The organism is Streptococcus ratti FA-1 = DSM 20564 (assembly GCF_000286075.1).
GTDB classification, from domain to species: domain Bacteria; phylum Bacillota; class Bacilli; order Lactobacillales; family Streptococcaceae; genus Streptococcus; species Streptococcus ratti.
Window position 1 is genome coordinate 460,067 of sequence record NZ_AJTZ01000005.1, and the last position, 57,671, is coordinate 517,737.

Here is a 57,671-nt window from a genome sequence, read left to right on the forward strand (position 1 = left end):
GTGCAATCTTTTTATTATAGTTATTAGCTATAGCAACCCCTACATATATAGTTTTAAACTATATAAAAGCATAAAAAGCTAAAAACCCATAAACTATTGATTTAACAGTAATTATCTAGTATGATTTTAATCAAAATAAAAAAATAGGTTATAGTTATGAGGCGACTGTTTAGGTGCCTCTAAGCTCAAAACTATAAGGAGGATTAAATGACAAAAGTTTCTAATTTGGGTTATCCGCGCTTGGGAGAAAATCGTGAATGGAAAAAGCTGATTGAGTCTTACTGGTCAAAGAAAATTAGCCAAGAAGAGCTATTTGCAGGCGCCAAAGCACTGCGGAAGGATTTTTTGAAAAAGCAGCTGAATGCAGGACTGGACTTAATTCCGGTCGGGGATTTTTCACTTTACGACCAGATTTTGGATTTGTCTATCCAGTTCAATATCATTCCTAAGCGCTTTGCTAAGGAGGATGCTGACATTGACCTGTATTTTTCTATTGCTCGGGGCAGCAAGGACAATGTTGCTTCTTCCATGAAGAAATGGTTTAACACTAATTATCATTATATTGTTCCTGAATGGACAAAACAGCGCCCGAAACTTAATAATACTCGTCTTTTGGATCTTTATCTGGAAGCAAGAGAGATTGTAGGAGATAAAGCTAAACCTGTTATCACTGGTCCCATCACCTATGTGGCACTTTCATCCGGCGTTGAAGATTTTACTGCCGCTGTCAAAAGTCTTCTGCCGCTCTATAAGCAGGTCTTCAAAGAATTGACTGACGCAGGAGCAGTTTATATTCAGGTTGATGAACCGATTTTTGTGACCGATGAGGGGGCTGATTATCTTGAAGCAGCAAAAGCTGTTTATGGCTATTTTGCTAAGGAGATTCCGCATGCTAAGTTTATTTTTCAGACTTATTTCGAGGCTCTGGTTGATGCAGAAAGCTTATCTAAGCTCCCTGTTGCAGCTTTTGGACTTGATTTTGTCCATGGCCTGGAAGAAAATCTCGCAGCTCTGAAAAAGGGGATTTTCAAAAATAAGGAAATCTTTGCCGGTGTGATTGACGGCCGCAATATTTGGAGTTCTGATTTTGTCAAAATCGCTGAACTCTTACAGACAATCAAAGAAAATGCTGCTGAAATAACCGTCCAGCCTTCCTGTTCGCTTTTGCATGTGCCTGTGACTGCTAAAAATGAGACAGATTTAAAAGCTGTTTTGTTAAATGGCTTAGCTTTTGCTGATGAAAAATTACAGGAAGTTAAGCTTCTGGCAGAAAAGCTGGACGGCCGAGAAAGGCCTGCCTACAGGGAGCATATCTCCCATTTTGAAGCTCTTCAGGCCGCTGATTTCAGAAATGTTGAGTTGGAAAATCTTGAAGATGTACCGACTGAACGAAGCAGTAGCTTTGAAAAAAGACGTCAGCTGCAGCAGGACAAATTGCATCTGCCGCTTTTACCAACGACAACGATAGGTTCTTTTCCGCAGTCGCAGGAAATCCGGCGGACGCGTTTGGCTTGGAAGCGTGGTAAGATAAGCGACGAAGATTATCAGGCCTTTATAAATGCTGAGATCGAACGCTGGATTCGCATTCAAGAGGACTTGGATCTTGATGTTTTGGTTCACGGCGAATTTGAGCGGGTTGATATGGTCGAATTCTTTGGTCAGCAGCTAGCAGGTTTTGCCACGACAAAACTGGGCTGGGTTCAGTCTTACGGTTCTCGGGCTGTGAAACCGCCTATTATTTACGGTGATGTCCAGCATATAAAACCCTTGACTGTCCGTGAAACTGTTTATGCGCAGAGTCTTACGGATCGGCCGGTCAAGGGAATGCTAACGGGGCCGATTACCATTACCAACTGGTCCTTTGAACGAACAGATATTCCGCGCAGACAGCTCTTTGAACAGATTGGTCTGGCTATCAAAGACGAAATCAAGCTTCTGGAAGATGCTGGTATTGCTATTATTCAAGTCGATGAGGCAGCGCTCCGCGAAGGACTGCCGCTGCGCAAGTCTAAGCAAAAAGCTTACCTCGATGATGCCGTTCGGGCCTTTCATATAGCGACATCGTCTGTCAAGGATGAAACGCAGATCCATACGCATATGTGCTATTCCAAATTTGATGAAATCATTGATTCCATTCGGGCTCTTGATGCGGATGTTATTTCCATTGAAACCAGCCGCAGTCATGGTGATATTATTGAATCTTTTGAGACTGCTGTTTATCCGCTGGGTATCGGTCTAGGTGTCTATGATATTCACTCACCGCGCGTGCCCTCTCAAGAAGAAGTTGTTGCTAATATCGAAAGACCTCTGCATAAACTTTCTCCTAAGCAATTCTGGGTCAATCCTGATTGTGGGCTGAAAACCAGACAGGAGCCTGAAACTATTACAGCTCTCAAAGTTTTGGTCGCAGCGACCAAGGAAGTTCGTCAAAAATTGGGAAATTAAGTCAAGGAGAGTGTCCATGTCCAAATTGCTAGATAAATTAAAAACCGATATTTTAGTAGCTGACGGCGCTATGGGGACCCTTCTTTATGCCGATGGTTTAGAATCTTGCCACGACTACTATAATATCAGCCATCCCGAACGTATTTTAGCTATTCATAAGGCTTATATTGATGCAGGAGCTGATGTTATTGAGACCAATACTTATGGCGCCAAACGGCACCGTCTTAAAAGTTTTGGCTATGATAATGATATTAAGGAAATCAATCAAAGAGCAGTCGAGATAGCTCGTCAGGCTGCCGGAGAAAATGTTTTTGTTTTGGGAACAATAGGGGCTTCGCGAGGACTGAAACAGTGTGAGCTTAGTCTGGAAGAGATTGTTGAAGAGACAGTTGAACAGGCTCAGGCGCTTTTAGAAACGAAACAGCTAGATGGCTTGCTGTTTGAAACCTATTATGACAGAGAAGAGCTGGAAGCTGTTCTAAAAGCAATAAGACCGCTGACTGACCTGCCCTTGATAACCAATATGGCGCTCCACGAAGCAGGCATTACAGAAGACGGCCGCCCCTTAGTAGAGGCTCTCAGCAATTTAGTGATGCTGGGTGCTGATATTGTCGGGCTGAACTGTCATCTGGGACCTTATCATATGATTCAGTCCCTTAAACAGGTGCCTCTTTTTGCACAAAGCTATCTGTCTGCTTATCCTAATGCCAGTCTTTTATCATTTGTCAGTGATGATGAAAAAGGGCAGTATCGCTTTAGTCAGAATGCTGATTATTTTGAATACTGCGCTCGGCTTTTTGTGGAAGAAGGTGTGCGTTTGATTGGCGGCTGCTGCGGAACAACACCGGATCATATAAGAGCTATTAAGCGAGGCATCAAAAAATTAAAGCCGGTCGAACGCAAGGTTATTACTCCGCTGATTACGGAGCAAGAATTCATTGATGAAATCAGCAAAAAAGAAACTCTGGCAGATAAGGCTAAAAAAGAAGTAACGATTATTGCAGAGATTGACCCTCCTAAGACATTAGCCATTGATAAGTTTGTCGAAGGAATCAAGGCTCTGGACAAAAAGAATATCGCTGCTATCACTTTAGCGGATAATTCTCTGGCCAAAACCCGCATTTGCAATCTCAGCCTGGCGTCTTTATTAAAAGATGAAGTGACAACACCTTTTTTACTTCATCTCTCCTGCCGTGATCATAATATGATTGGCCTCCAGTCGCGCCTTTTGGGAATGGATGTGCTGGGATTTGATCAAATTCTTGCTATTACAGGGGACCCTTCAAAAATCGGTGATTTTCCTGGAGCGACCAGTGTTTACGATGCCACTAGTTTTAAATTGCTGTCTTTGATTAAGCAATTGAATCAAGGAAAAGGCTACAGCGGAGCCAGCCTGAAAAGGGCAACTCATTTTACAGCAGCGGCAGCTTTTAATCCTAATGTCCGCCAGTTAGAAAAAAGCAGCCGTCTTATTGAGCGTAAAATTAAAGCAGGAGCTGATTATTTTATTACACAGCCTATTTTTAACGAAGAAACGATTCATCAGTTAGGAGAGCTGACAAAAGCCTACGACCAGCCCTTTTTCGTTGGCATTATGCCAATAACGTCTTATAACAATGCTGTTTTTCTGCACAACGAAGTCCCAGGAATCCATTTATCAGAAACACTTTTGGAAAAGCTGAAAGCCGTTAAGGACGATAAAGCGGCCTGTCAGGCGGCTGCGTTGGCAGAAAGCAAGGCATTAATTGACTGCGCCTTAAATTATTTTAAGGGAATCTACCTCATCACGCCCTTTCTGCGCTATGATCTTACTTTGGACTTGATTGATTATATTCAAGAGCGGACGGCTGTCATGAAAAAGCGAGCTTAATGAACTGCACCCCAAGGGTTAGTCTAAAAAAGCTAACGATTGAGGTGCTTTTTGATGCCATTAAATGACGAGGTTAAAGCTGAACTCTATCAGCTAAGAAATCAATCCTTCCACAGTCAAAACTTCTCTAACCGTTTGGAGTGAGGATTCTTCGTTTGCCACAGTTCATTTGGTTTATGGAAGAGTACGAAGCAGCGATTGTTCAAAAAAGAAAGATAGGTATTGCTCTTCTGAATTAAAGACGGAAATTCTTGATAGAATACTGATCCGCTCGTTTTCAACTGGATGCTGATGGATTTGACTAGAAATGCTATAATAGATTTGAACTGAGAATGGGAGAAGAGCATGGTTGGGGAACAATCGTGTTTTGTCTCATTCTCTTAGAATCTCTTAGAAATACAGATGACAGATGAAAAATTACGCAACCTTTTATGAAAGTTTGACAGAACCAATCCGAACAAGACCGAGACTTATCCGGCTCATCAAATGGACAAATATTTTCATTACCAGACTGATGCCCATCCTTTATCTGGCTTTGCTGGTCTATCTTTTTTGGTCTCAAAAAACGATACGTATTTTGGGGTCTTATATTGTCGTTCCGGGTACGGCTTTTATTTTGCTGTCTCTGGCAAGGCGGATTCTTAATAGTCCCAGACCTTATGAGGTCTGGAAAATTCAGCCCTTGATTACAAAGCAAACAAAAGGGCAGTCTATGCCCAGCCGTCATGTTTTTTCAGCGGTGATAATCAGTGTTTGTGTCCTGCGTGTGACCATTGGAGGCGGAATCTTTTTATTAATTTTATCTGCTTTGTTAGCTTTTTGCCGTGTTTTAGGCGGTGTGCATTATCCTAAGGATGTTATTGTCGGCTATTTAATCGGACTTGCAGCAGGCAGCCTGCTTTTTTTGGCTTGATAGATTTGGCAGTTCTAACACAGCTGCGCTTAGAGGGGGTAAACGTTTTAAAGTAGAAAGAAGAACTAAAAAGTAAACCTTACTTGCGGCTAAATCAAGATATTACTGTTAACCAAAAAAGAGTTTGCACTATCAATTTCTGAAGAAAAGCTGATTTTGCTGTCGCTCTTTTTTTGTTACAATAGAAGCATGAAAAATTTTTATGATGTTTATGCGAATCATGCAGAACTTCCTTATTTTGCTCCGTGCTATCAAGAAGAGCTCCTAAAAAAGCCTATTCCCAAGCGCAATATGGTACGCACAGCAGAAGGTCTTTTGCCCGGCCATATTATTATGCTTTGGCGGATTAGTTTTGGCACCTATACCAATCAAGCTTTCCACCATAAGTATTTTTATACCAGCTATGGCATTGATGCCCAGAAAGAATTAGACTGGCTGATTCAAGAAAACTATGTCAGGCTGAATACGGCTTTTGAGTCCTTGAAATATTTAGCTGTGCCTAAATTAAAGGAATTTTTGCAGCTGCGGCATGTTAAAGGGCTGTCTAAAATGAAACGTTATGATGCAGAAAAAGCTCTTGCACAGGTTTACTCCAATGAGGATCTGGAATCTTTGTTTGATCTCAGAGGCTATCAATTAACGGATAAGGGAAGAGCTGTTTTAAAACGGCATCCAGACATCGTTGCCAAGCATCCGCAAAAGAAATTCTGATAAGGGATTTCTTTAACTTTAGCCTTAATTATGCTATAATGAGTGGTAATGTAAAACAAGGAGATAACAATGGAAATTGTACGTCAAAAAGAATTTGTTAACCAATATCACTATGATGCTAGAAACTTAGAATGGGAAAAAGAGAATGGGACACCTGAAACAGATGTCGAAGTTACTTTCCAATTAGTCGAAAAAAATGAAGAATTAAATGAGACAACTGTTGTGGCTGTCTTGCAATTCATGATTGTCCGCGATGAGTTTGTTCTTAGTGGTGTTCTGTCACAAATGGTTAAGATTAAAGATCGCTTGATTAATCAGCCTAGCGAATTTTCACAGGAGGAAGTCGCGACTTTAGCAGCTCCTCTGCTAGATATTTTAAAACGCATGACCTATGAAGTGACTGAAATTGCACTTGATAAAGAAGGCGTAAGCTTGGAGTTCTAAATAAGATGAAATTAGCTGTGATTACGGACTCATCGGTCTATCTTCCGCAAGATTTTAATCAAAGTGAAGATCTTTTTATTCTTGATATTGATATTACTATTGATGGAAAGATTTATACTGAAGGTAAAAACCTAAGTCTTGATGAATTTTATAGGAAAATGGCTGTTTCCAAAGAATTACCTAAGACTAGCCAGCCTAATCTAGCTGAGTTGGATGATTTATTAACCGACTTAGAAACAGAGGGCTACACACATGTTATCGGTCTTTTTCTGTCTGGCGGTATTTCAGGATTTCACCAAAATATCCAATACTTGATTGCTGAGCATGATAAGCTTGAAATTGCCTTTCCCGATACTAAAATTACCTCCAGTCCTATGGGATGGATGGTTATGGAAAGCTTGAGATGGGGACAAGAAGGTTTGCCTTTTGAGCAGATTTTAGCCAATCTGAAGATCATGATTGATAAGACCAAAGCCTTTATTATGGTTGATGATCTTAACCATCTGGTTAAGGGCGGCCGTTTATCAAATGGTTCGGCACTCTTAGGAAATCTTTTGAGTATCAAGCCTATCCTTTATTTTACGGATGGCCGAATTGAAGTTTTTGAGAAGGTCAGAACTGAGAAAAAAGCCCTTAAACGTCTCATTTCGATCATAGATGAAGTTACTGCTGATGGCTCTTATATGGTCTACATTATTCATGCCAATGCCAAAGAGAAGGCAGAAGATTTGAAAAACCGTTTAACAGAAGAAGGCTATACAGAAAATCTTGCCATTGTTCCTTTTAATGGCGTTATTGCTACCCACCTGGGTGAAGGAGCTATTGCCCTTGGTGCTATACCAATGATTTAAGGAGAGACAAAATGAGTATTAAAGTGATTGTTGCAGGTTTTAAGGGAAGAATGGGTTCAACAGCTGTTGATATGGTTAAAAATGACGATGAGCTTGAATTGGCAGCGCTTTTGGATCCTTTCGCAGCTGAAAAGGAAATTGATGGCGTACCTGTCTTTACGGATAAAAATGATTTGATTGGTTTTGATGCCCATGTTTGGGTTGATTTTACTGTCCCTAAAGTAGCTTATGAAAATACGCATTTTGCTCTTGAACATGGCTTTCGTCCAGTCGTGGGGACAACCGGTTTTACGCAAGAGCAGATTGCCGATTTGACTGCTTTGTCTGCTGACAAAAAAACAGGTGGTTTGATTGCACCGAACTTTGCTATTGGAGCAGTTTTGCTGATGGAATTTGCTGCTAAGGCTTCCAAGTATTTCCCTGATCTTGAAATCATTGAATTACATCATGATAAGAAAAAAGATGCTCCGAGCGGAACAGCCATTAAAACAGCTGAACTCATCCAAGAAGTACGCAACTATAAAAAACAAGGTGCGGCAGATGAGGAAGAAACGCTGGCTGGTGCACGTGGAGCTGAATTTGATGGCTTTAGAATTCATAGTGTCCGTTTACCAGGTCTTGTTGCTCACCAAGAGGTCATTTTTGGTGCCCAAGGAGAAGGTTTGACACTTCGTCATGATTCCTATGATCGGATTTCTTTTATGAGCGGTGTTAATTTGGGAATCAAAGAAGTGGTGAAACGAGAGCAGCTTGTTTATGGTTTGGAACATTTACTATGAGATTAAAAGATTTGCCTTCTGAATTTCAGGAGGCTTTACCAGTATTAGAGAAAATTAAGGCGGCAGGTTTTGAAGCTTATTTTGTAGGCGGCAGTGTGCGCGATGCTTTGCTGGGCCAGCCCATTCATGATGTTGATATCGCCAGCAGCTCTTACCCTGCAGAGACTAAGAAGATTTTCCCGCGAACGGTAGATATTGGCATTGAGCATGGCACCGTTTTGGTTTTAGAAAACGGACATGAATATGAAATCACGACCTTTCGGACTGAGGATGTTTACGTGGATTACCGCAGACCCAGTCAGGTGTCTTTTGTGCGCTCTTTGGAAGAGGATCTAAAGCGCCGTGATTTTACCATCAATGCCTTCGCTCTCAATGAGCGGTCTCAAGTGATTGATAAATTTAACGGTTTGGCAGATTTAGGGCAAAAGCGGCTGCGAGCAGTTGGCAATGCTGCTGAGCGTTTTAACGAAGATGCTCTGCGGATCATGAGAGGCCTGCGCTTTACTGCCAGTTTGGACTTTGATATTGAAGAAGAAACCTTCACAGCTATGAAAGAACATGCCCCTTTGTTGGAAAAAATTTCGGTAGAGCGTTCTTTTATCGAGTTTGACAAGCTGTTGCTGGCACCATATTGGCGTAAAGGGATTGATTATTTGATTGTCAGTCAGGCCTATGACTATCTGCCATTCTTACAAGATTCTGCGGATAAGTGGCAAAAACTGTTGAAAGATTTACCGGAGGACTTTACTTTTACCAGTTCAGAACAGGCTTGGGCAAGTGTACTGCTGTATCTGGATATCAAAAATATTAAATCTTTCTTGAAAAGTTGGAAAACTTCTAATGATTTCCAAAAAACAGTAGAAAAACTTCTGGCTATTTACAGATTGCGGCAGGAAAGACAAATTGAGAAAGCTGATGTTTATCACTATGGTGCATCATTGTTAATGCTGGTCGAAGAATTGCGGCAGGCTCAAGGTTTAGTGGTTGATTTTGAACGCATTAAGGAGCTAGATGCAGCTTTAACCATTCATGACAAGCATGAAATTGTGGTCAGGGGCGGTGATTTAATCGTGGCTTTTGCTTTGAAACCGGGACCAAATTTAGGAAAAATCTTGAATCAAATTGAAAGTTTTATTGTTGATGGAAACTTAGCCAATGAAAGACAGGCTATTTTAGATTTTGTCAGAAGGGAAATCAAAGAGAATGAGTGATTTTATTGTTGAAGGGCTAAGCAAAACAGTCGGCGATAAGACGGTCTTTCAGGATATTTCTTTTATCATTCATGATCTTGATCGTATTGGTATTATTGGTGTCAATGGGACTGGAAAGACAACTCTTCTTGATGTCATTTCTGGTAAATTGGGTTTTGATGGTGATAAGTCACCTTTTTCTAGTAAAAATGATTACAAGATAGCCTATCTGACACAAGAACCTGTTTTTGATGAAACAAAAACAATTCTTGATACGGTCTTGTCATCAGATTTACGAGAAATGCAGCTGATTCATACTTATGAGCTGCTGATGGCAAATTACAGCGAAGCCAGTCAGGAACAAGTGGAAAAAGTCATGGCAGAGATGGATTCTTTAGATGCTTGGTCCATTGAGAGTGAAGTTAAGACCGTTTTGTCTAAATTAGGACTTTTGGATTTATCTCAAAAGGTTGGTGACTTGTCGGGCGGTTTAAAGCGGCGAGTACAGTTAGCCCAAGTTTTGCTGAATGATGCCGATCTGCTTTTATTGGATGAACCAACCAACCACCTTGATATTGATACCATTGCTTGGCTGGCTAATTTCCTTAAAAGCAGTAAAAAAACGGTCCTCTTTATTACCCATGACCGTTATTTCTTGGACAATATTGCAACGCGTATCTTCGAACTGCATGATGCCAGTTTGACAGAGTACCAAGGCAACTACCAAGATTATGTTCGCTTGAGAGCTGAGCAGGATGAGCGCGATACGGCTGCGCTTCACAAGAAAAAGCAACTCTATAAACAAGAATTAGCTTGGATGCGCAGGCAGCCGCAGGCCAGAGCAACAAAGCAGCAGGCCCGGATTAATCGATTTAATGACCTCAAAACCGACCTGTCAGGCACAAGGGCTTCAGCTGACCTTGAAATCAACTTTGCAACCAGTCGTATCGGTAAAAAGGTTATCAACTTTGAACAGGTCAACTTTGCCTATCCTCATAAAACGATTTTGACAGATTTTAATTTGCTTATTCAAAATAAAGATCGCATTGGCATCGTTGGTGATAATGGCGTTGGTAAATCAACTCTTTTAAATCTCATTAATGGTGAACTGCAGCCAAGTTCTGGCAAACTTGATATTGGGGAGACAGTCCGAATTGGTTATTTTTCACAGCAAATTAAAAATATGGATGACAATAAGCGCGTGATTAATTATTTGCAGGAAGCAGCAGATGAAGTTAAAACGGCTGTTGGAACAACTAGCGTAACAGATCTTTTGGAGCAGTTTCTCTTTCCGCGCTCAACACATGGGACGCTTATTTCTAAGTTATCAGGCGGTGAAAAGAAACGTCTTTATTTACTAAAAATCCTTATTGAAAAGCCTAATGTCTTACTCTTAGATGAGCCAACTAATGATCTTGATATTGCGACTTTAACAGTTCTTGAGAATTTTTTACAGGATTTTTCAGGCCCTGTCATTACGGTTAGCCATGACCGTTATTTTCTAGATAAAGTAGCGACTAAAATTTTGGCTTTTGAAAATCATAGCATTCGTGAATTTTTTGGTAATTATAGCGATTATCTGGATGAAAAAGACTTTGAAAAATCCAGCTCTGCTATGACACAAAAAACAGAAAAATCCAGAGCTGAAAGGGCTAAGAGCGAAAAGAAGCGCATGTCCTATTTTGAAAAACAAGAGTGGACGACGATTGAGGATAATATTGCTAATTTAGAATCTAAAATCGAGGAGATTGAGGCAGCCATGCAGGAAAATGCCTCAGATTATGGACAATTGGCGGTCTTGCAGAATGAGCTTGATGATATGAATGATCAGCTGTTGGAAAAATACGAGCGCTATGAGTATTTAAGTGACTTGGAGAAGTAATGCAGCTAAGACCTATCGAGAAAAAAGATAATGCAGCAGTAGCTGCGCTCATTCGCCATTCTTTAGAAAAAGAAGGTTTGGCTATTAAGGGCACTGCCTACTTTGATCCTTATTTAGACAATTTGGCGGGTTATTATCGATCTAGTCCCAGATCAGCCTATTTTGTTGTGGAAGATAATCAGATGATTGTCGGAGTTGGCGGTTTTGTACCTGTTTCTGAGGAAACGGCAGAACTGCAAAAGCTTTATGTACACAGAGCATATCGCGGCAAGGGCATAGCCGGCCTTTTGCTGAGGCATATTTTTCAGGAAGCTAAAAAAGAGGGATTTGCTAAGCTCTACCTTGAAAGTTCGCATGTACTCAAGCAGGCTCTTAAGGTGTATGAGCACTTTGGTTTTACTGCTTTAGAGTCTTCCTTGTCTTTTGAAGGTTCGCATGATGCTATGGATGTTTGGATGGTAAAAGATTTGTAAGAAAAAGGAGAGGATATGGCTTATATTTGGTCTTATTTGAAAAAGTATCCTAAATGGCTGATATTGGATGTTTTAGGTGCTTTTTTATTTGTTGTGGTGAATTTAGGCCTGCCGACTGCTTTGGCTCGAATGATTGACCAAGGCATCACGCCGGCTGATAAAAAGGCTCTTTATTTTTGGGCTCTTATTATGTTTGTTATTGTTTTGCTTGGCATAGCAGGGCGGATTACACTAGCTTATGCTTCGAGCAGACTGACAACAACAATGATTAGGGATATGCGAAATGATATGTATGACAAACTGCAGCAGTATTCTCACCACGAATATGAAAAAATCGGTGTCGCTTCCTTAGTAACGCGTATGACTAGCGATGCCTTTGTTCTCATGCAGTTTGCTGAAATGTCCCTACGAATGGGAATTGTGACTCCCATGATGATGGTCTCCAGTGTTATTATGGTTCTTTTGACCAGCGCATCATTGGCCTGGGTTGTCGTTGTTGCCATTCCTTTTTTAATTTTGGTTGTTTATTATGTGGCAATTAAAACACGTCCCTTATCTGAGAAGCAGCAAAGGACGCTGGATAAGGTTAATCAGTATGTGCGTGAAAACCTTACTGGTCTTAGGGTTATTCGTGCCTTTGCTCGTGAATCTTTTCAAGAGGAGCGTTTTGCACAAAAAAACAGTACTTATGAAAATACCTCTAGCCGGCTGTTTAAGTTAACCGGTCTGACAGAAGCTCTTTTTGTCCAGATTATCGTCGTTATGATTGTAGCTATTGTGTACTTTTCACTGGATCCCCTGCAAAAGTCTGCGATTAAGATTGGCGATCTTCTTGCTTTTATTGAATATAGCTTTCATGCCCTTTTTTCCTTTCTGATATTTGCCAATATTTTCACCATGTATCCGCGGATGGCTGTATCCAGCAAACGCATTCAGGAAGTAATGGCTATGCCCATTTCAATTAATCCTAATGAAGGCGGCATTGTTAATACCCAAACGAAGGGCTATTTGGAGTTTGACAATGTTACCTTTGCCTATCCCGGAGAGACTGAAAGTCCTGTTTTGCATAATATCAGCTTTAAAGCTGGTCCGGGTGAGACTATTGCTTTTATTGGCAGTACAGGTTCGGGAAAATCATCATTGGTTAATCTGATTCCACGATTTTATGATGTGACCTTGGGCAAAATTCTCGTTGACGGCGTTGATGTCCGTGATTATAATTTGAAAGCTCTGCGCCAGAAAATCGGATTTATTCCGCAGCGAGCCCTGCTTTTTACCGGAACTATCGGTGAGAATCTTAAGTATGGCAAAGAAGATGCTACTCTGTCTGAATTGGATTTGGCAGCTGAGGTAGCTCAGGCTAAAGAGTTCATTGAAAGCCGAAAAGAAAAATTTGATACCCATTTAGCCGAAGGCGGCAGCAACCTCTCAGGCGGTCAGAAGCAGCGCTTATCCATTGCTCGGGCTGTCGTTAAAAAGCCAGATATCTATATTTTTGATGACTCTTTCTCAGCTCTGGATTATAAGACAGACGCTCAGCTGCGGGCACGTCTGAAAGAAATAACGGGCCAAGCTACCGTTTTAATTGTCGCCCAGCGTGTTGGAACCATTATGGATGCTGATCAGATTGTTGTCTTGGATGAAGGTGAAATTGTCGGCCGAGGAACCCATGATGAGCTGATGAAGTCCAATGAGATATACCGCGAAATTGCTAATTCGCAGCTTGATAATCATAGTTTGACAGAAGGTTAGGAGATCTCATGAAACAGAAAAATATTTTTCTTCGCTTGTGGCAATACTTAAAAATTTATAAAAGTTCGCTTTTTCTTGCTATTTTTCTTAAAATTCTCAGCTCTGTCATGAATGTCCTCGAACCTTTTGTTCTAGGGCTTGTGATGACAGAGCTGACAGCTAATCTGCTCGATATGGCCAGAGGTGTCAACGGAGCTCATATCAATACGGCTTATATTTTTAGCGTTTTGCTGCTCTATTTTATCCGCGGGCTCCTCTACAGTATCGGTTCTTATGGCTCCAACTATTTTATGACCAATGCTGTGCAGAAAAGTATCCGTGATTTACGTCAGGATTTGAATGAAAAAATCAACAAGATTCCAGTCTCTTACTTTGACAAGCATCAATTTGGAGATATGCTGGGCCGCTTTACCAATGATGTCGAAACAGTTTCAAATGCTTTGCAGCAGAGTTTTTTGCAGATCATTAATGCTTTTTTGACCATTATTTTAGTGATTGCTATGGTTCTCAGTCTTAACCTGCCTTTGGCTATGATTGTTATTGCCTGCATTCCTTTGACCTATTTCAGCGCCCGTTTCATTTTGAAAAAATCCCAGCCTTATTTTAAAAAGCAGGCTAATACGCTGGGAGATATGAACAGCTTTGTTCAGGAAAATTTGACAGGTTTTAATGTCATCAAACTCTATGGCCGTGAAGAAGTATCTGCGGCAGATTTTCGTGATATTACGGAAAATTTGCGCAATGTCGGTTTCAAAGCAAGCTTTATCTCGGGTACCATGATGCCAGTGCTCAATGCTATTTCAGATGGGGCTTATCTGATTGTTGCAGTTGTGGGCGGTTTGCAGGTATTGGCAGGAAAGCTGACTATTGGCAACCTGCAGGCTTTTGTACAGTATATTTGGCAGGTCAGTCAGCCGATTCAGACAATCACCCAGCTATCGGGTGTTTTGCAGAGTGCTAAATCATCTTTGGAGCGTATTTTTGAAGTTCTGGATGAAGAAAATGAAATCAGTCAGCCAAGTGAAAAACTAGAGCATGATTTGACCGGGCAGGTCAGCTTTCGGGATGTCTCTTTCCAATACACACCGGATAAACCACTTATCCGTCATTTTAATCTGGATGTTAAACCTGGTGAAATGGTTGCTATTGTTGGTCCGACAGGTGCCGGTAAGACAACTTTGATTAATCTTTTGATGCGTTTTTACGATGTAACGCAGGGTGCCATTGAGGTTGACGGTCATGATATCCGCCATCTGTCGCGTCAGGACTACCGTCAGCAATTTGGTATGGTTTTGCAAGATGCCTGGCTCTACGAAGGAACGATTAAGGAAAATCTGCGTTTCGGCAATCTAAATGCCAGCGATGATGACATTGTTGAAGCAGCCAAAGCAGCCAATGTTGATCATTTTATCCGGACGCTTCCGGGCGGCTATAATATGGAAATAAATCAGGAATCAAATAATATTTCTCTGGGACAAAAACAGTTATTAACAATTGCCCGGGCTCTTTTAGCTGATCCTAAGATTCTTATTTTGGATGAAGCGACCTCATCTGTTGACACACGTTTGGAACTGTTGATTCAAAAAGCGATGGCTAAGCTCATGGAAGGTCGGACCAGCTTTGTTATTGCCCATCGTCTCTCAACCATTCAGGAAGCTGATAAAATCCTTGTTTTAAAAGACGGGAAAATCATTGAGCAAGGGAACCATCAAAGCTTGCTAGCTGATAGAGGTTTCTATTATGATCTGTACATGAGCCAGTTCAGCCAATCGGCAGAAGCTTAGCAGCTAAAACAGTCTTGCTGCTGTTTAGAAGGGGAAATTCAGAATCATTTCGTTGATTTTTACAAGATAATGTTATCATTAAGCAAAAGCAGAATGAAAGGAGTTTTTATGGCCATTGCAAGTCTGGTTTTCCAGAAATTAGTAGTGCTTTTTCTAATTATGGGAGCAGGAATGTTTCTAGCGCATAAGGATATTTTTACTAAGGATGTTACCTTTAAATTATCAAAACTCTTGACGACCTATGTTGCACCGAGTTTGTTCGTCTCTTCCTTTATCAGTCAGAAATTTTCTGTTCATCGGCTGAGCCTGCTCTTAATCATGATCGGTTCTGCTTTTTTCCTTCTTATCACACGGATATTCATGGTGAAATTTCTGCTGGCTGACGATCGTAATATGGATCGCTATGCCGCCTTGTTTGCCAATGTCGGTTTTATGGGTACGCCCTTAGCGGAAGCTGTCGGCGGTACCAATGCAGTCTTTTTTATCTCAGGCTTTGTAGTTGCCAATCAGATTATGCAGTGGACCTATGGACTCTATCTCATTGCCAGGGATAAGAATGTCATTAATTGGCGCTCGCTTTTCATCAACCCTGCCATGATTGCAACGGTTATCGGCCTCTTTTTCTTTAGCCTGCCTTATGATTTACCCACAGTCATTACAGATGCTATCGGGACGATTGCCAAATTAAATACGCCTTTATCAACATTGGTACTGGGCTCTTATTTCTACAAGGCTGACTTTAAGGAAATTTTTCTCTATAAGCCGGCATATTACACGGCTTTTCTGCGCTTATTTGTGACTTCTTTAGCCAGTATCATTCTTATCTGGCTTTTGCCAGCAGAGGCTCATGATATGAAGCTGGCACTGACAATAGCTTCTTGTTCGCCGACAGCCATGAATGCTGCCTTGCTCAGTCAGGTTTACGGCGGCGATTATGAATATGGTTCGCGCTTAGTGCTCTTAACAACGATTTTATCACTGGTTTCCATACCGATAAATATGACAATTGCAAGTCTTTTATATCTATAAAAATTCAGTTGCTTGACTGGATTTTTTATTTTTTATTAATGGATTATATTTTTGTTAAAAATAATTTCTGGTTTTTGACTTTAATCAGTTAGCAAAACAAAGAAAGAAGTTTGTAATCCAAGTGTCATCAGTTTTATAGGATTATGAAGTTATAATGTTTAATTAATAAAAGGGGGAATTTTTATGGAAACGAAACTACGTTATAAAATGCGTAAAGTGAAAAAGCACTGGGTGACAATCGCCGTTGCCTCTAGCGTACTTACTTTGGGCAGTGCTGGTCTGGGTGTATCTGCAGCAGCAGAAACTGAACAGGCATCTAATGATCAAGTTGCTGTCACTCAGCAAAGCCAGAGCGAGAGTACAGCGGAGACTTCTGCAGCTGATCAGTCTGCTGCAGAAAAGGTCACTGAACAAGAGGCACAAGTCACTGAACAGCAATCTCAGCAAGTACAGGAGCAAAGTACCGAAGCTGTTACTGAAACGGCAGAGAATGCAGAGAATCAGGAACAGAGCCAAGGTAGCACTGTTCAAGAAAGTACTGAGACAGACGTGACGGCTCCGGAACATGAACAGGCAGCAAGTTCAGAGACAACCAGAGCAGCCAAGGTGCAGACGTCCGGAAAACGTGTGACCTCAGCTCAGACAGCCGATCAGAATCAAGCAAAAAAATTAAGTGATGCTGATTTATCGGCTATTCCAAATGTTAAAAAGATTGATGGCAAGTATTATTATATTGGCTCAGACGGTCAGGTGAAAAAGAATTTTGCCTTAACTGTCGATGGGGTGACGCTGTTCTTTGATAAAGAAACAGGAGCTTTGTCAGATACGGCACAATATCAGTTTACACAAGGTCTGACATCTTTAAATAATGAGTACACACCGCACAACCAAATCGTTAATTTTGAGAAGGACAGCCTTGAAACCGTTGATAATTATGTAACAGCGGACTCTTGGTACCGTCCTAAGGACATCCTGAAAGGCGGCAAGACCTGGACAGCATCAACCGAATCGGACCTTCGTCCGCTTTTGATGTCTTGGTGGCCTGACAAGCAAACTCAGGTAGCTTATCTGAATTACATGAATGAGCAGGGGTTGGGAACAGGAACTAACTATACGGCTGACAGCAGCCAGGAAAGTCTGAACTTAGCTGCCCAAGAAGTTCAGGCAAAGATTGAAGTTAAAATTTCGCAAACCCAGCAGACACAATGGCTGCGTGATATTATCAACAGTTTTGTAAAGACTCAGTCCAATTGGAATATTGAGACAGAATCTGATACTTCGGCTGGTGAAAAAGACCACCTTCAGGGCGGAGCTCTTCTCTATGTCAACGATGAACGTACTCCTCATGCTAATTCTGACTACCGTTTGCTCAACCGCACACCAACCAGTCAGACAGGTGAGCAAAAATATTTCGCTGATAATTCTACGGGCGGCTATGAATTCCTCCTAGCTAATGATATTGATAATTCCAATCCTGTTGTTCAGGCAGAGCAGCTGAACTGGCTTCATTATTTAATGAACTATGGTTCTATTGTAGCCAATGACCCTGAAGCTAATTTTGACGGCGTACGAGTTGATGCTGTTGATAATGTCAATGCTGACTTGCTTCAAATCGCCTCAGACTACTTTAAAGCCTACTATGGTGTAGATAAGAGCGAGAAAAATGCCATTAATCATCTGTCTATCTTAGAAGCTTGGTCAGACAATGATCCGCAGTACAACAAAGATACTTACGGGGCACAGCTGCCGATTGATAATAAGCTTCGTCTGTCGCTCCTTTATGCCTTGGCCCGCCCTCTTGAAAAAGATACAACAGATAAAAGCAATATCCGCAGCGGCCTTGAACCTCTTATTACTAACAGTTTGAATGACCGTTCAGCTCAAGGAAAAAATAGTGAGCGCATGGCTAACTATATCTTTATCCGGGCACATGACAGTGAGGTTCAGACTGTTATTGCCAAAATTATCAAAGACAATATCAATCCAAACACTGATGGACTAACCTTTACTTTAGATGAGCTGAAGCAAGCCTTCAAGATTTACAACGAAGACATGCATAAGGCCAATAAGAAATACACACAATCTAATATTCCTACAGCTTATGCCTTGATGTTATCCAACAAGGATTCTATCACCCGTGTTTACTATGGTGATATGTATACTGATGATGGTCAATACATGGCGACGAAATCACCATACTATGATGCTATTGAGACTTTAATGAAAGCTCGGATCAAGTATGCAGCCGGCGGTCAGGACATGAAAATTACTTATGTCGAGGGTGATAAGTCCAATATGGATTGGGATTATACCGGCGTCTTAACATCTGTGCGCTATGGTACAGGAGCTAATGAAGCAAGCGACAGCGGCAATGAAGCTACTAAGACTCAAGGAATGGCTGTTATTACCAGCAATAACCCAAGCCTGAAATTAAAGGCTAGCGACAAAGTGGTTATTAATATGGGGGCAGCTCACAAGAACCAAGAGTACCGTCCGCTCATCTTAACTACTCAGGACGGACTTGCAACTTACGCATCTGATAATGCTGCTAAATCGCTTTACCGCAAGACAAACGATAAGGGTGAATTAGTCTTTACGGCAGCTGATATTCAAGGCTATCTCAATCCGCAGGTATCAGGTTATCTGGCTGTCTGGGTGCCAGTCGGAGCCAGTGACAGCCAAGATGTACGCGTAGCAGCTAGCAACAAGGCCAATGCTGACGGTCAAGTCTATAATTCTTCAAGCGCTCTGGATTCACAGTTAATCTATGAAGGTTTCTCAAACTTTCAAGATTTCGTTACCAAGGATTCTGAATATACTAATAAATTAATTGCTCAAAATGTTGATTTATTCAAATCATGGGGTGTTACCTCCTTTGAAATGGCACCGCAGTATGTGTCATCTGAAGATGGTTCCTTCCTTGACTCAATCATTTTAAATGGTTATGCTTTCGAAGACCGCTATGATCTTGCTATGAGTAAGAACAATAAATATGGTTCTCAGCAGGATATGATTAATGCGCTTAAGGCCTTACACCGCAGCGGTATTCAAGTAATTGCCGATTGGGTGCCGGACCAAATTTACAATCTTCCGGGCAGAGAAGTCGTAACAGCGACCCGTGTCAATGATTATGGTGAATACCGTTACGATTCTGAAATTAAGGATACGCTTTATCTGGCTAATACTAAGACCAACGGTGATGACTACCAGGCTAAGTACGGCGGAGCTTTCTTAGACGAGCTGACAGCCAAGTATCCTAGCATCTTTGAACGCAATCAAATTTCAACAGGCCAAAAATTAGATCCGAGTGAAAAGATTACCCAATGGCAGGCTAAGTATTTCAACGGTACCAATATTTTGGGACGCGGTGTCGGCTATGTCCTTAAAGATGCAGCTAGCGATAAGTACTTCACTTTGGATGGCGAGGAAACCTATCTGCCTAAACAGCTGACTAATCAGCAGGCTTTAACAGGTTTCGTTAATGATGGCAGCGGACTGACCTTTTATTCAAGCAGCGGCTATCAGGCTAAAAACAGCTTTATTCAGGATGCCAAAGGCAACTGGTATTATTTCGATAATAATGGCCATATGGTCTACGGTCTGCAGCATTTAAATAATGAAGTCCAGTACTTCCTGCCTAATGGTGTTCAGCTGCGTGAGACTATTTTGGAAAATGCTGATGGCACCAAGAATTACTTTGGCCGTCTGGGCAATCGCTACAGCAATGACTATTATTCCTTTGAGGGAGATACGAAGTGGCGTTACTTTGATGCAAACGGCGTTATGGCAGTAGGTTTGCAAACGATCAATGGCAATACACAATACTTTGATCAAGACGGCTATCAAGTCAAGGGTGAATGGATAACCGATGCTGATGGTAACAAACGCTATTTTGACGATGGTTCAGGAAATATGGCTGTTAATCGTTTTGCCAATGACAGCAATGGTGACTGGTATTACCTTGGGGCTGATGGAATAGCGCTGACAGGCGCCCAAACTATTAACGGCAAGTCTTATTCCTTTGACCAAGACGGTAAACAAGTCAAAGGAAAGATTATCACTAATAATGATGGCAAACTGTACTATTACCTCGCAGATTCAGGCGAGCTGGCACATGATATTTTTGCAACAGACAGTCAAAATAATTGGTATTACTTTGGCTCAGACGGAATAGCGGTAACAGGCAGCCAGACGATTAATGGGCAAAAACTCTATTTTGCCAAGGACGGTAAGCAAGTTAAAGGCAGCTTTGTCAATGATAATGGCAAGATCCGTTATTATCATGCAGATTCAGGCGAGCTGCAAACCAATCGCTTCGAAGCAGATAAAGATGGTAGTTGGTATTATCTGGGCTCAGACGGAACAGCAGTAACAGGCAGTCAGTATATCAATAATCAGCAGCTCTTCTTTACCAGAGAAGGCAAGCAGGTTAAAGGTGATGTTGCCTATGATGGCTGGGGGCTGCTGCGCTATTACGATAAGGATAGCGGCAGCATGGTTTACAATAAAGTCCTTACCTTAGCGAATGGTAGAAGAATTGCCATCAACCGCTGGGGAATTGCACGCTATCTATAACAGATAAAAGCTGGATTAATCTCTTATAAGCAGTTTATATAAGAAATTTGAAAATTTTATCCAGCCTCTTAGATTGAAGAAAAAGTCCGTTTTGGATAATTTCTTCAATCTTTTTTATAAAATAAATACAAAAACTCCTAGAAATGCTCATATATCAACATTTCTAAGAGTTTTTTCTTTCCCGTAAGAATGTTCCTTTTACAAAATCTAAGAAACTTTGTCTCTGTTTTTAGTCGTTATGCCATCAATAGCTAAGCTAAGGCAGGCGCAGAAAAACAAAAATACTTGAAATACCGGTTGCTATCAAAAGAAGAGCAACAAAGCGGCCGATGATAGCCGAAGACAGCAAGGGCTGTCCAAGCAGGATAAGTCCTAAAAGAACTGCGAAAATGCCGCTAATAAAGAGCCGGTTACTGTCAGGGAAACCCATCTTACGCAGACGATAAGCAGAAATAATCCGCAGGATGCCAATGACAAGAACCCAATAAGCAGTAATAGCGACAACAGCTGTTGTCAGTGAAAAAATGGAGGATGTTAAGAGGATAAAGCCAAAAATAATCGAAATAATACTTTGCAGCAAATTCCAGCCATTGCGTTCCTCGCTTGGTTTTGACATATAGTCTATGAATCCAGTGATCCCCACTAAGAAAATAACCAGTGCCAGCAGCCAGCCGATTGAAGCTGTCACAACCAGCGGATTAGCAAAAATCCAAAAACCGATTAAAAGTGTTAAAATTCCTGAGGTCAGGGTAAACCATTTCATATGAAAACTCCTTAAAACTTTTAATCTTAATTGTATAAAATAGAAGCTGTTTTGTCAAAAATCCTTAATTATTAAGAGGATTTATCACCAGAGAAAACACTTCCAAAGCCAGTGCAGCTAAAGTCCGCCCAGCTTTCAAAGTATATTATGATGTCAGATTATATAACATTAATAGATGATTTTTACAAAAAAATAATGAAAAAGACTTGACAAGAATATTCAGAAAATTTATAATATTTTACGTAATAAAAATTACGAAACTCAATTTCGGAGGAAATACATTATGACAACAGGTAAGGAATACGTTAGCAGCGTATTTGAAAAAGTTAAGGCACAAAACAGCCATGAGGCAGAGTTTCTTCAAGCAGTTGAAGAAGTCTTTGAATCTCTTGTTCCGGTTTTTGATAAATATCCAAAATACATTGAAGAAAATCTTCTCGAACGTTTGGTTGAACCAGAACGCATCGTATCCTTCCGTGTACCGTGGGTTGATGATAAGGGAAATGTTCAAGTTAACCGTGGTTTCCGTGTACAATTCTCATCTGCTATTGGACCTTACAAAGGTGGTCTTCGTTTCCACCCATCAGTAAACCAATCAATCATTAAATTCCTTGGTTTTGAACAAATCTTCAAAAATTCACTGACTGGTCAGCCAATCGGCGGCGGCAAAGGCGGCTCTAACTTTGACCCTAAAGGTAAGTCAGACAACGAAATCATGCGTTTCTGCCAAAGCTTTATGACAGAACTTAGCAAGCACATTGGTGCTGACACTGACGTTCCTGCTGGTGATATTGGTGTTGGCGGACGTGAAATCGGTTATCTCTACGGCCAATACAAACGCCTTCGCAATGAATACACGGGTGTTCTTACCGGTAAAGGCTTGAGCTGGGGCGGATCCCTTGCCCGTACAGAAGCAACAGGTTATGGTGCTGTTTACTTTGCAGAACAAATGCTTAAAGCGCGTGGCGAAGATTTTGCCGGTAAAACAGCCATCGTATCTGGTTCAGGCAATGTGGCTATCTATGCAACTGAAAAACTGCAGTCGCTGGGTGCTAAAGTTATTGCTGTTTCAGATTCATCTGGCTACGTCTACGATCCAGAAGGTATTGATCTTGCTCTTCTTAAACAGCTTAAAGAAGTTGAACGTGCACGTATTGTTAAATACGCTGATGCTCGTCCAAGTGCTAAATTTGTGGCAACTGGTGGAGATTCAATCTGGACGCTTAAAGCAGACCTTGCTTTCCCATGTGCCACTCAAAACGAATTGAACGAAGAAGATGCTAAAACACTGGTTGAAAACGGCGTGATTGCTGTCAGCGAAGGTGCCAACATGCCTTCAACGCTTAAAGCAATTGAAGTCTTCCACAAAGCAGGTGTATCCTTCGGTCCGGCTAAGGCCGCTAATGCCGGCGGTGTAGCTGTATCAGCCCTTGAAATGGCACAAAACAGCGGCCGTACATCGTGGTCATTCGAAGAAGTAGATAGCAAACTCTACGATATCATGAAAGGTATCTATGACAATTCGGCAGCAGCAGCTAAAGAATTTGGCCAAGAAGGCAATCTCGTTGTCGGCGCTAATATCGCTGGATTCCTTAAGGTTGCTGAGGCGATGTCAGCACAAGGTATCGTATAAAAGAACTGTATTGTTTAGCTTACTGCTGAGCCTTTAAATCTGATCTCCCAATAAAATATATAAGGAAGTCTTAGGGCTTCCTTTTTTGCATCTTATCAGACAAATATGCAACTTAACCAATCTTGAGTTTATGCTAAATAAATTTCTGTTATAATAATTGCAAAGGAGAAAAGCAGTGAAGTTACGATTAGAGCAAATTTCCAATGGTGAAGAAGAAGTTATCGTGCGTTACCGTCAAATGACTCCGACTGTTCAGGCCATCAGTGATCTAGTGGCTCAAGGATCTGAGAAAATCCTCGGCAGGAATGAACAAGGTGAGCGCTATCTCTTTTTAGATGACATTTTGTATTTCGAGAGTATTGACAGCAAGACCTTTGCTTATACTCAAAAAGATGTCTGGCAAGTAGCCTGCAGTCTCAAAGATTTAGTAACCAGCTATGCTTTTAAGGGTTTCTTTCGCTGTGCCAAAGCTATGGTGCTCAACCTTTATAGGATTGAATATTTCAAAAGCCAATCTTTTGGCCGGATTGAGGCAACCTTGGATAATGGTGAGATTGTAGTTATTTCGCGCAAATATGCAGGGCATTTGCGGCAGCTATTAGAAGAAGGAGTACAGGATGAGGGATAAATGGGAGGCTTATTTAAGCCGGGAAATTAGTATTAAGTATAAGGCAGGTCTTTATAGTCTCTGCCACCTCTTTTACTGCGCCTGTTATCTGCTTTGGCAGAGGATTTATCATATCGGTCTTTTGCAGATTGCAGAAATTACTCTTTTGGCCTATCTAATTTGTAACCTTCAGGTGTATGTTTTAAAGAATTTTGATGAGGGGGATCGGATTTCAGCTTCTGGTATTATGTCAGCTGTTTTTTGTTCTCTTCTATACATCCTCGCTGTACACATGATGAATTGGTTTGACAGGAGCTGGGCTGCTGTTTTTGGTTTTGGTGCTTATCAGCTCTTTTGTTATTACTGTATCTATCTGATTAACAAAATCAAGCGCAGGATTGACAGCCGCTATTTGAATCAGCTGCTGCAAGAGTATAAAGAAAGGAAGTGAGATGCTCTTATGACAGAATACGTTATTGACATTAAGCATTTGCAGAAATATTACGGCAAGCATATGGGCGTAAGGGATGTTTCTCTCAGCGTTAAAAAGGGTGAAATTTTTGGTTTTCTAGGTTCAAATGGTGCCGGAAAATCAACAACCATCCGCTGTCTGCTGGGACTGATCCGAGCAAGCAAGGGTGAGATGACACTTTTTGGCGGCAAATACAAGACCTTGACAGAAAATCTTAGGCATATCGGCTATATACCGTCGGAAGCCGTGTTTTACCCTAACATGAAGGTCAAGGATGTCATCCTTTTTGCGGCCAAATCCAGGAAAAAAGACTGTTCGCAAGAGGCGGATAGACTCTGTCGGATTTTGGAGGTGCCGCTGGAAAAGAAGATTGAAGACCTCTCGCTGGGCAATCGTAAAAAAGTTGGTATTGTCTGCGCTTTGCAGCATCAGCCAGAACTTTTAATTTTGGATGAGCCGACTTCAGGCCTTGATCCGTTGATGCAGGAGCGTTTCTTTCGTTTGGTTAAAGAAGCTTGCGCAGCAGGCAGTAGCTGTTTTTTGTCTTCCCATGTCCTTTCTGACATCAAAAATTACTGTGACCGCGCAGCTATTATCAAGGATGGGGTTATTCTTACGGTTGATACGCTAACTAATCTGACGCGCAGTCAGCTTAAACACGTGACAGTTTGGAAGGATGGTCATTCAGAATCCTTTACGTTTACAGGCTCCAGCAGTGAATTGTTAGAACGTCTAAGAGGCATGCAGGCAGATGACTTTCTGGTCGAAGAACCGCCGCTGGAAGATCTCTTTTTGCAGTATTATGAGAGGAGGTAGTGGTTTTATGATTTTGTTTATGCATGAATTAAAACAAAACCTTAGAACGCTCATGATTTGGTCTTTGTCAGTCGGTCTGATTTGCTATGGATGCATTTTGCTTTATAAGAGTGTGGAGCATCAGCTGAAAGATATGGCGCAGCTGTATAGCAATATGGGTGAAATGACGAAAGTTTTAGGATTGGACAAGGTTAGTCTTGCTACCTTGGATGGCTACTTTGCTACGGAAATTGTAATAATGTTTGGCCTTGGAGCGGGGATGTTTGCGGCCATGATGGGAGCAAGCAGCCTGTCCAAGGAAGAAGAGGGGCATACAAGCGAATTTCTGCATACACTTCCTTTCGGGCGTTTAAATATCTTGATTTGGAAATATTTCAGTCTGCTTTTTATGCTGCTGATATTCAATGGGATGGTTGTAGGGCTGGAAGTGCTTGGTATTTGGCAGATTGGCTTGGACTTTTCCTATGATCTTTTGCTTAGCTATCAGCTTTTAGCTCTTTTGATGCAGGTTGAAGTTGTCAGCCTTGCTTTCCTGCTTTCGGCTCTCAGTCGTAAGAAACAAATTGGTCTATCGTTTGGACTGGTTTTACTTCTCTATGTCATGGATATGATGAGCCGTATTGTGCCGGATATTGAATTTCTCAAGTATCTGACACCATACTATTTTGCTAACGGTGCAGATGTCTTTAGCAAGGTAGCAGTACAGCCGGCGTATTTAGCAGTTGCTTTTGCGGTCATCGTAATCAGCCTGATTCTCGGTTCAGTTTATTATCAAAGGAAGGATTTGAGTGCCTAGTTAGATTTAAGGATTTGGCCTGAGGCGATGACAGCACAAGGTATTGTATAGTAATAGATAAGGCTAGAACGGCTCACTAGTCCTTATTGATAGTCTTGACTTTATTAGCCGGCAAGTGGGCCGCTTAAATTAATCCTTCCGTAAATAAAATAAAGTCTGGGAATTAAATTCCAGACCCAACTTGAAGACAAAGTCTTTTGTGAGACTTTCCTTAGGTGATGCGGACGGCAGCGACTTCCTTCGGAATTCCATGCCTAAGATTTGAGCCTAAGGTCTCAAATCTTCCGAGTGGCAGAAACAATGGGGTTTCTGCCACTTTTATCACGGCGAAAAGTCTCGGATTAAGGCTCGCTTCGCTCGCAAACCAAAGCCATTTAATCGATATTTGAAGAACTTCAAAGCATGTTTGCATTGAAAAATGTGTTTGTCTACACTCTGAGTCTGGGAATTAAATTCCAGACCTTATTTTTTATGTCGAAAAGCAAGATAACCAATAATAAGAGATAAGGAGTTAAGATCATAAATATTCCAAGCACCAGCAATGGCTGTGATGATAATGCCTGTACATAAAATATTTCTTGCATTAAAGCTATCTTTTTGCTATCAATATAAGAAAGCAGATAGCAGTAGGGTAATGCTTAAAATGAGAATCACTCTGATAAGAGTAGGTTTAAGATAAACTTTCCATTCATTTTTCAACATATTACTCTCCTTTCTGTTTATTGTAATATGTAATATGGAGAAAGAAGTTTGTCTATAGGTTGAAAAATATCGAAAAATGTTAACGATTATCAATGGTTTCTGGGTAAATATCATGGTTCATCAAACGATAAGTAGCCATTTCTTCATACTTGGTATTTGGACGTCCGTAATTATAATAAGGGTCAATGGAAATACCACCGCGTGGTGTAAATTTGCCCCAGACTTCCAGATAGCGCGGCTGGAGCAGTTCGACCAAGTCTTTGCCGATGGTATTGATGCAGTTTTCGTGGAAATCTCCGTGGTTGCGGTAGCTGAAAAGGTAGAGCTTAAGCGATTTGGATTCAACACATTTTTTATCTGGGATATAAGATAGATAAATAGTTGCGAAATCAGGCTGCCCAGTTATAGGACACAAAGATGTGAATTCCGGACAGTTGAATTTGATGAAGTAATCATTATCCTGATGACGATTGTCAAAAGCTTCTAAAATATGAGGATCATAATCAAAATCGTAGGTCGTTTTTTGCTTTCCTAATAGGGTTAAGTCTTTCATTTCTTCTTGTGACATCTTGTTTTCCTTTCTAAACACCGCGTTTATTATCGTAGACGAGAGTGTGCAGTTGCGGCAACACTCGGACATTGCCCCAAGAATTATCTTGGGCAACGCGCATCCATAGGTTTTTAAGTCTTGTCAGCTGGTGCTGGACAATATCGCCGGAAGCCTTGGGTTCAGGGTTTCCGGCAGATAAATAGAGAACATCTGGCTGATAGCGTTCTTGAATCATTTTAGCAAAATCCAGATCAGCTTCATCAAAGATGGGAATCTTATAGGCGACCTTTTGAGGATCTAACTGGGAGACAATAAAATCCAATGTTTCAAAATGGACATCCATTTTGCTGGAAGGAGGCTTAGGACTTAGAGTTACTTGGTCAATGTCCTTTAGCCAGCTCTGCCAGCGCGAACCTTGTGTCTCAACAGCCAGTGTCACCTGCCGATCCTTTAATTTAGTTACAAGTTCCTCCATGTTAGCTGCCAAAAGGCAGGGATTGCCTCCAGAGAGCGTAACATAATCATAATGCCCCAATTTATCCAGTTCATCAATAACTTGGTCGCTGGTCATCATCGTTGGTTTTTCAGAGCCGTCCCAAGTAAAGGCAGAGTCGCACCAGTCGCAATGATAGTCACAGCCGCCTGTACGAACGAACATGGTCTTTTGACCGATGGATCGGCCTTCTCCTTGAAAGGTAGGACCAAAGATTTCTAAAATAGGTAATTTTAACAGATGCTGTTTTTTCATGCTTGCAAATCCCATTCTTTTCTAAATTCGGCGTAGGCTGACGGTGTTTCATAGAGACGGACAGATTCCATTTGCAAACCGTGCTCATCAGGCAAGGCCTTTTCAACCGTTTTATAAATCCAATAAACCATATTTTCAGCTGTTGTATTCATATAGGGCAGACTTTCGTTGAGATAGGCATGATCCAAATGAGGTTCTAATAAATTTTGATAAATAGTTTTCAAGTCGCCAAAGTCATAAACCATGCCTTTGTCATCTAAAAAACCGCTGACAGCAATTTGTAAATGATATGTGTGTCCATGTAAAGCTTTGCATTTCCCTTCATAGCTGAAAAGGTGATGAGCGGCATCAAAGGTAAATTCTTTGGAAACGAGAACACGTCTAGGACAGTAAATGAGTGATTCTCCCGTTTCTTTTTTAATTTCTTTGGGTGCAAAAAACATTAGTTTTTCTCCTTCTGAGCAAGATATTTATCCAGTCCTGTTTGGCGCAGATGACAAGCAGGACATTGTCCGCAGCCTGCACCGCGGATGCCATTGTAGCAAGTCAGTGTTTTCTCACGGACATAGTCGAATTTGCCGAGACTATCCGCTAAAGCCCAGGTCTCAGACTTATCTAACCACATTAGAGGAGTTTGAATGACGAACTCATAATCCATGGCGAGATTTAAAGTCACATTGAGAGATTTGACGAAAACATCACGACAGTCAGGGTAGCCTGAAAAATCTGTTTGGCAAACCCCGGTGATAATATCTGTTATATGGCGCTGTTTAGCAAGGACTGCAGCAAAGGAAAGAAAGAGATGATTTCTGCCATCAACAAAAGTATTGGGGACTTCGCCGTTTTTGGCTTCTATATCGATATCAGAAGTGAGGGCGTTTTCTGTTATTTGTCCCAACAAAGACATATCGAGAATATGGTGCTTTACTCCTTGTTCAGCAGCGATTTCTTTAGCGACTGCTAATTCCTGGCTGTGACGCTGACCATAGGCAAAAGTAACTGTTTCAACATGCTCGTAGTGCTGCAGTGCCCAAAAAAGGCAGGTGGTAGAATCTTGACCGCCGCTAAAAACGACGAGGGCTGATTGACGTTTCATGATAACTCCTTTAATTAAGATACAAAGAGCGTTAGCGAGCAAAGTCAAAATAGGAGGTTCGACCAAGAATCACAGGACTCTAGGAGAAGCTGTCTTTTTGACATAGCTCGCAGCTCGTGTTCAGTTACATAGATACAAAGGGCCTTGGCCTTAAGAAAGCGAGAAGAAAATAAGAGACTGATGTCAGGCACTTTTACGCAATTGCATAGAAAAAAGACGAGACAAAACTCCGTAAAAACCATTAGCGGAATTTTGTCTCGCCCCTTTTAGATGCTGGCAAGACAGCCGCCTGTTAAGGCAGGTAATCTTTGTCAGCTATATTGATGCAAGACTTTCAAAGCAGCTTAAACTAAATATACTCTTTGAAACGACTGTCTGGTTTTTTTTACGGATGGCTTTTCCCAAACATCCTTATTTAACTCTTCAATATGGTAACATGGAAAGTCGGTAAAATCAAGTTTTTTTAGATGAATGCAGAGGAGATGCTGTCAATAATAAAATTCCCAAGGACAAGCAAGCAGTAAAAAAATAGTTCTCATAGAAACTTTTTTCTTGACAATAATTTTAGAAGTCATTATAATGGCTTCCATGAGAACTATTAGATGGTTTTCAAAAAGAATGAGGTGTTTTCATGAAAGAGCCTTTCGATTTGTTTAGAGATTTTATCAATACAGTGGAAACAACAGTCCAGGAGTTGGCTAAAGAAAATAACATTGAACATTTGGGAGGGCCTCAGGGACATACAGTTAGTTATCTTTTTAAGAATCAAGATAAAGAAATTTTTATTAAGGATATTGAGGAAAGACTGCACATTTCAAAGTCAGTTGCCAGCAATCTCATCAAGAGAATGGAGAAAAACGGCTTTATTTCCATCATTCCCTCTCAAAAAGATAAGCGCTGCAAACAAATTATTTTGACACCTTTAGGCCTTAATAAGGCAGGGGACATTATCACCTTTCATAAAAAAATCCATGAGCAGCTGCTGAAAGGTATTGATAAAGCAGATCTTGTGACTGCTCGCAGGGTTTTTGAACAAATTAAACAAAATTTAGAAAAATAGGAGCAACACATGTTTAAGATATTTAAACGATTAAATGCCAAAGAATGGGGTATGATTCTCCTTAGTACAGCTTTTATTTGCTTAGCTGTTTGGATGGATTTAAAAACACCAGAGTATATGTCTGATATTACGACCTTGCTGCAAACCAAGGGAACTACTGCTTCAGATATTATGAAGCCGGGGTCTAAAATGCTCATATTCTCCTTTGGCAGTTTTTTGATGGCAGTTTTCGTTGGTTTTTTAGCAGCAAGAACAGCTGCCGGTTTTACAACACGCCTGCGTTCGGACATTTTCAATCAGGTGATGGATTATTCGGATGCTGAAATCAAGAAATTTTCCATTCCTAGTCTTTTGACGCGAACCACCAACGATCTGACCCAGCTGCAGATAATGATTACCATGGGGATGCAGGTAGTGACCCGCGGTCCTATTATGGCTGTTTGGGCACTGACTAAAATTTGGGGCAAGAGTGATGAGTGGACCGGTGCAGTCGGAGTAGCTGTGCTTATTGTTTTGATTTTGCTGTCTGTCTTAATGTTTGTTGCTTTTCCAAGACAGCGCAAGGTACAAGGCCTGACAGATGCCCTTAACTCAACGACGCGTGAATCTTTGAGCGGTGTTCGTGTTGTACGTGCCTACAATGCAGAAGATTATCAGGAAAATAAATTTAAGGAAGAAAATAAAAATCTGACCAAACTAAATTTATTTGTCTACCGTCTCATGTCACTGATGAATCCGGTCATGACAGTCGTTTCAAGCGGTCTGACACTGGCTATCTATTGGATTGGTTCTTATTTGATTGATGATATTAGCATTCCAAGGACCAGTATGACTGCGGCGGCAGCAGCAGTTAAGGATCGGATCACTGTTTTCAGCGATATGGTTGTTTTCTCATCTTATGCCATGCAGATTGTCATCGGCTTTATGATGATGGTTGCTATCTTCATTATTTTGCCGCGTGCCCTTGTCTCTGCCAAGCGGATCAACGAAGTCCTGGCACTTGAGTCATCGATACAGTTCAAGAAAACTTCTAAGAAAACTAACGGTCAAAAAGGGGAAATTGAATTTCACGATGTTTCTTTCCGTTACAACAAGAATTCCCGCGCTGTGATAGAGCATATTTCTTTTAAAGCAAAAGCCGGCGAAACGGTTGCTTTTATTGGTTCGACAGGTTCCGGAAAATCAACTTTGATCAATCTGATTCCGCGTTTTTACGATGCTACAGAGGGCTGGATTAAGGTTGACGGTGTTAAGATTCAGGATTACAGCCACGATGATTTAAATAAGAAAGTCGGCTATATTCCGCAAAAAGCAGTGCTTTTTAGTGGCACCATTCGCTCAAATATGGAATTTGGCGAAAGCAGCCAAACACCGCTGGATGATGCTAAAATTTGGGAGGCGCTTGAACTGGCTCAGGCTAAAGATTTTGTCGAAAATAAGGAAAAAGGACTTGATACAGAAGTAGCACAGGGCGGAACTAATTTTTCCGGCGGACAGAAACAGCGCTTGGCAATTGCGCGTGCTCTTGCCCGCAAACCTGAGATTCTTATTTTTGATGATTCCTTCTCAGCACTTGATTATAAGACCGATAGAATTCTGCGTGCTGAGCTGAGGAAGAAAACTAGGGATATGACTAAATTAATCGTTGCTCAGCGAATTTCAACCATTATGAATGCCGATCAAATTTTAGTTTTAGATCAAGGGAAGGTTGTCGGTCAGGGAACTCATAAAGAGCTCTTGGCTAATAATGAGATTTATCAGGAAATTGCTTATTCACAATTATCTAAGGAGGAGTTAGAAAATGGACAATAAAAAGAAATCATTATTAAGTCAGATGGCTCCTTATCTTAAAGGGTATAAGGCCTTATTTGCTCTTGCTGTTGTTTTTACAATTGCTTCAAGTACGATTACGGTTATTGGGCCTGACCGACTTAAGGAAATGACCGATACGGTGACCAAGGGCCTTGCAGGCAAGATTGATCTGGATAAAATTGCTGAAATTGCCTTTACTCTGGCACTAATGTATATTGGCGGAGCTCTGGTTTCTTATGCTGCAAGCTTTATTGTATCAACCTTGATTCAAAAATTCTCGCAGCGTCTGCGCAATGCTATTGCCCATAAAATCAACAAGGTACCGCTTAAGTACTTTGACAGCCACTCACAAGGAGACACCTTATCTCGCGTGACCAATGATGTGGATTTGATGACCCAATCATTTAACCAAAGTTTGGTTTCAATGGTAGCAGCTGTCGTCCTTTTAATCGGTTCCATTTTTATGATGATCAAGACAAACGGCGCTCTGGCCGCAACAGCCATTTTATCTGTCTTTGCAGGTTTTGCTCTGTCAAGCATCATCATGGTTAAAAGCCAGCCGCTCTTTAAACGTCAGCAAAAGAATCTGGCTAATGTCAGTGGCTATGTTGAAGAGATTTATTCCGGACACAATGTCGTTTCTAGCTATAATGCGCGCCGGCAAAGCAAGGAGCAGTTTGAAGTCTTAAATAACCAGTTGTTTTCTAGTATGTGGAAGTCACAGTTCTTCTCTGGAATCATGATGCCCTTGATGCAGTTCATTGGTAATTTTGGCTATGTTATGGTCTGTATCGTAGGAGCCCGCATGGCGTTAAACGGCGATGTGACTATGGGAACTATCGTTGCTTTCATGACTTATGTCCGCATCTTTACTCAGCCTATTTCACAAATCGCACAGGGTATCACCCAGCTTCAGTCAGCCAATGCTGCCATGGGGCGCGTTTTTGAATTTCTGAATGAAGAAGAGATGGAAGCAGAAGATCACAAGCAAAGACAGCTTGATACCGTTAAAGGAGATGTTAGCTTTGACAATGTCTTCTTTGGCTATCAGCCGGATAAAACCATTATCCATGATTTTTCAGCCCATGCAAAAGCCGGACAGAAAGTGGCTATTGTCGGTCCGACAGGTGCTGGTAAAACAACCATCGTCAATCTGCTGATGCGCTTTTATGAAGTTGATAAGGGCAGCATTTCCATCGATGGTGTCAATGTGCACGACATGAAGCGTGAAGAGGTGCATGATGCCTTTGCTATGGTTCTTCAGGATACCTGGCTTTTCGAGGGAACTGTTAAGGAAAATCTGATTTACAATCAGGAACACATTACAGAGGAGCAAGTCATTGCAGCAGCTAAAGCTGTCGGTGTTCACCATTTCATCAAAACACTGCCTGAGGGTTATGATACTGTTTTAGACGATTCGGTAACCTTATCCATTGGTCAAAAGCAGCTCTTGACGATTGCGCGGGCTCTGCTCAAAGATTCACCGCTGCTTATTCTTGACGAAGCAACATCATCTGTTGATACCAGAACAGAAGAGCTGATTCAAAAAGCGATGGATAAGCTGATGGAAGGCAGAACCTCCTTCGTCATTGCTCACCGCCTCTCAACTATTCGCAATGCGGATCTCATTCTTGTAATGAAAGACGGCAACATTATTGAGCAAGGCAATCACGATGATCTTATGGCTCAAGATGGCTTCTATGCTGATCTTTACAACAGCCAGTTCACGGAAGAAGATGACGCAGCTTAATTTAATTAAGAGTGCTGAGACAGCTCGTCTCAGTATTTTTTTCTATCCAATAAAATGTTTGAAAGTTTGTTAAAGCAGAGCCTTTTAAAAAGTGATGGCATTTATAATCAAATAGTTAGATAAAAGCTAAAAATTATTTTACAATAAGAGCAAGAAAAAAGGAGGCTATGCTTATGGCAACATTTCATGGGGAAACAATCACATTAGCAGGAACCAAACTGCAGGTCGGTGATACAGCACCGGATTTTGTGTTGACAGATACGGATTTGTCTAAAAAGACTTTAGCGGATTTTGCCGGCAAGAAAAAGGTTATCAGCGTTGTTCCGTCCATTGATACCGGGGTCTGCGATGCTCAGACCCGCCGTTTTAATCAGGAATTGGCAGACGCTGACAATACTGTTGTCATTACGGTATCTGTTGATTTACCTTTTGCCCAAGCGCGCTGGTGCGGCGCGGCTGGTTTAGATGATGTGGTGACTCTGTCAGATTACTATGACCATTCATTTGGCAAGGCTTATGGTTTACTGATTAATGAACTGCATTTGCTTGGACGAGCTGTTTTCGTTCTTGATGCGAACAATAAAATTACCTATCTTGAATATTTAGATGAAATGGGCAATCATCCTAATTATGAAGCTGCTCTGGCGGCTGTTAAAGCAGTTAAATAAGCTAATAGAAAAGGCACAGCGGCCGTCAAGAGAGTTGGATAATTGTATATCGGAGGCTGGGCAAAAACTCGTCCAATATTCCTGCTTTGGAATAGGCTCTTGACGCAGTGGTTGGGAGTAAGACTTGTTGGCTATGCAACTTAGTCTTACCCCTGCATAGTTCATTGGGTGCTTTAGCACCAATGAACCACTGCTGGCTGGCTTTTCTTTTGCCACAAGGCCAAAGCAGAAAACCTAAACAAATGTGATGAACAGCGTTCATCTTATTTCCAACCTCAAAAGATCCCCCAGACCTTTTGAGCTGTGCGGGGTGGGTTGAAAAGGTCTGGGAGACCTTTTTAATCGGGAAATGAAGCTTGCAAAGCAAGTGTCAAAAACGGTCTGGGGAGAGACCGTTTCAGGTCACCGCCTAGAAATTAGGAAGTGGTGAGAACCAAAATTTTCAATTTTTGGGTTGATCCCACTCCTTTTTTGTGCTATGACAGCCCCTAAAGTGGATAGTGAAAGCTATCTACTTTCTTTTTCTTTGTAATCATTAGTAAGTGAATGTCGTGAACGACCCCAAATATGTCGTGAATGGGAAAAATGCCTCTTAATTTCTCACTAAAATGACCATTCACGATCTATTTGATACCATTCACGACAATCGCCACACAAACGTATTAAAATAAGTTATACTATGAGTGTTTCTTGGCCAAGGAACAAAATCAAAAAAATGAAAAAGGAGTTTAGTTATGAATACACAAGTATTTGAACAATTTGAAGTAATGGACAATGAAGCACTTTCAACTGTTGAAGGTGGAGGCCGTGGATGGGACTGTGCAGCTGGCATTGCACTAGGTGCCGGCCAAGGTTACATGACTACCGCGGGAGGAACGGCATTTCTTGGGCCATACGCTATTGGTACCGGGGTCTTTGGCGCTTTAATTGGAGGTGCCGGAGGAGCAATGACTTCCTGCGGTTAATTAATGATGCATTACAATAAGATTTATGAAGGAAAAGCACAAAAGCAGATTTCGCTGCTTTTCCTTCCTTTTGTTTATTTCTATTGATATGAAAACTTCTTTTGGGAGATAAGGAGAAAAGATATGTTCGAGAAAGAAAGTCAGAAATTGAAGTTATTGAGATTGTTAACAGCTCAGCTGATTGCTGTCTGCCTGCTGATTATGCTTTTGACACAGGCTATTTTTAAGTCTCCTCTGCTTGTTCAGATTTGCTTTTTAATCATCACTTTTTGTACGGCGGCATTGAATTATTATTTTGTCAAAGAAATCAGAAAGGCTGCCCCAAAAGAAACTTCTGTTTCCGCAGTTGCTCATCAGCTCATCTTTGCTGCCGTCTTTTTGTTGTTAACCGTTTTAAGCGGCTATAAGGCTATTCATGTAAAAGCAGTTTATAGCATCATTATTTTTTCAACTATTGCTGTCATCAGTTTTATTCTTTTTATCCTTTTGTTATGGGGAATAAAATATGTCAGACAGGCCCAACAGTCTTCAAAAGGTTCTGACGATTAATCAATGATAGATCAAAACTTACCATTGCTCGTATGGTAAGTTTTTTAGTGTTTACTCCAGATAACGAATATATCAAAATTTCAAAGTCAGTTTTTTCATCGAAACGATATGAGATCTTAGGCAATATCTTCTAATGTTAGAAATTTAGAATGTCATTTGATAAAATAAGGTTTCTTTAATCTTCTATGATATAATAGAGCAAGTAAGCAAAAAGGATGAATGATGTCACAAGAAACAATTTATGGGAAGTATGAAGCTTATTTGCCTCAAATTTTAGAGGATTTGAGCCGAAAAATTCAAGCCGAAAACCAGCGTGTAAAGGCAGAAACTGGATTTAAACTGTTTGAGCATTTCCTTGCACGGGTTAAAACCAATGACAGCATGATCGAAAAATGCCAGCGTAAAAATCTTCCGGTAACAACGGAATCTGCCCTAAAAGAAATCCGTGATGCCATTGGCATTCGTATTATCTGCGGTTTTGTTGATGATATTTATAAAACAGTTGCTATCCTTAAAAAAATGGATGGTATCAGCGTTTACAATGAAAAAGATTATATTGATCAGGCTAAGCCTAATGGCTATCGCTCTTATCATTTGATTTTGGAAATAAAGACGCCCTTTGAGGATTGTTTAGGCCAGAAGCCGGGAAACTATTTTGTGGAAGTTCAGTTAAGGACCATAGCTATGGATTCTTGGGCTAGTTTGGAACACCAAATGAAGTATAAACATAATATTAAGAATCCTGAACGTATTGTTAAAGAACTAAAGCGCTGCGCGGACGAGCTGGCTTCTTGTGATCTCTCCATGCAGACTATCCGAAATTTAATTGCAGAAAGCGGTGAGTGAAATGTCTTTGAGTATTTTACTGGCAGAAGATGAGGAACAGCTGTCACGTGTTTATACAGCAGCTCTAGAGCATCAGGGCTATCGGGTTGATCAAGTTTATAACGGACAGGATGCTGTGAAAAAAGCAAACGACAATGTCTATGATGTTTTTATTTTGGATATTATGATGCCAGTAAAAACCGGTCTGGAAGCCTTACGTGAAATCCGTGCCAACGGAGACAGCACCCATGCGATTATGCTGACGGCTATGTCGGAAATAGAAGACAAGGTGACTGGCTTGGAAGCAGGTGCAGATGATTATTTAACCAAGCCTATTTCGCTCAAAGAACTTTTGGCTCGTATGGCTTCCTTGGAGCGGCGTTTGGACAGCTTTACTGATAAAATTCTAACCTTGGGCAGTGTCAAACTTGATATTGCTCAGCAGGAAATGGCAGCCAGCAATTCTATCCGTTTAGCAGGAAAAGAATCCAAATTAATGGCTTTTTTCATGCTTAATCCCAATAAATCTTTATCGACCAGAGAAATTTTCCAGCATGTTTGGGCTAAGGATGACGATCCTGAAATAGATGAGGGCTATGTCTTTATCTATGTTTCCTATCTCAGACAAAAGCTCAAATCCATTAAAGCGAATCTTGCTATCCTAGGGAAAGAAAATGGAGATTTCACTCTCGTGGAAACGGCAGGTGATGATTATGCTTCGTAAGATTAGATTTCGTTTTATCTTAATTTCTTCCCTTGCTATTCTAGGGATTTTGTTATCTTTTATCATTATTTTCAACTCGGTTCGCTATGTTCAAAATAACGGGGAGATTGAATCTGTCTTGCGCGTCCTGTCCAAAAATGGCGGTGAATTTCCGAAACCTGATGACATTAATAAGGATCCGGAAGGAAGAAATCTATCAGGAACTATTATCAATCAGTATCAATATTATAGCTTTGTTATTAAAAATAAAAGGGAAATAACTTCTTTTAATATACAGCATATTCCTGATTTGACTAAAGAAGAGATTAGAGATTATATGGGAAATATTAATCTAAGCAGTCAAAAGATAGGTTATTTTAGGAGGAATCGTCATTTTTACGCTTACAAAGTGACAAGTCTCAAACAAAAGAGCAGGCAGTTGGTTGTTGTTTTAGATGCTACGCGTTTCGTTGATGATCGGTCAGAATTGATTGCTCTTTCTATTAGAATGTCATTTTATAGCCTCATTCTTTTTGTTCTTATTGTTTCTGTCTTTTCGGGCTTCGCTATTAAACCTTATGTTGAGAATTATGAGAAACAAAAGCGTTTCATTACAAATGCTGGACATGAATTAAAAACACCCTTATCTATTATTTCGGCTAATAATGAGCTGCAGGAACTGACAACCGGCGAGACAGAATGGACTAAAAGCACTAAAGATCAAGTCGAACGCTTAACACTTTTAATCAATCGGCTAGTAAGTCTAGCCAGACTGGAAGAACAGCCAGATCTTGTTCTTGAAAGGGTTGATTTTTCAAAAATTGCGCAGGATGCAGCAGAAGCTTTTAAAGCTCCTATTATTAAAGACGGGAAAACGTTTGAGATGGCCATTGATTCTAATATCCATGTCAAGGCTGAAGAAAAATCTCTATTTGAACTAGTTACCCTTTTGGTGGATAATGCTAATAAGTACTGTGATGACGGCGGAAAAGTGAGTGTTAAACTCAGCAAAACCAGCAGCTTTAAAAAGGCAAAGCTAGAAGTTTCAAATACCTTTAAAGAAGGTGCGAAAATTGATTACAGCCGTTTCTTCGACCGTTTTTATCGGGAAGATGAATCTCACAATAATCAAACATCCGGTTACGGTATTGGACTGTCAATGGCGCAGAGCATTGTTAACATCTTCAAAGGGAAAATTTCTGTTTCCTATAAGAATGACATCATTACTTTTAAGGTAGTGCTCTAATGTTAGAATATAAAAAATGAGGTTGGGCAAAAAGTCCAACCTCATTAATATTAATTAGAGTTCGTTTTAACATCATAAGGCAGTGGTTGGGAGAAACTCTGTTAGCTTTAGCTAACCTAGAGTTTCCCCTGCACAGTTCATTAGGCACTTTAGTGCCAATGAGCCACTGTTGAATGGCAGTTTCGTTCGCGTTTTACGCTCTTTAGCTGACCGATTCAACTGTGCGGGGGTGGGAGTGAATCGGTCTGGGGAGAGACCGTTTCAGGTCACCGCCTAGAAATTAGGGAGCGGTGAGAACCAAAATTTTCAATTTTTGGGTTGATCCCACTCCCATTTTGAGTCTGTTAGAAAAGATAGAGTACAGCCGTGATAATAGCTAGGCCGCCCTGTGTCAGTAAAATTTTAGGATTGCTGCTGTAAGCACCGTATGCAGCCACTAAAATAATATAAACTAAAATTGGCAAGATAAGCGATGCATTAAAAATCAGTCCGTAAAGCAATCCCAGACCCAGAAGACCATTGTAAATCCCTTGATTTTTAAATAGTGTATCAATTTCTTTTTCAGCTAATTTTTCTTGACTCATTCCAAAGACTTGAGCTGTCTTAGCAGACTGTGTGGCTAAAGTTTCCAAATACATAATGTAGAAAAATTCCAAAGCAATTAAAATAACCAAAATACTCTTAATGATTGACATGCTTGCCTCCTAATAGTAATGCTTTAGTATTATAAAATTTATTGCCGGACTTTGCAAGAAATTGGATTGTTTTTGAGGCCTTTATAGATTTGCAGCATTTGGAGTTTGGGTTAGAGAGTGTTTTGGCGGTATTGTTTCAGACTTTCCTTGACAGCCTTGATAAATTCCTGAGTAATGGAAGTGTCTTGCTTGCGATTATTGCTAACAAAGCCCAGAGTATGGATATGACTGTCCTTGAGAGGAACAAGGACGATTTGATCCTTAATAAAACTGTTAACAAGTCCCAAGCCAGAAGCATAGGCATCTGATCCGCAAAGAATATTCATGATGGTGCCGCGGTCATTGCTGTAAAAAACAGACTGATTTTCTGGAGTATCAAGGGTATCTTCATCAAAATTAAGTCCGGAAGTTTCTTGTCGGAAACGGACCTGCTTATAATCTTTTAATTGCGCTTTTTCAATGACCTTTTGTTTAGCAAGCGGATGGTCTTTTCTAAGGAAAATCCGTGTTGGAAAATCCCCCAGAGCTGTAAAGGTAAGATCATTTTGCTTAAAATAGCGTTCTAAAATGTGGCGGTTGTCATCATTAAGATAAAGAATTCCCAAGTCACTTTCAAAAGTGAGAACGCTCTCCAGAATTTTTTTGGTTGTTGTCTCAATCAGGTGGAAATGCTGATAGTTATGCTTAAAACTTTCAGCGATATCCAGCAGCGGCATTGCCAAAAAATCATAATGATGAGAAGTAATTGTGAAGCTATTCTTATAGTTATCCTGATAACGCTGTTTTAAAAGATCAATTTCTCCCAAAATGCGTTTGGCGTATTTAAGAAAATCATAGCCGTCATCTGTTAAACGAGTCCCTGTGTTGGAACGAATAAAGAGCTGAACACCTAATTCAATTTCTAATTCTTTGATGGAGGAGGAAAGATTAGGCTGAGTGACATAAAGTTTTTTAGCAGCTTCGCTGAAAGAACCAGTCTCAGCAATAGCTTCAACATAGCGACATTGTTGAAAATTCATAATAATCTCCTTCTTCCTGAAACTTTTCTGACATTATAACAAAAAAGTCCTTAGAAAATCTGCAAAAAACTGATAGAAAAAAATAAAGAGCTGATAAATTTTTCTTATAGCCTGTTATTATTTCTTTTTTTGCTAGCAATGCTTCTAAACTGTCATAACTAAAATTTATAGCAGTCCATAAAAAAGATAGATTATGCAAGGTGTCAGAGAGGTGGTAGGATAAAGTCATATCACGATTTAAGGAGATGGGCTTATGACAAACAGTAAAAAAGAATGGGTCTTAAGGGCTTTCAGAGGTGAAGAAGTAAATAAAGTTCCTGTAGGTTTTTGGTATCATTTCTTGCCAGAAGAGGAATTAGGACAGGGTCTTGATAATCCTGAGCTTTTTAAGAAGAATCTTCAAGGACATCAACAATTCATTAAAGAAGTAGAGCCTGATTTTATCAAATTGATGAGTGATGGTTTTTTCACATATCCGAATGAATTGATTCATAAAGGTCTTACTTCGGTTCAAGAATTGGCTAATATTTCTTCTATTGGTGAAGATCATCCTTGGTTTGATCAACAGGTGGAACTGGTTAAAGCAATTAAGAAGAGCTTCACTGAAGATATCGTAGCAATTTATAACATCTTTGCTCCAGTAACCTATCTTAAGTGGCAATTATCTGGTCAAGTAGCTCATGGTGATGACATCATTGCTCAATTTTTGCAAGAAGATGCCCAAACTTTAAAAAAAGTTTTGAATGTGATTGCTGGAGATATTGCTATCTTGACTAAAAAGGTCATTGCTGAAGCTGGTATTGAAGGTATTTATCTCAGTGTACAATCCATCCAAGATAGCAGAGTAAATTCTGAAGATTATAGTAACTATATTGCTCCTAGTGATTTGGCTATCATTGAAGCTGCTCATCAAGTGCGTGGTTTAACAGTTCTCCACATCTGCGGTTATGAGGGAGCAAGCAATGATATAAAACTCTTCAAAGATTATCCAGCTCAAGTCTTTAATTGGGCTGTTGGTCCAGAAGGTATTAGTTTGGCTCAAGGCCGTAAACTTTTTAATGGAAAAACTGTTTTAGGGGGATTTGTTAATACTGAGAACGGCATTCTCTATAAGGGCAGTAAGGAAGAAATTCAAGAGGAAGTAAAGAAATTATTGCAAGAATCTGGTCCGTTAGCTACGGTTATAGGTGCAGATTGTACTATTCCAAGTGATATTGCCACTGAGCGCATTGCTTGGGTCAAAGAAGCAGTAATTTCGTAAGATAAGAAAGGGAGATTATTACATGGCTAAGAAAAAATGGATTATTGCAGGAGGAATATTGGTACTCCTTGTTGGCGGAACAATTATTGGGCGCCAATTGGCGGGAAATGGTGCTACAGGTGGAAAAGTGACGACTTTAAAGGTGGCTCATACTCAAAATTATGTTCCCTATGATTATGTCAATGATAAGGGTGAAAATACTGGTTATGAAGTGGAAGTCTTGAAGGCTATTGATAAAAAGTTACCTGATTATAAATTTAAATATACAGGAACCAGCGATGAGGATTTACTCATTGGTCTTGAATCGGGTAAGTATGATATTGGAACCAAGGGGGCTTGGTATACAAAAGAGCGTGCTAAAAAATTTATCATTCCCAAAGATGCTATTGGTGCTAGTGTCATCGGTTTTACTATTAGAAAAGATGAGGAAAAGACGGTTACTGATATTGATTCTTTTGCGAAATCAGGTGGAAAACTTGTTCCGATTTCTCCGCAAAATGCCCAGTGGAATGTTATTGAAGATTATAATAAAAAACACAGTGACGCTCCAATTGATTTGAAATCGGCAGAAAGTTTTACAGTGGCAGATGCTTATGCATGGGTTTTAGAAGGTCGTTACGATGCTTATTTTGATATTAAGTTATCCTTTAAACAGGCTGTTAAGGACAAGGATGGGGCCTACCATAAGTATGCCGATAAACTAACTTGGATTCCTTATAAAGGAATTGAAACATATCCATTGGTTCATCGCAGTAAGGCTAATCAAAAATTTGTCAAGGCTTACAATAAGGCTATTAAAGAATTGAAGAAGGATGGAACTTTAGCAAAACTGTCTAAAAAGTATTTTGGAGAAGATGTCTTTAATTATGTTACAAAATAGGAGGTTAGTATGGTTTCTTATACACCAACTTATGTTTTTAAATTTTTACCGACTATTTTAAATGCTCTTCCTTTAACACTATGGGTTATCTTTTTAACAGTTCTTTTGGGCTCTTTGCTAGGAGCAGGACTTGCTTGGGCGCAACTGAATTCTGCAAGTGATGGCTGGGTAGCTTTTGCTAAGGCATATGTTTTTATTTTAAGATGCACGCCACCGATTGTTTTGCTGTTTATGGTTTTTTATGGTTTGCCAGAATTCTTGACTTGGTGGCTTCATTTGGATGTTGATGATTGGTCACGGACTGTTTTTGTGGTTGTTACCATGATACTGTTATTTGCAGCTTCTATTTCTGAAGTTTTTAAAGCTGCCTATTTGGCTGTACCTAAAGGACAATTAGAGGCTGGTCTCAGTATTGGCTTAACTGGTTTTCAAACTTTTGTTCGTATTCTTTTACCACAGGCTTTTAAGATTGCCTTGCCTAATATAACGACTGCCATTTTAAATTTGATGAAAGATGCGGCTTTGGCTTATACGATTGGCCTCGTAGATGTTATGGGAGCAGGAAATTTAATCATTAGTCGAAATTTGGGAAATTACTCTTTGGAAACTTATACAGCAGTTGCGCTTATTTATTGGGGAATTGCCTTGATTTTATCCTTAGTATCGCATTTCATGGAATATAGTCTTAGTAAAGGAAATGCTTAGGAGGGGTTATGGATTTTTCTTATATTTTTCATACATTTTTTCTTTCCTTAAAAGGTGTTCCTGTGACCTTAGCTATTATGATAGTTTCTATATTGTTGAGTTTTTTACCTGCTTTGTTTTTGGCTTTGGGGAGAATTTACAAGGTAAAAGGTGTGACGACTTTTTCGATTATCTATCTAGCCTTTATTAGAGCAACTCCGCCTATTCTTTTAATTCTCTTTTTTTATAGCCTTCTACCCAGTGTTTTGAATACTATTTTAAAATCAAGTGGACTAGATATTTTTAAGCTTAATCCTATTTATTATGCTTTTATTATCTTTAGTCTCATGACAACAGGAAGTTTATCAGAAATTTTACGTTCTGCTATTTTAACGGTTAATAAAGGGCAATTAGAAGCAGCACAATCTATCGGTTTAACAACGACACAAGGCTATCTTAGAATTGTCTTTCCGCAAGCTTTGAAATCTGCTCTTCCCAATCTTTGTAATCTAGTCATCAATATTGTTAAGGGAACGTCTCTTGTTTTTGTCATGACGGTTAAGGATATTACAGCGATAGCTAAAGTTGAAGCAGCACATGGTTATCAATATTTCGAATCTTATCTTGTGATTTTCATTATTTACATTATTATCTGCGGTTTGATTCAATGGGCTTTTTCAGTTTTAGAAAAGCATTTTGCTTAAGGAGAATACATGTTAGAAATTAAAAATTTATCAAAACAATTTGGGGACAAGCTTGTCCTTGAAAATGTTAATTTAACTGTCAATAAGGGTGATGTCGTCGTTATCTTGGGTCCTAGTGGCTCAGGGAAAACAACCTTTTTGCGCTGTCTTAATCACTTGGAAAAAGCAGACCAAGGACATTTAACTTTAGATGGACAAACCTATGATTTAGCAACACTTAATCGTAAAGAAATATTGACCATTAGGCAAAAGACAGCCTTTGTTTTTCAACATTATAATCTCTTTGCTAATAAGACAGCTTTGGAGAATATTTTGGAAGGTCTGGTCACTGCAAGAAAAATTCCAAAAGAGCAGGCTATTAAAATTGCAGAGCAAGCACTTGAAAAAGTAGGGTTACTGACTTATAAGGATTATTATCCTAGTCAATTATCAGGTGGCCAGCAACAAAGAATCGGTATTGCCCGTGCTATTGCAGTCAAGCCGGATCTTATCTTTTTCGATGAGCCAACATCAGCACTTGACCCTGAATTGATTGGCGATGTTTTAGGTGTCATGAAACAGTTGGCTGAGGAAGGTGTTACCATGATTGTGGTCACGCATGAAATGAGCTTTGCCAAAGATGTTGCCAATCATGTTATTTTTATGGATGGTGGACATATTATTGAAGAAGCAGCACCAAAGGAATTTTTCTCAAAACCTAAAGAAGATAGGACTCGTCGCTTTTTAGCTCGGATTCTATCTGATGATAGTTATTCAGTAAATTATATATTGTGATCCAACTTTCTTGTTGGATTTTTTTATAAGATGAACTATAACTAAAATTTATAGCAGTCCATAAAAAAGATAGATTATGCAAGGTGTTAGAGAGGTGATAAGATTAAGAGAAACTTATTATGTTTATGAAGGAGATGATCTTATGAAGAAAAAAGTAATTATTCTAATAACAACTTTAATGATTTTAGGTTCAGTTTTTTTCTCTTTCTTTAACCGACAGCAGTCCCCAAAGGTAGCAGCTGAAAAGAAAAGAACGACAATTGTTGCCGCGACTGGCGGTGAACCTAAACCCTTTACCTTTGTGAAGAATGATAAATTGACGGGGCACAACATTGAATTATTAAAGGCTATTTTTAAAAAATTACCTCAATATCAATTAAAAATTGAAAAAACAAAATTTGAGTCTATTTTTTCCGGCCTTAAGTCAGATCGCTATCAGATTGGTGTTAATAATTTTGCCAAAAATGCTGAGCGGGAAAAGAATTATCTTTTTACAGATCCGATTTTTCAAAACTCCTATGTGGTTATTTTTAAGAGCAAGAGCCAGCTTTCTAAAAAAGTGACCTCTTGGTCAGATTTGAAGAATTTATCTACGGTTGGCTCTACAGGAGTTAATACAACTACCGCCATTGAGGAATATAATAAAAACCATACTGACGGAAAGATAGATTTTCATTATTCAGCAGAAGATTTAGCTTCACAGCTGCGCTCTATTGAAAGCGGCAAATATGACTTTTTATTGATGGATAAACCGATGTTTAAATACTATCAAAAAGAATTCAACTTTAAACTTGAAAGCAAGTCTGTTTCTGGCTCTCTTGAAAAAGAACTTTTGGCAGAACCTTATAGTTATCTCATTGTTTCAAAAGGCAATGAAAAACTTGTCAAGGATATCAATAAAGCCTTGAAGCAAGTCGTTAAAGATGGTACTTCTAAGAAGATTAATGAAAAATATTTTGGAGAAGATTATTCTCCAACTTATAAGTAGGATGACAAACTATGACTTTTAAATACACAATTGAAACAGATCCCAATCAGGTTGACTACAAGCAGGTGACAAGGGTTTTAGAGAAGGCTGGACTGATTAGCGAACCTAATGAAAAAAAGCAAGAACAGGCCTTTAAAAACAGTGATATTACTATTTTTGTTCAGGACGGTGGTAAGGTTATTGGGGTAGGCCGAGCATTAACCGATTTTATATCTCAGGGTGTCATTTATAATATTGCCGTTGATCCGGACTATCAAAAACAGCATGTAGGTCATATGATAATAACTTATTTGCTTGACCAACTAAAAGGTTTGAATGTTATTCTCTATACCCATCCCCAGACGCTTACTCTTTATGAAAAGTATGGTTTCAGGCGCAGTAAAACAGCCTTTGCACATTTTGAACATGGAAATGCAGAAGATTTGCAGTGGATGGAAGAAGAAGGCTTTTTTCTACCGGAAGGCTATCGCTTTGACAGCGAGAAAGGACGTTACTAAATGATAAAAAAAGTGTTCAAATTTCTTTTTCTTTACAAGACAGCAGATGAACATTATTATGCCCGTCATTTGGCCAGCTTGCAGCTAAGCGGCTGTCTTTTAGAAGATATTTCATCGCTTTTAACTGAGAGTTATTTAGGGGGTAAGTGATGACAACAGAATTTGTAAGGCAAGAAGTGGATTACAAAGGCCGTTTTCGCAGACAGAAAACGCGTTTTGTAACTCCTTTTGGAGAAGGGGAAGATGAACTTCCTGTTGAGAAGAACCGCTATCGTTTAATCGTTTCTTATGCCTGTCCTTGGGCTCACCGTCAGCTGATTGCTCTTAAATTACTAGGGCTTGAAGATGTCATCAGCATCGGCGTTGTTGATCCTGTGCGTCCGACAGATGTTAAGCGGACAGACTGGGCCTTTACCTTGGATAAGGGAAATGTAGATCCTGTGTTAGGAATTCACTATCTCAGTGATATTTATTTAAAAACAGATCCTGCTTATCAAGGTCGTTTTACGGTTCCTGCTGTAATTGATTTACAGACAGGCAAAGTTGTTAATAATGATTTTTTAAATCTTCTCTACTATTGGGAGACCAAGTGGACAGCCTTTCATAAGGCAGGTACACCTGATCTTTATCCTAAATCTCATCGTCAAGAAATCAATGCTCTTAATGACCTTATTTTTAAAGACATTAACAATGGAGTCTACAAAGCAGGTTTTGCTGCCAGTCAGGAAGCTTATGAAGAGGCCTATGACGCTTTGTTTGAACGCCTGGATCAATTGGAAGAACGTTTAAATCATTCCCGCTATTTGTTTGGCGATCGGATAACAGATTCGGATATTCGTCTGTACGTGACCTTAGTGCGTTTTGATGCAGCCTATTACGGTGGTTTTCGCACTAATCGCAACCGTCTCATTGATTTTCCTAATTTATGGGCTTATGCTCGCGACCTTTACCAGCAGCCTGCTTTTAAAGAGACGACGAAATTTGACCATATAAAAAAACATTATCATTTGAGTGCCATTGACAATCCGCATCAGATTCTTCCCAAGGGTCCTGATGAATTGGTATGGCTGCAGCCTCATGACAGGGCTGTCAGAATTTATAAACAGAAAGAGGAAAAAGATGTCAGATATTAAAAAGAAAATAAAAGCAGTTAATCTGAAACGCCGACCTGTTGAAACGAAGACTGAAATTGATAAAAACGGTGCCTTTCAGCGCCAGCCTAACCGCTTTACCAGAGCTTTTGGGGATGGTCCTGATGAACTGAAGGCGGTAGCTGGTAAATACCGTCTGTTCTGGGCAAAGGGCTGTCATTGGTCCAATCGTGCCTCAATTGTTCGTGAGCTGCTGGGTTTGCAAGATACCATTTCTATTAATCTTGTCGGTCATACAGACGATCCGAGGCGCCGTCAATACGGCTGGGAATTCGTCTATGATAAAGACGGTAGAGATCCGGTAACTGGTGCTGAATACTTGGCTGAATTTTACTATCGTGCTGATCCAGATTACACTGGTCGAACGACTGTGCCTGCTTTGATCGATCTGGATACTTATGAAGTAGTCAATAATGATTATCATCGACTGACCAATTATTTTGAAGTAGCTTTTAAGCCTTTTCAAAAACCAGATGCTCCAGACCTCTATCCTCAAGAACTCAGGCATGATATCGACCATTTTAATGACAATGTCCTTTTCCCTTATGTTAATAACGGAACCTACCGTATGATGTTTGCCCAATCTTTGGAGGCTTATAATGAGGCTTTTGAACAGTTTTATGACACATTGGATATTATTGAGAAACGTCTGATGACGCAGCGCTTTTTATTTGGTGATTATGTGACAGATTCTGATGTTCGGCTCTTTGTCACTCTGACACGTTTTGACACGCATTATTACCGCAATCTTGGTCCCATCAAGCGCCGTATCATTGATTATCCCAATATTTGGGGCTATGCTAGGGATTTATATGAGATTCCGGCTTTTAAAAACAACACTTATTTTCATGAGATTGCGCGTGGCTGGGATACAAAAAAAGAAAAACTCTTTGTTGATTTTAATTCCCGTTTTGCTGACAGCATTGATTTCGATGCTCTCTGGTCAAGTCCGCAAAACCGTAAACTTTTATCCAAGACACCAGAACAGAAATTCTTGATTCATTAAATAAAAAAAGGTCGGTCATAACATTTTCCGATCTTTTTTAGGGTCGCTTTTTTCTCATTTTTATATTAAAATAAAAAGGTAATAGATTGCATAATCACAGGCGAAAGGGAGTTTAAAAGTGACTGAAAAATCTGTAAAAGTCAAATCTTATGCTAATATTGCTATTATTAAGTATTGGGGAAAGGCAAATGCTGAAAAGATGATTCCCTCTACCAGCAGTATTTCTTTGACGCTTGAAAACATGTATACTGAGACCAAGCTGTCACTTTTGCCAGATGCGGATGCTGATGCCTTTTACATTGATGGTCTTTTACAAAATGAAGCAGAGCATGCTAAGATGAGCAGAATTTTAGATTATTTTCGAAAAGATCAGCCGCTTTTTGTAAAAATAGAAAGCTCTAACAATATGCCGACAGCCGCTGGTCTCTCATCAAGTTCCAGCGGTTTGTCAGCCCTTGTGAAGGCAGCTAACATCCTTTTTAAAGGGGAGCTCAGCCCAAGTGAGTTGGCTCAACTAGCAAAATTTGCCTCTGGCTCTTCTTCCCGCTCATTCTTTGGCCCTGTGGCTGCCTGGGATAAGGATTCTGGGGAGATCTATAAGGTTAAGACAGATTTAAATCTGGCTATGATTATGCTGATTTTGGATGACCGTAAAAAACCAATTTCCAGCCGTGATGGCATGAAACGCTGTTCAGAAACTTCCAGTAATTTTAAAGACTGGGTTGCCCAGTCTGAACAAGATTATGCCAACATGCTGACTTATCTTGAAACTAATGATTTTGAGAAGGTAGGAGAGCTGACCGAGCGCAATGCTCTTGCTATGCATGCAACGACTGAGAGTGCAGAGCCCTCTTTTTCTTATTTGACAGACAAGTCCTATAAGGCCATGGAAAAAGTCAGAGCTCTTCGGCAGCAGGGAGAAAGGTGCTATTTTACTATGGATGCAGGATCAAATGTCAAAGTCCTGTGTTTGGAAGAAGATTTAGAGCATTTGGCTGCTTTGCTGGCTGAGGACTATCAGATTATCAAGTCTAAAACAAAGGAACTCTAACATGGGTGATGTTATTCAGGTACAGACAGGCGGTAAACTTTATATCGCTGGTGAATATGCTGTTTTAACTCCCAAACAGTCAGCTATTATTAAAAATATCCCTATCTATATGACAGCCAGCATAAAACCAGCCAATCAGATTTCTATCTGGTCTGATATGTTTGACTATCGCGCAGGGATGGCAGCAGATGTTAATTACACACTGATTCAGGAAACAATCGCTGTTTGGGCTGCTTTTTTGGGTAAGGATGTAGCTGATTTAAGACCTTTTACTCTAGATATTACCGGCAAAATGGAGCGCAGTGGTATCAAATTCGGTATCGGCTCCAGCGGCAGCGTGACTGTTTTGACCTTGAAAGCTTTAGCGGCCTTTTACCATGTGAAACTATCCAGAGACACTCTCTTTAAATTAGCCTCTTATACATTGATTAAGCGCGGTGATAACGGTTCTATGGGAGATCTCGCCTGTATTGCATATGATGATTTGATTTTATTTACTGCCTTTGATCGCAGGCGGGTGCGTACTTGGATTGAAAGTTATGATTTAAAGGCCATTTTGGCGAAGGATTGGGGCTACGGTATTGAAATCATTAAACCGGCTCTTTCTTGTGACTTTCTAGTAGGATGGACTAAGGAAGCAGCCATTTCACGCGACATGATTAATTTAGTTAAATCAGCAGTTACAGATGATTTTCTTATGCAGACTCAAAAAGCCGTTCTTCGGCTAAAGCTCGCTTTAGAAGCAGGAGTAAAATGTGATGTCAAAGCAGAAATTGAAAATGTCTCCGGCCTGCTGGCTGCACTTAGTCCTGCCATTTACAGTGATAAGTTAAAGGAACTGAAGGCAGCCAGCCAAGGACTTGATGCTGCTGCTAAATCATCCGGATCAGGCGGCGGTGACTGCGGAATTGCTCTGTCGTTTAAGGAAAAAGACAGTCAGACCTTAATAGAGCGCTGGCAGACAAACGGAATCGAATTGCTTTACCAAGAAAAATTATAGGAGAACGCATGGCGAACAGAAAAGATGATCATATCAAATATGCCCTTAAATATAGGTCCCCTTATAATAGTTTTGATGATATGGAGCTTGTTCATCATTCTCTGCCTGATTATGACCTGAATGAAATTGATTTAAGCACACATTTTGCAGGTCGGGATTTTGAATTTCCTTTTTATATTAATGCCATGACAGGCGGCAGCAATAAAGCGAAGGTTGTTAACCGCAAACTTGCTCAAGTAGCTGAAGCCACAGGGATTGTTATGGTTACAGGATCCTACAGCGCAGCACTCAAAAATGAAAATGATACCTCTTATCCTAGCCACCAAGAATTTCCAGGCCTGCTTTTGGCAGCTAATATTGGCCTTGATAAACCAGTAGCCGCAGCTCTGCAGACAGTTGAAAGAGTGAATCCGCTTTTTTTGCAGGTTCATGTCAATCTCATGCAGGAACTTCTTATGCCGGAAGGAGAGCGCGAATTTCGCTGCTGGAAATCTAATCTTTCCGCTTATGTCAGAGACATCTCTGTACCGCTTATTCTTAAGGAAGTCGGCTTTGGCATGGATGTTAAAACAATTGAAACAGCAGCAGAACTAGGCTTTAAGACCTTTGATATTTCCGGCCGCGGCGGCACCAGTTTTGCTTATATTGAAAATGAGCGCGGAGGCAACCGTTCCTACCTCAATGAATGGGGGCAGACCACCCTTCAAGCACTACTAAATGCTCAGCCTTTGATGAGCCAAGTGGAAATTTTAGCATCGGGCGGTATCAGACATCCTTTAGACATGGTGAAATGCCTTGTTTTAGGTGCCAAAGCCGTTGGTTTGTCGCGGACGGTTTTAGAACTGGTTGAAAGCTATCCAATCGAAAAAGCCATTGACATTGTCAACGGCTGGAAAGAGGATTTGCGGCTGATTATGTGTGCTCTTAATTGTAAAACGGTTGAAGATTTGACAAAAGTTGATTATATCTTGTATGGCAACTTAAAAGATGCCATACAATTCAAAAATCCAAGGAATTAGAGAAAAAAAGCAAAAAGTGAGTGACATTTAAGTTTTCACTCACTTTTGTTTTACAGCATACAGTAGACGATAGCGATATACTGCAAAGCCGAAGCTAAAAGAATAAAGAGATGCCATATCATATGAAAATAGGGCTTCTTTTTGGCATAGAAGAAAGCACCGACTGTGTAAGAAAGTCCGCCGCCCAGCATCAAAAGCCAAAAGGTTAAGCCAGTCTTGCTGATGATGACCGGAATGATAAAGATAACCAGCCAGCCCATCAGTAAATAAAGGAAGAGACTGAACTTGTCATTAATCTTTTTAGCAAAAATTTTGTATAAGATACCAAAAATAGTTGTTCCCCACTGCAAAATAATAATAAGATAGCCCAGCCAGCCGCTGACCAGAGACAGAGCTACTGGCGTATAAGATCCTGCAATAGCGATATAAATCATGCTGTGGTCAATAATGCGCAGGATATATTTTTGCGGCGAGTCATACTGCATGGAATGATAGACAGTTGACGATAGGAACATTAAAAAGAGACTAATGATAAAGATAGACATGCCGACTGCAGCCTTTATACCATAAGATTGATAGCTGTAAATAGCAGTAATGGGCAGCAAAACGAGCATTATAGCAGCACCGACAGCATGGGTGACGCTGTTGGCGACCTCTTCGCCAAAACTTAGTTGTTTGCTTAATTTAAGTGTTTGAGCCGGACTCATCTGTACCACCTCTTTTCAATTCTAAAACAAGCTGATGTGTCTGATGATAGAGTTTCAGTGTCTGACAGGCAGAAATAATAACTGCCGGAACATCCTCTATACTGTCATCGTTCATGCAGGCAACAAAGTGATTGTAACTGGTTTCTGACTGATGGTTAGCTGTCAGTATTTCCAATGTTTGACTGATTTCCTGAATGGCAAAGACATTTTTCAAACTGGTTATGACAATCAAACGAGCCAGCTGTTTGCGGCTGTATTTTTTCTTGACAGGTTTGTCAATGTGCCCATGTTTGACATAATTATTAATCATAGCCGCCGTCAGTCCTTTGTCATTTTGCGATGGAGAGAAGCTGGCTATCTGATTGACATACAAGAGAACCTGATCAAGATATAGATCTAGCTCGGGCAGCTCTTTCCATTGAGGGTAGGAATAAGTCATAAATTATCACCTTCAGTTAATCTGGTTTTCATGACTAGATTATATAATTATACGAAATTATTGTCAAGCAAAAACTGCAGCTCTCTAAAAATAATGTAGATTAGAAAAAAACAGTGCAGGCCGCTGACAGCAGTTAGTTTCTTATTAAAGAGACAAAAGGCTAGGACAAAAGTCCTGCCTCCTTTAACTATTTAAGATATAGCAGTTTGACGCAGTGGTTGATTGGAGGTCCTTATCCCTTGCTAGGCAAGTGAATAGCGGCCATTCCTAATCAACTGTGCGGAGGTGGGACGACAAAATCGAAATCGTAATGTCATTACGATTTACCGATTTTTGTCCCACTCTCTTGATCTCTGAGATTTTGTAAAATACTCTGCGCTGTTTCCAAATTCAGATGTTTAGCTTTAAGAAGCTGAGAAACAAGAGTTGGAACTTCCTTTTCTTTAGCTCCGGCAAGCAAGGCTAAAGATTTGGCCTGTAATTTCATGTGTCCTGCCTGAATACCGGTACTGGTAAGGGCCTTAAGTGCTGCAAAATTTTGTGCCAGACCCACTGAAGCAATGACAGCTGCCAGCTCACGGGCGTTTGGATTGCCCAACAAGTCATGAGCTGTCCGGACACTGGGATTGAGGCCGATAGATCCGCCCTTGGTTGCAACAGGCATAGGCAGAGTCAGGGAGCCTTTGAGGATTTGTTGTTTTTGATCAAAAGCCCAAGCAGACAAGCCTCGGTACTGGCCGTCTTTAGCTGCATAGGCATGACCACCTGCTTCTATAGCCCGCCAATCATTGCCAGTTGCCATCACAACAGCATCAATGCCATTGAAAATTCCTTTATTATGAGTGCTGGCACGATAGCTATCTGTTTTCGCCAGCTTGCTTGCCAGCTCTATCTTATGGGCGAATGTTTGTGCCTTTGCCTTATCACGGCTGAGAAATCTAAGATCAACCTGACAGCTTGCTGTGACTAGGGATTCTGTTGCGTAATTTGACAGAATTGCCATTAGCTGCTGGCCGCCGGATAATTCTTCCAGCAGCGGCATCAAGGCTTCCATCATGGTATTAACCATATTGGCTCCCATGGCTTCTTGTGTGTCAACTGTCAGGTAAACAATAAGAAAGTCTTCTTTAATCTCTGCTGTCAAATCGCGTGCGCCGCCTCCTCGTTTAACGATAGACGGGTAGGCCTTATCAGCTAGCATCAATAATTGAGCCTTTTGGGTCATAATATCTTTTTGGGATTTCTTGAGATTGGGAACCTGATAAAGTACGGCCTGACCAATCATCAGCCGGTCATGAATGACCGTTGTAAAGCCGCCCGAACGCTTGATAATTTTGGCAGCAAAACTAGCAGCAGCAACAACAGAAGGTTCTTCAGTTACAAAGGGAACCTGATAGTCTTTGCCATCAATAAGAAAATCTGGCGCCAAGGCAAAAGGCAGAGAATGTGTTCCTACAACATTTTCGGCCATCTGATTGGCTGTTTCCAGCGGCAGCTGACGATTATGTTTCAGATTGTCTACATTTTCAGAGCTGAGCAGCTGTTTTTCAGCCAGCAAATTGATTCGCTCCTGCAGGGACTTCTTAGAAAAGCCTGTCCAGTTCATTACCTTCTTAGTCATTGGCTTCACCATAAATTCGCTGATGTTCTGTGATTTTTTTAAGGGCAAAAGGTCCCGTTTTGTAGTGGTCAAAAGAGGCACTGCCACTTTCATCTAAAGCGGCCTCTTCAAAGAACATTTTTTCATATTCTGCCACCGATAAGGGACTGCGCTGCGCGAGGCTTTCTAGACGATTGCTTAATAACTGTTCTTTAAAACCTTCAGCCAAGGTTCCTGTGAAGATTTCTGCTACAGCACCGCTGCCGTAGCTAAAAAGAGCAATGTTATCGCCAGCTGATAAATGTCTGCTGTTTTCAAGCAGTGAAAGCAGGCCTAAAAAAAGCGAGCCTGTATAGATATTTCCAATCTGCTGGCTGTACAGGATAGAAGCTTCAAAATTTGCGCGCAGTTTTTCCTGCACAGGGCTTGACAGCGTTTTGTCCATGATTTTATTGAAACCTTTGAGAGCCAGCTTTGGAAAGGGCAGGTGGAAACAAAAGGCTGCAAAATCAGCCAAAGAGGTTTCAAAGCGTTTCTGGTACTCTGTCCAAGTTGTTTTCAGCAGATCCAGATACTGTTTGGTGGAATAGATGCCGTTAACATAAGGTGTAGTCGAATAATTAGGGCGCCAGAAATCCATGATATCACGTGTCTGCGCCAGTGTTTCATCATGAAGAATCAAAATATTGGGATCTTTTTTAATGAGCATGGCCACGCTGCCTGCACCTTGAGTTGACTCACCGGGAGTATTAATACCATATTTAGCAATGTCACTTGCCAGTACAAGCACTCGTGACTGAGGGTGTTTTTCGACATGCAGTTTAGCATAATTAAGAGCTGCAGTAGCACTGTAGCAGGCCTCTTTCATTTCGATGCTGCGGGCAAAAGGCTGAATGCCCAGCAGCTGGTGAATATAGACAGCAGCTGCCTTGCTTTGATCGACGCTTGACTCTGTTGCGACAATAACCATATCAATTAGCTCTTTGTCCTCATCTGTTAAAATTTCCTCAGCAGCAGAAGCGGCTAGAGTGATGATGTCATCTGTAATAGGAGCAATACTGAGTGCGTCAAGCATGAGCCCCTTGCTGAATTTCTCGGGATCTTCTCCGCGAGCTGCGGCTAAGTCTTTCATCTTCAAGACATATTGGCTGGTTGCAAAACCAATTTTATCAATTCCAATTGTCATAGGTATTCCTTCTTTTCTTTTTATGATGTTTTTTGTAAAATGTCATAGTTATTTTATCACAATTTAAAATAAAATTAACGAATAAACTTTTTAGAATCAAATTAAAAAACGTCTCGTGTTTAATAGCCCACGGAAAGACTATTTTTTGCTATAATATTTCATAAAAGAAATTCAACATGAATTTTTGTATAGAGAGGAAAACTATGACCAAGGCAGATCTTATTTTTAAGGAAAATATTCATAAAATTTTAGAAACAGGTGCTTGGAGCGAGCAGGCGCGCCCTAAGTATAAGAATGGCAAGACAGCCAATTCTAAATACATCACGGGCTCCTTTGCGGAGTATGATTTGGCAGAGGGTGAGTTTCCCATTACTACTTTGCGTCCGATTGCTATTAAGTCAGCCATCAAAGAAGTCTTTTGGATCTATCAGGATCAAAGCAATGATTTGTCTGTTTTAAATGATAAATATGGTGTCAAATATTGGAATGACTGGGAAGTCGGACAGACAGGAACCATTGGCGAGCGTTACGGTGCTATTGTCAAAAAGCACGATATCATAACTAAAATTCTCCAGCAGCTCGAAGAAAACCCGTGGAATCGCCGCAATGTCATCAGTCTCTGGGATTATGAAGCTTTTGAAAAGACAGCTGGACTTCTTCCTTGTGCCTTTCAGACCATGTTTGATGTTCGCCGTGTGGGTGAGGATATTTATCTGGATGCAACCTTAACTCAGCGCTCTAATGATATGCTGGTTGCTCACCACATCAACGCTATGCAATATGTTGCGCTTCAAATGATGATTGCCAAACACTTTGGCTGGAAAGTTGGTAAATTTTTCTATTTTGTCAACAATCTTCATATCTATGATAATCAGTTTGAACAGGCTAAAGAGCTTTTGAATCGCCAACCATCAGCCTGCCAGCCTCGTCTAGTGCTGAACGTTCCCGATAAAACCAATTTCTTTGACATCAAACCCGAGGATTTTGAATTGATTGATTACAATCCGGTCAAACCGCAGCTGAAATTTGATTTAGCTATTTAAATAGTTAGTAAAAGACGTTGAGTTAAACTTTTTTGATATTCGGACATGTGTCTTGACATATGAACAGGCAGCTGTATAATAAATACCAACTAATTGATTTTAAAGAAGATGGAAAAATGACAAAAGCAATTAAAGTTTGGGATAATATTAAATGGCTGTTTAAAGAGGGGAAAAAGCTGGGATTTAAAAAGCTGTTAAAGCTGCTGTGGGAAGATTTATTTAGCCATAGAACGCTGACGCAGTGGCTTTATCTTTTGGGGCTCAGCCTGCCGACTCTCTTATTGGAATTTATCGGCGGTACACGGCATATTGCCGGTTTTGCAGCAGCGCTTACAGGAATTTTATGTGTTATTTTTGTTGCAGAAGGCCGTATCAGCAATTATTTCATAGGTTTTGTTCATGAGATGCTCTATCTTTATCTGAGTTTTGAGAACATGTATTACGGTGAAGTTTTAACGACCTTATTTTTTACTATCATGCAATTTGTCGGTGCTTATTATTGGTTGGTGGGTCACCGTAATGGGCAGGAAAAGAAAGCTGAAGTCAGGGATGTTAAATCACGAAAATTAACACCGCTCGGCTGGCTGAAATCATTGGGAATTGCTCTTGCTGTTTGGCTGGTTTTTGGTTTTATTTATCAATCAATTGGTTCTCGCCGTCCCTTTTGGGACAGCTCAACAGACGGTACTAATTGGAGCGGTCAGTTTTTGCAGACGGGAATGTACAGTGAGCAGTGGCTTTTTTGGATAGCGACCAATATCCTCAGCATATTTCTCTGGTGGGGAGCAGAGCCGCATGTTATGCTCATGTATATCATTTATATGATTAATAGTATTGTCGGCTGGGTAAAATGGGAACGTGACATTAAAACAACTGCAAAAAGTGTTTGAAAAATTCTAAAATGATTGCCATAAAAACTGCATTTGATTTTTTTCAATGCATTTTTTATCTAATTTTGTTAAAATGAAAGAAATGAGAATAAAAGGTAATCTGTAAAAGTGACAAAAAAAATAATTGCCATTTGGGCAGAAGATGAAAATGGCTTGATTGGTGCGGATGGCAGGCTCCCCTGGCATCTTCCCAAGGAGCTGAAGCATTTTAAAGAAACAACAACAGGGCATGCACTTTTAATGGGGCGTGTCACTTTTGATGGGATGAAGCGCCGCGTTCTTCCTAACCGTGAAACCATAATTCTGACAAGGGATCAGGGTTTTCAGGCAGAAGGCGTTAAGGCTCTCAACAGTCCGGAAGAGGTGCTGGCTTGGTTTAACAGTCAGGACAAGAATCTTTATGTTGTCGGCGGTGCCAGCATTTATAAAGTTTTCGAAAATTATTACGATGAACTTATCAGAACCAAGGTTCACGGAAGGTTTTTAGGAGACACTTATTTCCCAGATTTTAATTGGTCTGGGTTTAAACAGACGGCAAGCACAGATTTTGACAGTGATGATAAAAATGCTTATCCTTTTACGATTACTGTCTGGCAAAAAAAGTAGCAAGGAGATTTG

Annotated in this window: 54 protein-coding genes and 3 pseudogenes; 45 read left to right on the forward strand and 12 right to left on the reverse strand. The window is 40.4% G+C overall.

Annotated elements, in window-relative coordinates:
* Window positions 1-207: 207 nt before the first annotated feature.
* From metE to SRA_RS04300, 15 genes and pseudogenes are all read left to right on the forward strand, one after another.
* Window positions 208-2,445, forward strand: a complete 2,238-nt coding sequence (metE, locus tag SRA_RS04235; protein ID WP_003088014.1) for a 5-methyltetrahydropteroyltriglutamate--homocysteine S-methyltransferase — start codon at window positions 208-210, stop codon at window positions 2,443-2,445.
* Window positions 2,446-2,461: 16 nt separating this feature from the next.
* Window positions 2,462-4,315, forward strand: a complete 1,854-nt coding sequence (locus tag SRA_RS04240) for a bifunctional homocysteine S-methyltransferase/methylenetetrahydrofolate reductase (RefSeq protein ID WP_003088015.1) — start codon at window positions 2,462-2,464, stop codon at window positions 4,313-4,315.
* A 409-nt stretch (window positions 4,316-4,724) separates the two neighbouring features.
* Window positions 4,725-5,228, forward strand: coding sequence for a phosphatase PAP2 family protein (locus tag SRA_RS04245; protein ID WP_003088016.1), 504 nt, complete (start codon window positions 4,725-4,727; stop codon window positions 5,226-5,228).
* A 189-nt stretch (window positions 5,229-5,417) separates the two neighbouring features.
* Window positions 5,418-5,939: a hypothetical protein gene (locus SRA_RS04250; protein WP_003088018.1), complete on the forward strand. Its 522-nt coding sequence runs from the start codon at window positions 5,418-5,420 to the stop codon at window positions 5,937-5,939.
* A gap of 69 nt (window positions 5,940-6,008) precedes the next feature.
* Window positions 6,009-6,383, forward strand: a complete 375-nt coding sequence (locus SRA_RS04255) for a DUF1149 family protein (protein ID WP_003088020.1) — start codon at window positions 6,009-6,011, stop codon at window positions 6,381-6,383.
* A gap of 5 nt (window positions 6,384-6,388) precedes the next feature.
* Window positions 6,389-7,234 carry a DegV family protein gene (locus SRA_RS04260; RefSeq protein WP_003088022.1) on the forward strand — a complete coding sequence of 282 codons (846 nt, stop codon included), beginning with the start codon at window positions 6,389-6,391 and terminating at the stop codon, window positions 7,232-7,234.
* Between the two features lie 11 nt (window positions 7,235-7,245).
* A complete protein-coding gene (dapB, locus tag SRA_RS04265; protein WP_003088024.1) occupies window positions 7,246-8,013 on the forward strand; it encodes a 4-hydroxy-tetrahydrodipicolinate reductase in 768 nt (255 codons plus the stop codon).
* The gene (locus SRA_RS04270; protein WP_003088026.1) at window positions 8,010-9,224 is read left to right on the forward strand and encodes a CCA tRNA nucleotidyltransferase; all 1,215 of its coding nucleotides are present in this window, start codon (window positions 8,010-8,012) and stop codon (window positions 9,222-9,224) included. Before dapB ends, SRA_RS04270 begins: the two co-directional genes overlap by 4 nt.
* Window positions 9,217-11,085 carry an ABC-F family ATP-binding cassette domain-containing protein gene (locus SRA_RS04275; protein ID WP_003088028.1) on the forward strand — a complete coding sequence of 623 codons (1,869 nt, stop codon included), beginning with the start codon at window positions 9,217-9,219 and terminating at the stop codon, window positions 11,083-11,085. Before SRA_RS04270 ends, SRA_RS04275 begins: the two co-directional genes overlap by 8 nt.
* Window positions 11,085-11,558: a GNAT family N-acetyltransferase gene (locus SRA_RS04280; RefSeq protein WP_003088029.1), complete on the forward strand. Its 474-nt coding sequence runs from the start codon at window positions 11,085-11,087 to the stop codon at window positions 11,556-11,558. Before SRA_RS04275 ends, SRA_RS04280 begins: the two co-directional genes overlap by 1 nt.
* 15 nt (window positions 11,559-11,573) lie before the next feature.
* Window positions 11,574-13,310 (forward strand): ABC transporter ATP-binding protein, encoded by a 1,737-nt coding sequence (locus SRA_RS04285; RefSeq protein ID WP_003088031.1) that lies wholly within the window; start codon window positions 11,574-11,576, stop codon window positions 13,308-13,310.
* A gap of 8 nt (window positions 13,311-13,318) precedes the next feature.
* The gene (locus SRA_RS04290; RefSeq protein ID WP_003088033.1) at window positions 13,319-15,094 is read left to right on the forward strand and encodes an ABC transporter ATP-binding protein; all 1,776 of its coding nucleotides are present in this window, start codon (window positions 13,319-13,321) and stop codon (window positions 15,092-15,094) included.
* Between the two features lie 108 nt (window positions 15,095-15,202).
* On the forward strand, window positions 15,203-16,123 hold the full coding sequence (locus SRA_RS04295; RefSeq protein ID WP_003088035.1) for an AEC family transporter: 921 nt from the start codon (window positions 15,203-15,205) through the stop codon (window positions 16,121-16,123).
* Between the two features lie 183 nt (window positions 16,124-16,306).
* Window positions 16,307-16,472, forward strand: a pseudogene (locus SRA_RS10560) (KxYKxGKxW signal peptide domain-containing protein); the annotation flags it as partial.
* Between the two features lie 77 nt (window positions 16,473-16,549).
* A pseudogene (locus SRA_RS04300) lies at window positions 16,550-20,698 on the forward strand (glycoside hydrolase family 70 protein); the annotation flags it as partial.
* Between the two features lie 256 nt (window positions 20,699-20,954).
* Here SRA_RS04300 and SRA_RS04305 read toward each other — a convergent pair.
* Window positions 20,955-21,461, reverse strand: a complete 507-nt coding sequence (locus SRA_RS04305) for an HdeD family acid-resistance protein (RefSeq protein ID WP_003088039.1) — start codon at window positions 21,459-21,461, stop codon at window positions 20,955-20,957.
* A gap of 283 nt (window positions 21,462-21,744) precedes the next feature.
* Here SRA_RS04305 and gdhA point away from each other — a divergent pair, with 283 nt between their 5' ends.
* The 5 genes from gdhA (at window position 21,745) to SRA_RS04330 (ending at window position 25,785) form a co-directional block, all read left to right on the forward strand.
* The gene (gene gdhA, locus SRA_RS04310) at window positions 21,745-23,094 is read left to right on the forward strand and encodes an NADP-specific glutamate dehydrogenase (RefSeq protein ID WP_003088041.1); all 1,350 of its coding nucleotides are present in this window, start codon (window positions 21,745-21,747) and stop codon (window positions 23,092-23,094) included.
* A 175-nt stretch (window positions 23,095-23,269) separates the two neighbouring features.
* The gene (locus SRA_RS04315; protein ID WP_003088043.1) at window positions 23,270-23,722 is read left to right on the forward strand and encodes a LytTR family DNA-binding domain-containing protein; all 453 of its coding nucleotides are present in this window, start codon (window positions 23,270-23,272) and stop codon (window positions 23,720-23,722) included.
* A complete protein-coding gene (locus SRA_RS04320) occupies window positions 23,712-24,152 on the forward strand; it encodes a hypothetical protein (protein ID WP_003088045.1) in 441 nt (146 codons plus the stop codon). Before SRA_RS04315 ends, SRA_RS04320 begins: the two co-directional genes overlap by 11 nt.
* 9 nt (window positions 24,153-24,161) lie before the next feature.
* Window positions 24,162-24,989, forward strand: a complete 828-nt coding sequence (locus SRA_RS04325) for an ABC transporter ATP-binding protein (protein WP_003088046.1) — start codon at window positions 24,162-24,164, stop codon at window positions 24,987-24,989.
* 7 nt (window positions 24,990-24,996) lie between these two features.
* The gene (locus SRA_RS04330) at window positions 24,997-25,785 is read left to right on the forward strand and encodes an ABC transporter permease subunit (protein ID WP_003088053.1); all 789 of its coding nucleotides are present in this window, start codon (window positions 24,997-24,999) and stop codon (window positions 25,783-25,785) included.
* Between the two features lie 495 nt (window positions 25,786-26,280).
* Here SRA_RS04330 and SRA_RS10415 read toward each other — a convergent pair.
* The 5 genes and pseudogenes from SRA_RS10415 to queC form a co-directional block, all read right to left on the reverse strand.
* Window positions 26,281-26,487 (reverse strand): annotated as a pseudogene (locus SRA_RS10415) (DUF3021 family protein); the annotation flags it as partial.
* Between the two features lie 79 nt (window positions 26,488-26,566).
* Window positions 26,567-27,055 carry a preQ(1) synthase gene (gene queF / locus SRA_RS04335; RefSeq protein ID WP_003088057.1) on the reverse strand — a complete coding sequence of 163 codons (489 nt, stop codon included), beginning with the start codon at window positions 27,053-27,055 and terminating at the stop codon, window positions 26,567-26,569.
* A gap of 13 nt (window positions 27,056-27,068) precedes the next feature.
* Window positions 27,069-27,785, reverse strand: coding sequence for a 7-carboxy-7-deazaguanine synthase QueE (queE, locus tag SRA_RS04340; RefSeq protein ID WP_003088059.1), 717 nt, complete (start codon window positions 27,783-27,785; stop codon window positions 27,069-27,071).
* Entirely contained in the window at window positions 27,782-28,228 is a 447-nt protein-coding gene (gene queD / locus SRA_RS04345; protein ID WP_003088062.1) for a 6-carboxytetrahydropterin synthase QueD, read from the reverse strand. Before queD ends, queE begins: the two co-directional genes overlap by 4 nt.
* Window positions 28,228-28,881 (reverse strand): 7-cyano-7-deazaguanine synthase QueC, encoded by a 654-nt coding sequence (gene queC, locus SRA_RS04350; protein WP_003088064.1) that lies wholly within the window; start codon window positions 28,879-28,881, stop codon window positions 28,228-28,230. Before queC ends, queD begins: the two co-directional genes overlap by 1 nt.
* Before the next feature lie 631 nt (window positions 28,882-29,512).
* Between queC and SRA_RS04355 the strand changes: the two genes are divergently transcribed.
* From SRA_RS04355 to SRA_RS04400, 9 genes are all read left to right on the forward strand, one after another.
* A complete protein-coding gene (locus tag SRA_RS04355) occupies window positions 29,513-29,941 on the forward strand; it encodes a MarR family winged helix-turn-helix transcriptional regulator (protein ID WP_003088066.1) in 429 nt (142 codons plus the stop codon).
* A 9-nt stretch (window positions 29,942-29,950) separates the two neighbouring features.
* Window positions 29,951-31,753 (forward strand): ABC transporter ATP-binding protein, encoded by a 1,803-nt coding sequence (locus SRA_RS04360; RefSeq protein WP_003088067.1) that lies wholly within the window; start codon window positions 29,951-29,953, stop codon window positions 31,751-31,753.
* Window positions 31,743-33,503: an ABC transporter ATP-binding protein gene (locus SRA_RS04365; RefSeq protein ID WP_003088069.1), complete on the forward strand. Its 1,761-nt coding sequence runs from the start codon at window positions 31,743-31,745 to the stop codon at window positions 33,501-33,503. Before SRA_RS04360 ends, SRA_RS04365 begins: the two co-directional genes overlap by 11 nt.
* 173 nt (window positions 33,504-33,676) lie before the next feature.
* Window positions 33,677-34,171: a thiol peroxidase gene (gene tpx, locus SRA_RS04370; protein ID WP_003088071.1), complete on the forward strand. Its 495-nt coding sequence runs from the start codon at window positions 33,677-33,679 to the stop codon at window positions 34,169-34,171.
* A gap of 734 nt (window positions 34,172-34,905) precedes the next feature.
* Complete coding sequence (locus tag SRA_RS04380; protein WP_003088075.1) at window positions 34,906-35,136, forward strand: Blp family class II bacteriocin; 231 nt, start codon at window positions 34,906-34,908, stop codon at window positions 35,134-35,136.
* Between the two features lie 123 nt (window positions 35,137-35,259).
* Window positions 35,260-35,685, forward strand: coding sequence for a hypothetical protein (locus SRA_RS04385; protein WP_003088076.1), 426 nt, complete (start codon window positions 35,260-35,262; stop codon window positions 35,683-35,685).
* A 222-nt stretch (window positions 35,686-35,907) separates the two neighbouring features.
* Window positions 35,908-36,531 (forward strand): GTP pyrophosphokinase, encoded by a 624-nt coding sequence (locus tag SRA_RS04390; protein WP_003088077.1) that lies wholly within the window; start codon window positions 35,908-35,910, stop codon window positions 36,529-36,531.
* 1 nt (window position 36,532) lies between these two features.
* The gene (locus SRA_RS04395; RefSeq protein WP_003088078.1) at window positions 36,533-37,234 is read left to right on the forward strand and encodes a response regulator transcription factor; all 702 of its coding nucleotides are present in this window, start codon (window positions 36,533-36,535) and stop codon (window positions 37,232-37,234) included.
* Entirely contained in the window at window positions 37,224-38,459 is a 1,236-nt protein-coding gene (locus tag SRA_RS04400; RefSeq protein WP_174267028.1) for a sensor histidine kinase, read from the forward strand. The genes SRA_RS04395 and SRA_RS04400 overlap by 11 nt, the downstream gene beginning before the upstream one ends.
* Window positions 38,460-38,803: 344 nt before the next feature.
* Here the strand turns inward: SRA_RS04400 and SRA_RS04405 are convergent, their stop codons facing one another.
* The gene (locus SRA_RS04405) at window positions 38,804-39,154 is read right to left on the reverse strand and encodes a DUF1304 domain-containing protein (protein WP_003088080.1); all 351 of its coding nucleotides are present in this window, start codon (window positions 39,152-39,154) and stop codon (window positions 38,804-38,806) included.
* A gap of 110 nt (window positions 39,155-39,264) precedes the next feature.
* Window positions 39,265-40,173: a LysR family transcriptional regulator gene (locus SRA_RS04410; RefSeq protein ID WP_003088081.1), complete on the reverse strand. Its 909-nt coding sequence runs from the start codon at window positions 40,171-40,173 to the stop codon at window positions 39,265-39,267.
* A gap of 253 nt (window positions 40,174-40,426) precedes the next feature.
* On the opposite strand from SRA_RS04410, the gene SRA_RS04415 reads away from it, so the two are divergent.
* From SRA_RS04415 to fni, 13 genes are all read left to right on the forward strand, one after another.
* A complete protein-coding gene (locus SRA_RS04415) occupies window positions 40,427-41,434 on the forward strand; it encodes a uroporphyrinogen decarboxylase family protein (protein ID WP_003088083.1) in 1,008 nt (335 codons plus the stop codon).
* A gap of 22 nt (window positions 41,435-41,456) precedes the next feature.
* On the forward strand, window positions 41,457-42,314 hold the full coding sequence (locus SRA_RS04420; protein ID WP_003088084.1) for an amino acid ABC transporter substrate-binding protein: 858 nt from the start codon (window positions 41,457-41,459) through the stop codon (window positions 42,312-42,314).
* 9 nt (window positions 42,315-42,323) lie between these two features.
* Window positions 42,324-43,019, forward strand: a complete 696-nt coding sequence (locus tag SRA_RS04425; RefSeq protein ID WP_003088086.1) for an amino acid ABC transporter permease — start codon at window positions 42,324-42,326, stop codon at window positions 43,017-43,019.
* Window positions 43,020-43,027: 8 nt separating this feature from the next.
* Window positions 43,028-43,702: an amino acid ABC transporter permease gene (locus tag SRA_RS04430; RefSeq protein WP_003088088.1), complete on the forward strand. Its 675-nt coding sequence runs from the start codon at window positions 43,028-43,030 to the stop codon at window positions 43,700-43,702.
* Between the two features lie 9 nt (window positions 43,703-43,711).
* Entirely contained in the window at window positions 43,712-44,476 is a 765-nt protein-coding gene (locus tag SRA_RS04435) for an amino acid ABC transporter ATP-binding protein (RefSeq protein ID WP_003088090.1), read from the forward strand.
* 142 nt (window positions 44,477-44,618) lie between these two features.
* Window positions 44,619-45,464 (forward strand): transporter substrate-binding domain-containing protein, encoded by an 846-nt coding sequence (locus SRA_RS04440; protein WP_003088093.1) that lies wholly within the window; start codon window positions 44,619-44,621, stop codon window positions 45,462-45,464.
* Window positions 45,465-45,475: 11 nt separating this feature from the next.
* Complete coding sequence (locus SRA_RS04445; RefSeq protein WP_003088095.1) at window positions 45,476-45,961, forward strand: GNAT family N-acetyltransferase; 486 nt, start codon at window positions 45,476-45,478, stop codon at window positions 45,959-45,961.
* Window positions 45,962-46,111: a hypothetical protein gene (locus SRA_RS10185; RefSeq protein WP_003088097.1), complete on the forward strand. Its 150-nt coding sequence runs from the start codon at window positions 45,962-45,964 to the stop codon at window positions 46,109-46,111. It abuts the gene before it with no gap.
* Window positions 46,111-47,094 (forward strand): glutathione S-transferase family protein, encoded by a 984-nt coding sequence (locus SRA_RS04450; RefSeq protein ID WP_003088099.1) that lies wholly within the window; start codon window positions 46,111-46,113, stop codon window positions 47,092-47,094. Before SRA_RS10185 ends, SRA_RS04450 begins: the two co-directional genes overlap by 1 nt.
* The gene (locus SRA_RS04455) at window positions 47,081-48,118 is read left to right on the forward strand and encodes a glutathione S-transferase C-terminal domain-containing protein (RefSeq protein ID WP_003088101.1); all 1,038 of its coding nucleotides are present in this window, start codon (window positions 47,081-47,083) and stop codon (window positions 48,116-48,118) included. The genes SRA_RS04450 and SRA_RS04455 overlap by 14 nt, the downstream gene beginning before the upstream one ends.
* A gap of 118 nt (window positions 48,119-48,236) precedes the next feature.
* Entirely contained in the window at window positions 48,237-49,169 is a 933-nt protein-coding gene (gene mvaD / locus SRA_RS04460) for a diphosphomevalonate decarboxylase (RefSeq protein ID WP_003088103.1), read from the forward strand.
* Window position 49,170: 1 nt separating this feature from the next.
* The gene (locus SRA_RS04465) at window positions 49,171-50,169 is read left to right on the forward strand and encodes a phosphomevalonate kinase (protein WP_003088111.1); all 999 of its coding nucleotides are present in this window, start codon (window positions 49,171-49,173) and stop codon (window positions 50,167-50,169) included.
* An 8-nt stretch (window positions 50,170-50,177) separates the two neighbouring features.
* Window positions 50,178-51,188, forward strand: coding sequence for a type 2 isopentenyl-diphosphate Delta-isomerase (gene fni / locus SRA_RS04470; RefSeq protein WP_003088115.1), 1,011 nt, complete (start codon window positions 50,178-50,180; stop codon window positions 51,186-51,188).
* Window positions 51,189-51,238: 50 nt separating this feature from the next.
* On the opposite strand, the gene trhA is transcribed toward fni, so the two are convergent.
* From trhA to SRA_RS04490, 4 genes are all read right to left on the reverse strand, one after another.
* Window positions 51,239-51,895: a PAQR family membrane homeostasis protein TrhA gene (gene trhA / locus SRA_RS04475; RefSeq protein WP_003088118.1), complete on the reverse strand. Its 657-nt coding sequence runs from the start codon at window positions 51,893-51,895 to the stop codon at window positions 51,239-51,241.
* Window positions 51,873-52,334, reverse strand: coding sequence for a DUF1836 domain-containing protein (locus SRA_RS04480; RefSeq protein ID WP_003088121.1), 462 nt, complete (start codon window positions 52,332-52,334; stop codon window positions 51,873-51,875). Before SRA_RS04480 ends, trhA begins: the two co-directional genes overlap by 23 nt.
* Window positions 52,335-52,650: 316 nt before the next feature.
* Complete coding sequence (locus tag SRA_RS04485; RefSeq protein ID WP_003088125.1) at window positions 52,651-53,955, reverse strand: hydroxymethylglutaryl-CoA reductase, degradative; 1,305 nt, start codon at window positions 53,953-53,955, stop codon at window positions 52,651-52,653.
* Window positions 53,948-55,120, reverse strand: a complete 1,173-nt coding sequence (locus SRA_RS04490) for a hydroxymethylglutaryl-CoA synthase (RefSeq protein WP_003088127.1) — start codon at window positions 55,118-55,120, stop codon at window positions 53,948-53,950. Before SRA_RS04490 ends, SRA_RS04485 begins: the two co-directional genes overlap by 8 nt.
* 203 nt (window positions 55,121-55,323) lie before the next feature.
* Here SRA_RS04490 and SRA_RS04495 point away from each other — a divergent pair, with 203 nt between their 5' ends.
* The 3 genes from SRA_RS04495 to SRA_RS04505 all read left to right on the forward strand — a co-directional run bounded on the left by SRA_RS04495 (window position 55,324) and on the right by SRA_RS04505 (window position 57,659).
* Complete coding sequence (locus tag SRA_RS04495; protein WP_003088129.1) at window positions 55,324-56,163, forward strand: thymidylate synthase; 840 nt, start codon at window positions 55,324-55,326, stop codon at window positions 56,161-56,163.
* A 116-nt stretch (window positions 56,164-56,279) separates the two neighbouring features.
* The gene (gene pnuC / locus SRA_RS04500) at window positions 56,280-57,053 is read left to right on the forward strand and encodes a nicotinamide riboside transporter PnuC (RefSeq protein WP_050990613.1); all 774 of its coding nucleotides are present in this window, start codon (window positions 56,280-56,282) and stop codon (window positions 57,051-57,053) included.
* A gap of 108 nt (window positions 57,054-57,161) precedes the next feature.
* A complete protein-coding gene (locus SRA_RS04505) occupies window positions 57,162-57,659 on the forward strand; it encodes a dihydrofolate reductase (RefSeq protein ID WP_003088134.1) in 498 nt (165 codons plus the stop codon).
* The last annotated feature ends 12 nt before the right edge of the window (window positions 57,660-57,671 follow it).

Bases quoted from the DNA above. Each gene is read 5' to 3' on its own strand.
- SRA_RS04250 (WP_003088018.1), top strand. From the start codon at position 5,418: ATGAAAAATTTTTATGATGTTTATGCGAATCATGCAGAACTTCCTTAT.
- SRA_RS04440 (WP_003088093.1), top strand. From the start codon at position 44,619: ATGAAGAAAAAAGTAATTATTCTAATAACAACTTTAATGATTTTAGGT.
- SRA_RS04280 (WP_003088029.1), top strand. From the start codon at position 11,085: ATGCAGCTAAGACCTATCGAGAAAAAAGATAATGCAGCAGTAGCTGCG.
- SRA_RS04420 (WP_003088084.1), top strand. From the start codon at position 41,457: ATGGCTAAGAAAAAATGGATTATTGCAGGAGGAATATTGGTACTCCTT.
- SRA_RS04270 (WP_003088026.1), top strand. From the start codon at position 8,010: ATGAGATTAAAAGATTTGCCTTCTGAATTTCAGGAGGCTTTACCAGTA.
- SRA_RS04405 (WP_003088080.1), bottom strand. From the start codon at position 39,154: ATGTCAATCATTAAGAGTATTTTGGTTATTTTAATTGCTTTGGAATTT.
- SRA_RS04495 (WP_003088129.1), top strand. From the start codon at position 55,324: ATGACCAAGGCAGATCTTATTTTTAAGGAAAATATTCATAAAATTTTA.
- SRA_RS04325 (WP_003088046.1), top strand. From the start codon at position 24,162: ATGACAGAATACGTTATTGACATTAAGCATTTGCAGAAATATTACGGC.
- trhA (WP_003088118.1), bottom strand. From the start codon at position 51,895: ATGAGTCCGGCTCAAACACTTAAATTAAGCAAACAACTAAGTTTTGGC.
- SRA_RS04275 (WP_003088028.1), top strand. From the start codon at position 9,217: ATGAGTGATTTTATTGTTGAAGGGCTAAGCAAAACAGTCGGCGATAAG.
- SRA_RS04355 (WP_003088066.1), top strand. From the start codon at position 29,513: ATGAAAGAGCCTTTCGATTTGTTTAGAGATTTTATCAATACAGTGGAA.
- fni (WP_003088115.1), top strand. From the start codon at position 50,178: ATGGCGAACAGAAAAGATGATCATATCAAATATGCCCTTAAATATAGG.
- SRA_RS04245 (WP_003088016.1), top strand. From the start codon at position 4,725: ATGAAAAATTACGCAACCTTTTATGAAAGTTTGACAGAACCAATCCGA.
- SRA_RS04490 (WP_003088127.1), bottom strand. From the start codon at position 55,120: ATGACAATTGGAATTGATAAAATTGGTTTTGCAACCAGCCAATATGTC.
- SRA_RS04330 (WP_003088053.1), top strand. From the start codon at position 24,997: ATGATTTTGTTTATGCATGAATTAAAACAAAACCTTAGAACGCTCATG.
- SRA_RS04400 (WP_174267028.1), top strand. From the start codon at position 37,224: ATGCTTCGTAAGATTAGATTTCGTTTTATCTTAATTTCTTCCCTTGCT.
- metE (WP_003088014.1), top strand. From the start codon at position 208: ATGACAAAAGTTTCTAATTTGGGTTATCCGCGCTTGGGAGAAAATCGT.
- SRA_RS04410 (WP_003088081.1), bottom strand. From the start codon at position 40,173: ATGAATTTTCAACAATGTCGCTATGTTGAAGCTATTGCTGAGACTGGT.
- SRA_RS04365 (WP_003088069.1), top strand. From the start codon at position 31,743: ATGGACAATAAAAAGAAATCATTATTAAGTCAGATGGCTCCTTATCTT.
- queE (WP_003088059.1), bottom strand. From the start codon at position 27,785: ATGAAAAAACAGCATCTGTTAAAATTACCTATTTTAGAAATCTTTGGT.
- SRA_RS04285 (WP_003088031.1), top strand. From the start codon at position 11,574: ATGGCTTATATTTGGTCTTATTTGAAAAAGTATCCTAAATGGCTGATA.
- SRA_RS04240 (WP_003088015.1), top strand. From the start codon at position 2,462: ATGTCCAAATTGCTAGATAAATTAAAAACCGATATTTTAGTAGCTGAC.
- SRA_RS10185 (WP_003088097.1), top strand. From the start codon at position 45,962: ATGATAAAAAAAGTGTTCAAATTTCTTTTTCTTTACAAGACAGCAGAT.
- SRA_RS04380 (WP_003088075.1), top strand. From the start codon at position 34,906: ATGAATACACAAGTATTTGAACAATTTGAAGTAATGGACAATGAAGCA.
- SRA_RS04395 (WP_003088078.1), top strand. From the start codon at position 36,533: ATGTCTTTGAGTATTTTACTGGCAGAAGATGAGGAACAGCTGTCACGT.
- queD (WP_003088062.1), bottom strand. From the start codon at position 28,228: ATGTTTTTTGCACCCAAAGAAATTAAAAAAGAAACGGGAGAATCACTC.
- SRA_RS04385 (WP_003088076.1), top strand. From the start codon at position 35,260: ATGTTCGAGAAAGAAAGTCAGAAATTGAAGTTATTGAGATTGTTAACA.
- SRA_RS04290 (WP_003088033.1), top strand. From the start codon at position 13,319: ATGAAACAGAAAAATATTTTTCTTCGCTTGTGGCAATACTTAAAAATT.
- SRA_RS04425 (WP_003088086.1), top strand. From the start codon at position 42,324: ATGGTTTCTTATACACCAACTTATGTTTTTAAATTTTTACCGACTATT.
- SRA_RS04455 (WP_003088101.1), top strand. From the start codon at position 47,081: ATGTCAGATATTAAAAAGAAAATAAAAGCAGTTAATCTGAAACGCCGA.
- SRA_RS04320 (WP_003088045.1), top strand. From the start codon at position 23,712: ATGAGGGATAAATGGGAGGCTTATTTAAGCCGGGAAATTAGTATTAAG.
- SRA_RS04305 (WP_003088039.1), bottom strand. From the start codon at position 21,461: ATGAAATGGTTTACCCTGACCTCAGGAATTTTAACACTTTTAATCGGT.
- SRA_RS04415 (WP_003088083.1), top strand. From the start codon at position 40,427: ATGACAAACAGTAAAAAAGAATGGGTCTTAAGGGCTTTCAGAGGTGAA.
- SRA_RS04360 (WP_003088067.1), top strand. From the start codon at position 29,951: ATGTTTAAGATATTTAAACGATTAAATGCCAAAGAATGGGGTATGATT.
- pnuC (WP_050990613.1), top strand. From the start codon at position 56,280: ATGACAAAAGCAATTAAAGTTTGGGATAATATTAAATGGCTGTTTAAA.
- SRA_RS04450 (WP_003088099.1), top strand. From the start codon at position 46,111: ATGACAACAGAATTTGTAAGGCAAGAAGTGGATTACAAAGGCCGTTTT.
- SRA_RS04465 (WP_003088111.1), top strand. From the start codon at position 49,171: ATGGGTGATGTTATTCAGGTACAGACAGGCGGTAAACTTTATATCGCT.
- gdhA (WP_003088041.1), top strand. From the start codon at position 21,745: ATGACAACAGGTAAGGAATACGTTAGCAGCGTATTTGAAAAAGTTAAG.
- SRA_RS04445 (WP_003088095.1), top strand. From the start codon at position 45,476: ATGACTTTTAAATACACAATTGAAACAGATCCCAATCAGGTTGACTAC.
- dapB (WP_003088024.1), top strand. From the start codon at position 7,246: ATGAGTATTAAAGTGATTGTTGCAGGTTTTAAGGGAAGAATGGGTTCA.
- queC (WP_003088064.1), bottom strand. From the start codon at position 28,881: ATGAAACGTCAATCAGCCCTCGTCGTTTTTAGCGGCGGTCAAGATTCT.
- tpx (WP_003088071.1), top strand. From the start codon at position 33,677: ATGGCAACATTTCATGGGGAAACAATCACATTAGCAGGAACCAAACTG.
- SRA_RS04430 (WP_003088088.1), top strand. From the start codon at position 43,028: ATGGATTTTTCTTATATTTTTCATACATTTTTTCTTTCCTTAAAAGGT.
- SRA_RS04485 (WP_003088125.1), bottom strand. From the start codon at position 53,955: ATGACTAAGAAGGTAATGAACTGGACAGGCTTTTCTAAGAAGTCCCTG.
- SRA_RS04480 (WP_003088121.1), bottom strand. From the start codon at position 52,334: ATGACTTATTCCTACCCTCAATGGAAAGAGCTGCCCGAGCTAGATCTA.
- SRA_RS04390 (WP_003088077.1), top strand. From the start codon at position 35,908: ATGTCACAAGAAACAATTTATGGGAAGTATGAAGCTTATTTGCCTCAA.
- SRA_RS04435 (WP_003088090.1), top strand. From the start codon at position 43,712: ATGTTAGAAATTAAAAATTTATCAAAACAATTTGGGGACAAGCTTGTC.
- SRA_RS04295 (WP_003088035.1), top strand. From the start codon at position 15,203: ATGGCCATTGCAAGTCTGGTTTTCCAGAAATTAGTAGTGCTTTTTCTA.
- SRA_RS04255 (WP_003088020.1), top strand. From the start codon at position 6,009: ATGGAAATTGTACGTCAAAAAGAATTTGTTAACCAATATCACTATGAT.
- queF (WP_003088057.1), bottom strand. From the start codon at position 27,055: ATGTCACAAGAAGAAATGAAAGACTTAACCCTATTAGGAAAGCAAAAA.
- SRA_RS04260 (WP_003088022.1), top strand. From the start codon at position 6,389: ATGAAATTAGCTGTGATTACGGACTCATCGGTCTATCTTCCGCAAGAT.